Annotated in this window: 54 protein-coding genes and 5 tRNA genes (1 of these 59 cut by a window edge); 47 read left to right on the top strand and 12 right to left on the bottom strand. The window is 66.1% G+C overall.

The genetic code is table 11. The features are described 5' to 3' along the window. Positions 1 to 80: 80 nt before the first annotated feature. Positions 81 to 1,616 carry an AAA family ATPase gene (locus tag AB0269_RS14470; protein ID WP_366211958.1) on the bottom strand — a complete coding sequence of 512 codons (1,536 nt, stop codon included), beginning with the start codon at positions 1,614 to 1,616 and terminating at the stop codon, positions 81 to 83. Between the two features lie 306 nt (positions 1,617 to 1,922). Between AB0269_RS14470 and AB0269_RS14475 the strand changes: the two genes are divergently transcribed. The 8 genes from AB0269_RS14475 (at position 1,923) to AB0269_RS14510 (ending at position 8,778) form a co-directional block, all read left to right on the top strand. Further along, the gene (locus AB0269_RS14475) at positions 1,923 to 2,321 is read left to right on the top strand and encodes a hypothetical protein (protein ID WP_045278962.1); all 399 of its coding nucleotides are present in this window, start codon (positions 1,923 to 1,925) and stop codon (positions 2,319 to 2,321) included. Between the two features lie 74 nt (positions 2,322 to 2,395). Next, on the top strand, positions 2,396 to 3,727 hold the full coding sequence (locus AB0269_RS14480; RefSeq protein ID WP_366211959.1) for an FtsK/SpoIIIE domain-containing protein: 1,332 nt from the start codon (positions 2,396 to 2,398) through the stop codon (positions 3,725 to 3,727). A 397-nt stretch (positions 3,728 to 4,124) separates the two neighbouring features. After that, a complete protein-coding gene (locus AB0269_RS14485) occupies positions 4,125 to 5,486 on the top strand; it encodes a replication initiator (RefSeq protein ID WP_366211960.1) in 1,362 nt (453 codons plus the stop codon). Further along, on the top strand, positions 5,473 to 5,712 hold the full coding sequence (locus tag AB0269_RS14490) for a hypothetical protein (protein WP_366211961.1): 240 nt from the start codon (positions 5,473 to 5,475) through the stop codon (positions 5,710 to 5,712). Before AB0269_RS14485 ends, AB0269_RS14490 begins: the two co-directional genes overlap by 14 nt. A 7-nt stretch (positions 5,713 to 5,719) precedes the next feature. After that, positions 5,720 to 6,820, top strand: a complete 1,101-nt coding sequence (locus tag AB0269_RS14495; RefSeq protein WP_366211962.1) for a tyrosine-type recombinase/integrase — start codon at positions 5,720 to 5,722, stop codon at positions 6,818 to 6,820. Between the two features lie 209 nt (positions 6,821 to 7,029). Continuing rightward, complete coding sequence (locus tag AB0269_RS14500) at positions 7,030 to 7,464, top strand: hypothetical protein (protein WP_366211963.1); 435 nt, start codon at positions 7,030 to 7,032, stop codon at positions 7,462 to 7,464. Further along, positions 7,461 to 7,832: a hypothetical protein gene (locus AB0269_RS14505; RefSeq protein WP_366211964.1), complete on the top strand. Its 372-nt coding sequence runs from the start codon at positions 7,461 to 7,463 to the stop codon at positions 7,830 to 7,832. Before AB0269_RS14500 ends, AB0269_RS14505 begins: the two co-directional genes overlap by 4 nt. Before the next feature lie 355 nt (positions 7,833 to 8,187). Then, positions 8,188 to 8,778: a hypothetical protein gene (locus tag AB0269_RS14510; protein WP_366211965.1), complete on the top strand. Its 591-nt coding sequence runs from the start codon at positions 8,188 to 8,190 to the stop codon at positions 8,776 to 8,778. A 214-nt stretch (positions 8,779 to 8,992) separates the two neighbouring features. On the opposite strand, the gene AB0269_RS14515 is transcribed toward AB0269_RS14510, so the two are convergent. The 3 genes from AB0269_RS14515 to AB0269_RS14525 all read right to left on the bottom strand — a co-directional run bounded on the left by AB0269_RS14515 (position 8,993) and on the right by AB0269_RS14525 (position 9,311). Beyond that, positions 8,993 to 9,065, bottom strand: a tRNA-Phe gene (locus AB0269_RS14515). Positions 9,066 to 9,137: 72 nt separating this feature from the next. Then, positions 9,138 to 9,211, bottom strand: a tRNA-Asp gene (locus tag AB0269_RS14520). A 27-nt stretch (positions 9,212 to 9,238) separates the two neighbouring features. Continuing rightward, a tRNA-Glu gene (locus tag AB0269_RS14525) sits at positions 9,239 to 9,311 on the bottom strand. Between the two features lie 183 nt (positions 9,312 to 9,494). Between AB0269_RS14525 and AB0269_RS14530 the strand changes: the two genes are divergently transcribed. Then, positions 9,495 to 10,910 carry a M23 family metallopeptidase gene (locus tag AB0269_RS14530; protein ID WP_366211966.1) on the top strand — a complete coding sequence of 472 codons (1,416 nt, stop codon included), beginning with the start codon at positions 9,495 to 9,497 and terminating at the stop codon, positions 10,908 to 10,910. Between the two features lie 59 nt (positions 10,911 to 10,969). Here AB0269_RS14530 and ppa read toward each other — a convergent pair whose 3' ends face one another. Beyond that, positions 10,970 to 11,461 (bottom strand): inorganic diphosphatase, encoded by a 492-nt coding sequence (gene ppa / locus AB0269_RS14535; protein WP_175986846.1) that lies wholly within the window; start codon positions 11,459 to 11,461, stop codon positions 10,970 to 10,972. Positions 11,462 to 11,609: 148 nt separating this feature from the next. On the opposite strand from ppa, the gene tilS reads away from it, so the two are divergent. Continuing rightward, the gene (tilS, locus tag AB0269_RS14540; protein ID WP_366211967.1) at positions 11,610 to 12,599 is read left to right on the top strand and encodes a tRNA lysidine(34) synthetase TilS; all 990 of its coding nucleotides are present in this window, start codon (positions 11,610 to 11,612) and stop codon (positions 12,597 to 12,599) included. 119 nt (positions 12,600 to 12,718) lie between these two features. Here the strand turns inward: tilS and AB0269_RS14545 are convergent, their stop codons facing one another. Continuing rightward, on the bottom strand, positions 12,719 to 13,294 hold the full coding sequence (locus AB0269_RS14545; RefSeq protein ID WP_227529988.1) for a DUF937 domain-containing protein: 576 nt from the start codon (positions 13,292 to 13,294) through the stop codon (positions 12,719 to 12,721). Between the two features lie 103 nt (positions 13,295 to 13,397). Between AB0269_RS14545 and hpt the strand changes: the two genes are divergently transcribed. The 10 genes from hpt to AB0269_RS14595 all read left to right on the top strand — a co-directional run bounded on the left by hpt (position 13,398) and on the right by AB0269_RS14595 (position 21,909). After that, on the top strand, positions 13,398 to 13,949 hold the full coding sequence (gene hpt, locus AB0269_RS14550) for a hypoxanthine phosphoribosyltransferase (protein ID WP_175986853.1): 552 nt from the start codon (positions 13,398 to 13,400) through the stop codon (positions 13,947 to 13,949). A gap of 64 nt (positions 13,950 to 14,013) precedes the next feature. Next, complete coding sequence (gene ftsH, locus AB0269_RS14555) at positions 14,014 to 16,029, top strand: ATP-dependent zinc metalloprotease FtsH (protein WP_366211968.1); 2,016 nt, start codon at positions 14,014 to 14,016, stop codon at positions 16,027 to 16,029. 2 nt (positions 16,030 to 16,031) lie between these two features. Next, positions 16,032 to 16,619 (top strand): GTP cyclohydrolase I, encoded by a 588-nt coding sequence (gene folE / locus AB0269_RS14560; protein WP_366211969.1) that lies wholly within the window; start codon positions 16,032 to 16,034, stop codon positions 16,617 to 16,619. After that, entirely contained in the window at positions 16,616 to 17,449 is an 834-nt protein-coding gene (folP, locus tag AB0269_RS14565) for a dihydropteroate synthase (protein WP_366211970.1), read from the top strand. Before folE ends, folP begins: the two co-directional genes overlap by 4 nt. Next, positions 17,450 to 17,818 carry a dihydroneopterin aldolase gene (folB, locus tag AB0269_RS14570; RefSeq protein ID WP_175986863.1) on the top strand — a complete coding sequence of 123 codons (369 nt, stop codon included), beginning with the start codon at positions 17,450 to 17,452 and terminating at the stop codon, positions 17,816 to 17,818. 8 nt (positions 17,819 to 17,826) lie between these two features. Next, positions 17,827 to 18,363 carry a 2-amino-4-hydroxy-6-hydroxymethyldihydropteridine diphosphokinase gene (gene folK, locus AB0269_RS14575; protein ID WP_366211971.1) on the top strand — a complete coding sequence of 179 codons (537 nt, stop codon included), beginning with the start codon at positions 17,827 to 17,829 and terminating at the stop codon, positions 18,361 to 18,363. Continuing rightward, positions 18,360 to 18,842 (top strand): DUF3180 family protein, encoded by a 483-nt coding sequence (locus tag AB0269_RS14580; RefSeq protein ID WP_175986868.1) that lies wholly within the window; start codon positions 18,360 to 18,362, stop codon positions 18,840 to 18,842. The genes folK and AB0269_RS14580 overlap by 4 nt, the downstream gene beginning before the upstream one ends. Then, positions 18,814 to 19,386, top strand: coding sequence for a PH domain-containing protein (locus AB0269_RS14585; RefSeq protein WP_366212012.1), 573 nt, complete (start codon positions 18,814 to 18,816; stop codon positions 19,384 to 19,386). Before AB0269_RS14580 ends, AB0269_RS14585 begins: the two co-directional genes overlap by 29 nt. Continuing rightward, positions 19,383 to 21,230, top strand: coding sequence for a PH domain-containing protein (locus AB0269_RS14590; protein ID WP_366211972.1), 1,848 nt, complete (start codon positions 19,383 to 19,385; stop codon positions 21,228 to 21,230). Before AB0269_RS14585 ends, AB0269_RS14590 begins: the two co-directional genes overlap by 4 nt. After that, complete coding sequence (locus AB0269_RS14595; RefSeq protein ID WP_366211973.1) at positions 21,220 to 21,909, top strand: Rossmann-like and DUF2520 domain-containing protein; 690 nt, start codon at positions 21,220 to 21,222, stop codon at positions 21,907 to 21,909. Before AB0269_RS14590 ends, AB0269_RS14595 begins: the two co-directional genes overlap by 11 nt. A 27-nt stretch (positions 21,910 to 21,936) precedes the next feature. Here AB0269_RS14595 and AB0269_RS14600 read toward each other — a convergent pair whose 3' ends face one another. After that, positions 21,937 to 23,730 (bottom strand): DUF2207 domain-containing protein, encoded by a 1,794-nt coding sequence (locus AB0269_RS14600; RefSeq protein ID WP_366211974.1) that lies wholly within the window; start codon positions 23,728 to 23,730, stop codon positions 21,937 to 21,939. An 87-nt stretch (positions 23,731 to 23,817) separates the two neighbouring features. On the opposite strand from AB0269_RS14600, the gene lysS reads away from it, so the two are divergent. Continuing rightward, positions 23,818 to 25,341 carry a lysine--tRNA ligase gene (lysS, locus tag AB0269_RS14605; RefSeq protein WP_175986872.1) on the top strand — a complete coding sequence of 508 codons (1,524 nt, stop codon included), beginning with the start codon at positions 23,818 to 23,820 and terminating at the stop codon, positions 25,339 to 25,341. On the opposite strand, the gene AB0269_RS14610 is transcribed toward lysS, so the two are convergent. Next, positions 25,334 to 26,461, bottom strand: a complete 1,128-nt coding sequence (locus tag AB0269_RS14610; protein ID WP_366211975.1) for a DUF4192 family protein — start codon at positions 26,459 to 26,461, stop codon at positions 25,334 to 25,336. The two genes, lysS and AB0269_RS14610, sit on opposite strands and share 8 nt — an antisense overlap. A gap of 132 nt (positions 26,462 to 26,593) precedes the next feature. Between AB0269_RS14610 and AB0269_RS14615 the strand changes: the two genes are divergently transcribed. From AB0269_RS14615 to AB0269_RS14625, 3 genes are all read left to right on the top strand, one after another. Next, positions 26,594 to 26,767, top strand: coding sequence for a hypothetical protein (locus tag AB0269_RS14615; protein ID WP_227530000.1), 174 nt, complete (start codon positions 26,594 to 26,596; stop codon positions 26,765 to 26,767). Positions 26,768 to 26,842: 75 nt separating this feature from the next. Then, positions 26,843 to 28,297, top strand: coding sequence for a cardiolipin synthase (cls, locus tag AB0269_RS14620; protein ID WP_366211976.1), 1,455 nt, complete (start codon positions 26,843 to 26,845; stop codon positions 28,295 to 28,297). 225 nt (positions 28,298 to 28,522) lie between these two features. Beyond that, positions 28,523 to 29,266: a hypothetical protein gene (locus tag AB0269_RS14625; RefSeq protein ID WP_366211977.1), complete on the top strand. Its 744-nt coding sequence runs from the start codon at positions 28,523 to 28,525 to the stop codon at positions 29,264 to 29,266. A 3-nt stretch (positions 29,267 to 29,269) separates the two neighbouring features. Here AB0269_RS14625 and AB0269_RS14630 read toward each other — a convergent pair whose 3' ends face one another. Further along, positions 29,270 to 30,268, bottom strand: coding sequence for a diacylglycerol kinase family protein (locus AB0269_RS14630; protein ID WP_366211978.1), 999 nt, complete (start codon positions 30,266 to 30,268; stop codon positions 29,270 to 29,272). 48 nt (positions 30,269 to 30,316) lie between these two features. Here AB0269_RS14630 and serS point away from each other — a divergent pair, with 48 nt between their 5' ends. From serS to AB0269_RS14655, 5 genes are all read left to right on the top strand, one after another. Further along, entirely contained in the window at positions 30,317 to 31,588 is a 1,272-nt protein-coding gene (gene serS, locus AB0269_RS14635) for a serine--tRNA ligase (protein WP_227530004.1), read from the top strand. Next, on the top strand, positions 31,585 to 32,409 hold the full coding sequence (locus AB0269_RS14640) for an HAD family hydrolase (RefSeq protein WP_366211979.1): 825 nt from the start codon (positions 31,585 to 31,587) through the stop codon (positions 32,407 to 32,409). Before serS ends, AB0269_RS14640 begins: the two co-directional genes overlap by 4 nt. A 47-nt stretch (positions 32,410 to 32,456) precedes the next feature. Further along, positions 32,457 to 32,541 (top strand) — tRNA-Ser (locus AB0269_RS14645). Between the two features lie 134 nt (positions 32,542 to 32,675). Beyond that, the gene (locus tag AB0269_RS14650) at positions 32,676 to 33,935 is read left to right on the top strand and encodes an LCP family protein (RefSeq protein WP_366211980.1); all 1,260 of its coding nucleotides are present in this window, start codon (positions 32,676 to 32,678) and stop codon (positions 33,933 to 33,935) included. 71 nt (positions 33,936 to 34,006) lie between these two features. Then, positions 34,007 to 34,098 (top strand) — tRNA-Ser (locus AB0269_RS14655). 19 nt (positions 34,099 to 34,117) lie between these two features. Here the strand turns inward: AB0269_RS14655 and AB0269_RS14660 are convergent. Both AB0269_RS14660 and AB0269_RS14665 read right to left on the bottom strand, forming a co-directional pair. After that, positions 34,118 to 35,269: a tyrosine-type recombinase/integrase gene (locus AB0269_RS14660; RefSeq protein WP_366211981.1), complete on the bottom strand. Its 1,152-nt coding sequence runs from the start codon at positions 35,267 to 35,269 to the stop codon at positions 34,118 to 34,120. 347 nt (positions 35,270 to 35,616) lie between these two features. Beyond that, positions 35,617 to 36,660: an MBL fold metallo-hydrolase gene (locus AB0269_RS14665; protein WP_366211982.1), complete on the bottom strand. Its 1,044-nt coding sequence runs from the start codon at positions 36,658 to 36,660 to the stop codon at positions 35,617 to 35,619. 138 nt (positions 36,661 to 36,798) lie between these two features. On the opposite strand from AB0269_RS14665, the gene AB0269_RS14670 reads away from it, so the two are divergent. The 14 genes from AB0269_RS14670 to AB0269_RS14735 all read left to right on the top strand — a co-directional run bounded on the left by AB0269_RS14670 (position 36,799) and on the right by AB0269_RS14735 (position 52,134). Continuing rightward, positions 36,799 to 37,659, top strand: a complete 861-nt coding sequence (locus AB0269_RS14670) for a 3-carboxyethylcatechol 2,3-dioxygenase (RefSeq protein WP_366211983.1) — start codon at positions 36,799 to 36,801, stop codon at positions 37,657 to 37,659. Between the two features lie 113 nt (positions 37,660 to 37,772). Next, positions 37,773 to 38,633, top strand: a complete 861-nt coding sequence (locus AB0269_RS14675; RefSeq protein ID WP_366211984.1) for an alpha/beta hydrolase — start codon at positions 37,773 to 37,775, stop codon at positions 38,631 to 38,633. 1 nt (position 38,634) lies between these two features. Then, the gene (locus tag AB0269_RS14680) at positions 38,635 to 39,438 is read left to right on the top strand and encodes a fumarylacetoacetate hydrolase family protein (RefSeq protein WP_366211985.1); all 804 of its coding nucleotides are present in this window, start codon (positions 38,635 to 38,637) and stop codon (positions 39,436 to 39,438) included. Then, positions 39,423 to 40,262, top strand: coding sequence for an aldolase/citrate lyase family protein (locus AB0269_RS14685; protein WP_366211986.1), 840 nt, complete (start codon positions 39,423 to 39,425; stop codon positions 40,260 to 40,262). Before AB0269_RS14680 ends, AB0269_RS14685 begins: the two co-directional genes overlap by 16 nt. 25 nt (positions 40,263 to 40,287) lie before the next feature. Continuing rightward, positions 40,288 to 41,931: a bifunctional 3-(3-hydroxy-phenyl)propionate/3-hydroxycinnamic acid hydroxylase gene (locus AB0269_RS14690; protein ID WP_366211987.1), complete on the top strand. Its 1,644-nt coding sequence runs from the start codon at positions 40,288 to 40,290 to the stop codon at positions 41,929 to 41,931. After that, entirely contained in the window at positions 41,928 to 42,389 is a 462-nt protein-coding gene (locus tag AB0269_RS14695) for a nuclear transport factor 2 family protein (protein WP_366211988.1), read from the top strand. Before AB0269_RS14690 ends, AB0269_RS14695 begins: the two co-directional genes overlap by 4 nt. After that, positions 42,386 to 43,294, top strand: coding sequence for a TIGR03619 family F420-dependent LLM class oxidoreductase (locus tag AB0269_RS14700; RefSeq protein WP_366211989.1), 909 nt, complete (start codon positions 42,386 to 42,388; stop codon positions 43,292 to 43,294). The genes AB0269_RS14695 and AB0269_RS14700 overlap by 4 nt, the downstream gene beginning before the upstream one ends. Before the next feature lie 89 nt (positions 43,295 to 43,383). After that, complete coding sequence (locus AB0269_RS14705; RefSeq protein ID WP_366212013.1) at positions 43,384 to 44,985, top strand: AMP-binding protein; 1,602 nt, start codon at positions 43,384 to 43,386, stop codon at positions 44,983 to 44,985. An 11-nt stretch (positions 44,986 to 44,996) separates the two neighbouring features. After that, positions 44,997 to 45,773 (top strand): enoyl-CoA hydratase/isomerase family protein, encoded by a 777-nt coding sequence (locus AB0269_RS14710; protein ID WP_366211990.1) that lies wholly within the window; start codon positions 44,997 to 44,999, stop codon positions 45,771 to 45,773. Between the two features lie 108 nt (positions 45,774 to 45,881). Beyond that, a complete protein-coding gene (locus tag AB0269_RS14715) occupies positions 45,882 to 47,576 on the top strand; it encodes an FAD-binding protein (RefSeq protein WP_366211991.1) in 1,695 nt (564 codons plus the stop codon). A 16-nt stretch (positions 47,577 to 47,592) separates the two neighbouring features. Then, a complete protein-coding gene (locus AB0269_RS14720; protein ID WP_366211992.1) occupies positions 47,593 to 48,480 on the top strand; it encodes a 3-keto-5-aminohexanoate cleavage protein in 888 nt (295 codons plus the stop codon). Positions 48,481 to 48,788: 308 nt separating this feature from the next. After that, the gene (locus AB0269_RS14725) at positions 48,789 to 49,964 is read left to right on the top strand and encodes an acyl-CoA dehydrogenase family protein (RefSeq protein WP_366211993.1); all 1,176 of its coding nucleotides are present in this window, start codon (positions 48,789 to 48,791) and stop codon (positions 49,962 to 49,964) included. 8 nt (positions 49,965 to 49,972) lie between these two features. After that, positions 49,973 to 50,992, top strand: coding sequence for an acyl-CoA dehydrogenase family protein (locus tag AB0269_RS14730; RefSeq protein ID WP_366211994.1), 1,020 nt, complete (start codon positions 49,973 to 49,975; stop codon positions 50,990 to 50,992). After that, entirely contained in the window at positions 50,989 to 52,134 is a 1,146-nt protein-coding gene (locus tag AB0269_RS14735) for an acetyl-CoA acetyltransferase (protein ID WP_366211995.1), read from the top strand. The genes AB0269_RS14730 and AB0269_RS14735 overlap by 4 nt, the downstream gene beginning before the upstream one ends. 212 nt (positions 52,135 to 52,346) lie before the next feature. Here the strand turns inward: AB0269_RS14735 and AB0269_RS14740 are convergent, their stop codons facing one another. Continuing rightward, on the bottom strand, positions 52,347 to 53,177 hold the full coding sequence (locus AB0269_RS14740; protein WP_366211996.1) for a 3-keto-5-aminohexanoate cleavage protein: 831 nt from the start codon (positions 53,175 to 53,177) through the stop codon (positions 52,347 to 52,349). Between the two features lie 342 nt (positions 53,178 to 53,519). Here AB0269_RS14740 and AB0269_RS14745 point away from each other — a divergent pair, with 342 nt between their 5' ends. The 4 genes in view from AB0269_RS14745 to AB0269_RS14760 are tightly spaced (at most 20 nt apart) and all read left to right on the top strand, a layout consistent with a single transcriptional unit that may run on beyond the window. Beyond that, complete coding sequence (locus AB0269_RS14745; RefSeq protein ID WP_366211997.1) at positions 53,520 to 54,356, top strand: SDR family oxidoreductase; 837 nt, start codon at positions 53,520 to 53,522, stop codon at positions 54,354 to 54,356. Positions 54,357 to 54,376: 20 nt separating this feature from the next. Then, complete coding sequence (locus AB0269_RS14750; protein WP_366211998.1) at positions 54,377 to 55,633, top strand: cytochrome P450; 1,257 nt, start codon at positions 54,377 to 54,379, stop codon at positions 55,631 to 55,633. A gap of 14 nt (positions 55,634 to 55,647) precedes the next feature. Continuing rightward, positions 55,648 to 55,851: a ferredoxin gene (locus AB0269_RS14755; RefSeq protein WP_366211999.1), complete on the top strand. Its 204-nt coding sequence runs from the start codon at positions 55,648 to 55,650 to the stop codon at positions 55,849 to 55,851. Then, positions 55,851 to 56,686: the 5' portion of an FAD-dependent oxidoreductase gene (locus AB0269_RS14760; RefSeq protein ID WP_366212000.1), read on the top strand. The gene runs 415 nt beyond the window's last position; the window shows 836 of its 1,251 coding nt (coding positions 1-836); its start codon is at positions 55,851 to 55,853; its stop codon lies off the right edge, out of view. Before AB0269_RS14755 ends, AB0269_RS14760 begins: the two co-directional genes overlap by 1 nt.

Raw genomic sequence — 56,686 nt, forward strand, 5'->3', positions numbered from 1 at the left:
GCGATCAGACAAACTCGCCCGAAACTACCGCGCTGCCATCTGCCTCTCCTCGACCCTCATCTGGATCAAGACCGACTTAATCAACACGGCCTAAGTGCGGAACCGATCACGCGCTGGAGCGGTTGAATCTCATCCCATTCTCCGCCCAGCGCTTCAATAATTTTCTGCACGTCCCTCGCCTCGCGAAGGACATCGAAATCCGCGATGGCGACGACTGGGACCTGAACCGCACGCAGCGCCTTAATGACCATTGGCAAGCGTGCCTTGCCGCCGCAGTGCGTGAACAGCAGCTGCATCGGACGGTCGCTACTACTGGACTGAACGATATCGTTCACCGCCGAGTACAGACGACAATCCGAATCGCTCTCACACACGACTACTGCATCGTGGAAAAGACCGTCAAGAACATCCGAGTACCGGAGAAGAGAGTCTGACCAAAGCTCAGTGACCGCCGCATCGTCAAGCACTGCGGCGTGGCTCGTGTTGTGGTCGCGACGGAGTCTGATGATCGTGACAGGCACGCCAGCTTCGAGGGCACCTTGGACAATTCCGGAGCTATGTGTCGCGAGGAACACCTGCTTGTCGCTTGCGTGCGTTGCAAGGAGGCGACCAAGAAGCCGTGCTTGGGGCGGATGAAGGAATGCTTCGGGCTCATCGATGAGCAGCGCCTGGTGCACACCTCCCAGCAACTGCATCATCAGGCCGAGAAGGCTCTTAAATCCGTCGCCCTGGGTCTCTAGCGTTGGTAGGGCGGCCAATTCGTCGAGGTAGCTCTGCAAAGGCATGCCGTCGATGTGCTCGAACGGCGGTTTCGTTCCGATTCTGAGAGGAATCACGGAACCGGCGTAGCGATCAACAAACGCATCGACGCCGAAAGCTGCCTGGCAAACAGAGTTGATCGCTGCCTCAAGGTCCGGGTTTCGAGCCGCTCTTTGGAGTGGATGAGATGGAGAGTCGACCCGATAGTCGAAGTTACTGGGCGCGTTTCCCGCTGAGAGCCGGTTCGTTCCGTCCGCGTGGAGGACGAAGGTACGTGTTAGGGGACCCAGCCCGGGCGGGTGCCCCCAGTACGAAACGATGTCGTTTGGCGTGACGTTGCCCCAGCCCTCGACACTGACGCGCTCAACGCCATCGATCATCTTGACGGACAGAGAGGCGTGCACCCAGGCGTGAGCGTCATCGCTGCTCCCACTTCGGGTTGTCTCCGCGGACGAGAGGACGGTGCCACCATAGCCAATGCCGTCCTGGGCATAGCCGAGGATGTCACGGAGCGCTTGGCTCTTGCCGGCATTGTTTGGGCCGGTAAAGATCACAACACCCGCGTTGGGCAGGTCTACTTTCGTGCCGTCGTTAAACGTGACCGACTCGAAACGTAGCGTGAGGCTCAATGTCTCTCCCGGCTGGTGTGTGGATGCGAAAGCATTGCTGTCAGCGTAGTCGCGGTTGGTGATCTGCGCCCGAAGCGGTACCTGTGCGGGGCGACAGCCGAGGAGCGCCCGGACCGCAGCGAAGCGAGGACCGGACGCACCGCAGGCGGCGGTGCCGGCCGTCAGGCCGGCCTTGAATGAGTAAAGAAAGTTCTCACACCTTAGGTCCGGCTCGAACGCTGCACCCATGCACCTGATGTCGTGCGCTGACTTGCCGCAGCACTGATGCGCGCTCGGCGACCGGATGCTAGACCGAACCCGTCTGGAGCTCGCTCGTCTGGAGCGCGCCGACTACCGCGAGAATCCCGTGCCAGTCTGCGGCAGATTTTCGCCCTCTGAACAGGATCGTTCTCTGCCTTTCGGTCGAGATCTTGGGGTTCTTGTGCGCCTCCTTTGGTGCTGAGCACCGAAAACCGCGGCAGGTCTGTCGGGGTGTCTTCGCAGTCTTGAGCTGTACCCGCAGTTGCGGGAACACAACTCAAACAGGAGGACACCATGGCAATCCAGACATCCATCCCAGTCAACTTCGAGGCGTACTTCCCGCGCGGGGCCTTCATGGTCGGCGAGGTCGAGCCCGTCGTGAAGTGGTCGGACGACGGACAGCGTCAGGGGCAGGATCTCGACAAGAACACCGGTCACCCTCTGTGGCAGGTTCGCGTAATCGACGCCGATCCCGACGCTCGCAAGGGACAGAACGAGGTCACCGTCAAGCTCGCGAGCATCGCGGAGCCAACTGCCCCGCCTGAGGCCAACGGCCTCCCGTTCCGTCCGGTTTTCTTTGAGGGGCTGTCTGTCACTCCCTACGTCAAGGAGACCGGTGGCCGCCCTCGTGTGGCGTACTCACTCCGCGCAGCAGAGATGAAGCCCGCTCCGAAGTCTCGCGGCGGTGAGTGATGGCCTATCCGCGCTCCGTGCTTCGCCAGTACTGGGCAGGGGAGAGGCCCCGGCTGTGGCGCATTGGACGGTGGATGCTCGGAATCGCATTGATTCTGACGCCGTTCGCCTTCTTCCTCCAAACCCCGCGAAACGTGATCGTGCTCCTAATTTTCGCCATGATCGTCGTCGTTGTCGGACGGCGGTTACTGGCTGGTCGCGACATGCATGCAGTCCTGTTGCGTCGGTGGCAGAGAGAGATGTCCTTGCATGTGCAGGCAGCATGGCCGGCTCTCGCGCACACGCTGCGCTTGCAGATTCGAACCCTCGACGGACGGACGATTTTCGCGGGTCTTGGGACTCCTCGTTGGGAAGGAATGACGCTGGTTGCCTCTGTCTCTCTTCCGCAAGGGCTCGTCCGTGAGGAACTTGTGTCCGCCAGCGACCGGATTGCGCAGGCATTCTCCGCGCTCCGAGCCTCCGTGCACGGACAGCAGATCAGTGCTCTCCAATTGCACCTCGAGTTTGTCGACGCTCTCGGGCAGACGTTCACTACGCCTCTGGGCGGTAGCTGGGATGGCGGGTCAGTCGCGATGGGGATCGCGGACGGTGGAAGGGAGTGGCGACTGCGAGTGGGCCCGCACACTCTCGTGGCCGGTTCTTCGGGCAGTGGCAAGGCATCGCTCGTTTGGGGGCTTCTCATGGGCCTCGTCCGGCCGATCCACGAGGGCACGGTTCAGGTATGGGGGATCGATCGAAAGGGCGGCATGGAGCTCGCCATGGGGCGCGCGCTGCTCACGCGATTCGCTGACGATGCACCCCTCGCTGTTGCCCTGCTCGAGGATGCGGTTGCGACCATGCAAACCCGAGCACGAGAGCTGGCGGGCCACACCCGTAAGCACGTCGCGAGCGTTGACAGTCCGCTGGTCATCATCCTGATCGACGAACTCGCGGCGCTCACCGCGTATGAGACGGACCGCGATCTTCTGCGTCGAGCCAACGCCGCCTTGGCTACTCTCGCGTCTCAAGGCCGGGCAGTTGGCTTCGTCGTCTTCGCGTGCTTGCAGGATCCCCGAAAGGAGACGCTGCCAGCGCGCGGGCTGTTCACCCAAACGATCGGGCTTCGCCTTCGCGACCGCACAGAGACAGCGATGGTCTTGGGCGATGGGGCGGTCGAGGGCGGTGCACGGTGCCACGAGATCTCGCCAGCTACACCGGGCGTCGCCTACGTCGTGCCCGAGGACGGGACGCCACCAGTGCGTGTTCGTGCCGCTCACGTCCCTGACGAGCAGATCCGCGATGCGGCGCTGTCGTATTTCGCGCTCACTCAGATCCCAATCGTCATTCCAGAAGCTGCGCGCGAGCCCAAGCGCGAACCCAGGACGAGGCAGCCGCGTCGTTCTTCAAACAATCAGGAGGAATCATGAATCTTCAGCACTCGGCCATCGCAATCCTCGGCCTAGTTGCCGTCATTACTGCGGCAGGATGCGCCTCAGGTACGGGTCCGAGAACGGCGGACAGCTCCGTGAAGTCGGAACTGAGCGCTTGGTCTGCTCCCTGCAACCTCGGGGTTGAGCGCGAAGGGAGCGGTCCTGGTTGGACGGCGGTCTACGACCTACCCACTCTGGCAGAGCAGACTGACCTCGATCTCTACGGGGGAACCCTTGCCAACGACGCATGCACTGACGCGCAGATCCTTCGGTGGCAGGACGTACGGCGACAGTCTGGCCAGAGCGACGCTATCTGTCGTGTGATTTGGAGTCATGATTCCGACGGTTTGATTCGCGACCTGGGTTGTGCAGTTCCCGTAGTGGTGGTTGAGCGATGAACCTCGGAGTCTCCGTTGCTCGGCGCCTCCGGAGTCCGGAGTTCGATCAGTGGCTCCAGGGTGCTTCTCGCACCGGCTACTGCTCGAACCCGGTGAGGCTTTCGGGCGAGTCCACAACGCTGGCGGGGGAGAGCGGCGAGGTTCTCGCTCAGTTCTCCTCGGCTACGCAACCTGACGGGCTCACCTATGTGCGGTGTGGAAATCGGCGTGCTCGTCGATGTGCCTCCTGCAGCCACGAGTACAAGGGGGATACCTGGCACATGATCATGGCCGGTGCCGCAGGCGGGATGAAGGGCGTGCCGGAAACTATCTCGGCGCATCCAATGGTGTTCCTCACCCTCACGGCGCCGTCCTTCGGGGCTGTGCACTCGCTCGGACGCACACGGAGAAGTGGTGTCTGCATGCATGGAAAGGCGCGAGCTTGCGAGTGTGGCCACGCGGCCGATGACCCCAAATTGGGGGAGCCCATCTGCGCGGACTGTTACGACTATGCGGGTCATATCGCCTGGCAGTTTCACGCGCCCGAACTCTGGCGACGTTTCACGATCATGTTGCGTCGTCGGCTTGCGCGGGAGCTGGGGATGTCGAACCGCGCGGCTTCCGAGATCGTGCGCTTGCAGTTCGCGAAGGTCGCGGAGTTTCAGCGACGTGGTGCGGTTCACTTCCATGCGATCGTGCGGCTGGATGGCGTAGATGACGTCGACCCTTTCCCAGCACCGCCTCTCGACGCGACGGAGTCTGTGCTTGTGAGGGCAATTCGCAGCGCAGCCTGTGACGTCGTGCTCCCAGCGCCTCGGCTGCCCGGTGAGGTGGACCAGCGGGAGCTCCGTTGGGGCACGCAGATGGACGTGCAGGCGATCGTGCAGCGCGAAGGCCTCGATGGGAGCTTGTCTGACCGTGCGGTTGCTGCCTACATCGCGAAGTACGCGACGAAGGCAACTGAAGACATCGGGGGTGCAGGACGGCGTGTTCACCTAGATCGACTCAAAGCGGTGGCATCCGAAATCGCCGAAGTTGCGGAGTCGGACAGTGCATATCTGCTCCTCGGAAAGTGGGCGCACATGCTCGGGTTTCGTGGGCACTTCTCCACAAAGTCTCGCCGCTATTCCGTGACCCTCGGATCGCTACGTGGTGCACGACGGCGGTGGCGGCTGGAGCGGCTGATCGAGCGCGCCAGCGTTGACGAGAACGTGCGTTCCGAGGACGTGCTCGTCATCGGTGCTTGGAGCTTTGCGGGCATGGGGTGGCTCACTGATGGAGACCGAGCCCTCGCGCTCGAGGCGTCCCGTGCGGCGCGTGATTGGCATGACAGCCGACGAGAACGGCCCATTCAACGAGAAGGGAATGATCATGCGTGAAGAGCTGGAACTGGAAGACAGGCAGATCGACACGAACACGCGCACGGACGAGTACTTGACCCGTCGTGAGGTCGCAGCCCGATGCCGAGTGCCTCTGTCGACCTTCGACTCGTTGCGTCGTCAAGCACGTGTGCCTTTCCCTGATGCCCGCATGGGCAAGCACATGCTCTGGAAGGCCTCGACGATCGAAGTGTTTCTCGCAGGGGGTGGCACCGGTGTCTTCTGACGGTCGGTTGGATCCGAAGACGGGACGCCAGTTGCCGGATGGTATTCGCTATCGTGCTGATCGCAACAAGTACCAAGTGCGTGTGTGGGCTGTCGGTATCGGCGGCGAGCGTCGAGAACGTAGCTTTCTCGTCGGATCTCTCGCGGAAGCGAAACGCCTGCGCGCGGAGGTGCAATCGAGCGTTCGGCCCGACGGAGCCATGACCCTTGACGCCTGGCACGCCCGATATTGGCCGACCATCGACGCCGGTGTGCGACCCGCGACAGCACGTGCCTATGACGTTGCCTGGCGTAAGCGCGTGAAGCCGTGGCTCGGGCATCGAAAGATCGAAACGATCACAGTCGGTGATATCGAGCAAGCGGTCAACGGCTGGGACGGCTCCGCTTCGACGCGAAATGACGCGTTGTCGATGCTTAGCAGGCTGCTGGATGGTGCGGCACGTGCGCATGTCATCGCAGCCAACTCGGCTCGGCTTGTGCGTCGGCCTCGCGACGAGCGTGCTCAAAGTGTGCGATCGCGAGCACTCTCAGTGTCCGAGGTTCGGATCATGCTCGATGCTGTGGAAGCTGGACCGTATCGCGCCTATCTCGCAGCCCTCGTGTACACAGGAATGCGAGCGGGAGAAGCCGGCGCTCTTCGCGTCGAGGATATCGAGGTCCCCGGACGAGTCATCCACGTACGCCGCAACTTTTCAATGGGGCGCTCGGGGACGATGATCGAGCAAAGTCCGAAGAGTCACAAGGAGCGGACCGTACCCCTGCCTCAGGCGCTCCTCCCGTACGTCGAAGATGCCATCAACGGCAAGCGCCGAAGTGACCTGGCGTTCTCGGGACCACGAGGCGGAGCGCTCAACCCATCGAACGTGCGTCGAGCCGTGGATTGGGATGCCCTGCGGCGGAAGCTCGATCGCCCGGAGCTACGTATTCACGATCTCCGCCACACCTTGGCGACCCTCCTGTTTGACGCAGGAGCCGCAGCCAACGATGTGCAGGCGATTCTCGGGCACTCGTCACTGCAGGTCACCGAACGCTACAGCCGGGCGCGGTCGGACGTGGCGCTTCGAGCGAACGCTGCCCTGGATTCACTCAAGTGGACGGAGGAGTCATGACCATTGTGTGGCAGCGATTCAAGGAAGGGACGTTGCTCGCACTGCGCGCGGATCGTCTTCCGCGCACCGTATGGGGGTCGAACTTGCGAGCGTTTCTCCCGCGATCCAGATGGCAGGACCTCAGTCGCCGTACCGCCGAGCGGGCTGGCCAGGAGTGCGAGGTGTGTGGGCGCGGCACAGAGGGCGGATCTGGCCTTGACTGCAACGAGATGTGGGAGTTCATCGATTCGAATGGTGCGCACGTGCAGCGTCTCATTGGAGTGATCGCTATGTGCGAGTGGTGTCACATCACACAGCACTCTGGCCGCGCGGACATGGTTGGACGATACGACGACGTAGTTGCCGTGCTCATGGGTGTGAACCGCTGGACACAGCTACGGGCTGTGCGGGACATCACGGCATCAGAAACGGAGTTCAAGGAGAGATCTCGATTCGATTGGGACTTGGACTTGAGCGTGCTTGCTAGATGGTTCGAGCTTCCGGACGAGTCAGGATTGCTGGTCCCGGCGGATCGTCGTGCCCTGCTGGGCAACTCGCACACCAACGCGCGTGCCGAGATCCGCCCTGTGTTCGATGGTGATGTCCCTGTCGGTGTCTGGGAGTGGGACGAGCGGCTCCCGCTGAGGTCGAAGGATGAGCGATGAGTGGTTCCACGGATCCATCCGACAACAGTGAGTGGAGACTGCTCCGTGTGCAGGCAGGGGAGAGGCTTCTCTGGCTCTGCGTGGTGAATCCAGAGCTGTGGACGTACGTGTACATCCCCGACTCCGGACGCTTCCATCTCAACAAGGGCGTGTTCGTCGACTACGTGTGGGACGGTGAACTGACCTACGTGCCCATCGACGTCCAGGAAGCGCGAGACCTGATCGGAGCCAGAGTCGGGGCCTTGCCTCCTGAGATAACGAGCGACCAGCGCAGGCGGTATCTGACCGACGAGCAACTCGACGCCGAGGTCGCGCTTACCCATGTTGAGCGGGCCAACCGGGAGCGTGACGCTAAGCCGGAGTCATAGCGGCCCACGATATCCTTGGACTGCGGACCCGCCCAGTGAACACTGGTCAACGGGTCCAGCTTCTTATTCGCGTGGATGTCGCGGGTATGTCCGAGGCTCTCGCTACGGTCACCCCATGGAACTAGCAACGGTAAGAAGCACGAACCAGTCCTATTTGGCCAGAGACTTCGCTGAGCTCGACGACGCGCTCCGCGAAGAGCTGAGACGGGACTTGATCTGCGCAGGCTGCGGCGGGGACGCATACTACGTTCGACCATCCCGAAACGGACGACCTGCCTGCTTCGGGGCACGTCCCCACAATGAGCCCTGCGACTTAGCCTCCCAGGCGACCGACACGTCGACGGTCGAGAATCTCATGACAGAAGAGGAGCGTGCTGCCAAGAAGGATGGCTTCACGCTACGCGGCGCTGATGCGTCGGCGATTGGACACACCGCCCTCGATACTCCGCCTGTTGACTCTGACCGTCCCGGACGCAGCTACACCGATCGCGACGGCTCCGCCCGTGGCTCGTATCCGGGCCTCAAACTGAACCGGCTCCTGCGGCTCCTCGTTACGGTGCCGTCCTTTGGTGAGGAGAGGACATCGCTCCACCTGGCCAACGGAACCCGCACGACGGTGCGCGACTACTGTGCGCACATGTCTCGCGTCGATTTTGAGTACCGGGATCGCGAGCGGGTGTACTGGGGCACGATTCGCTACGCGAAGGCAGTCGACGACGGAGCCTGGTTGAACACCGGCAGCAAGACAGAACCCAGCATTCGCATCAGCAATGAGATGCTCGGACGGTTGCTTGATCACTGGGAACTCGACTCCGTGGAGGATCTTGCCGGAGCTGCGTTCGCGCTGTGGGGAAAGATCAGGCGAGGCCGCAAAGCACCCGACAAGATGTTCCTGTTCGTGGAGTCGTTGACGACATTCGCGATCATCCCGGATGAACGAATCTGAGGGCGAACCGGCACAATACCGGCACAAGCGCCCGGAGAGCGCGTTTCGTCTCGCTTCGCTCGCTCAACGATCGGGAGTTCTGCTCGTTCAGTGCCGGGGCCGGAACAGTTCAGGGGAGCGGCTCAGAAACCGCTTCTGATCAGGGCAAAAGCAAAACCCCCGCGATGTAGAAGCTACGCGAGGGTTTCTGGGATGACTGTAACGGTCATCCTTGTGGCTCCGACGGGCGTCGATCCCGTGACCTCACGATTTTCAGTCGTGCGCTCTACCAACTGAGCTACAGAGCCATGCGGCACATCGTAAATCCGCCGCATCCTAGACGAAAGGCCCTCTTCGAAAAAAGGGCCCGTCGCTTAGAGCGACCCTGACGGGACTTGAACCCGCGACCTCCGCCGTGACAGGGCGGCACGCTAACCAACTGCGCTACAGGGCCATAACTTTTCAATTGTATCGGATGGAGTGACCCCAACGGGATTCGAACCCGTGCTACCGCCGTGAAAGGGCGGCGTCCTAGGCCGCTAAACGATGGGGCCGAAGGGCGTCCCGGGGGACTTCCTTGCCGACGCTCAAGCATAAGGGATGTTTCGACGAAAACACGAATCGAGGGCGAGCCTGCCAGTACCCCGGGCGTTTCGGGAGGACGATGAATGCAGGGCCGTGCCCCCATCCGCAGACGTCAACTCTGTTGCGGATGTTAAAGATGTTGTTACTGTGGCATGAGTGAATTCGGCGAGAGGGGCCGTGTGGACGTCGAGCAGTCCCCGATGGATGCTGCGCTCGAAGCAGGCGACTCCTGCAACTGCGCGCCCAGCACCGCCGAGCGTCGTACCCTCTGGGACAAGAGCGGGCTGACGCGCCGCAACGCCCTCGGTGTCGGCGTCCTCAGTGTCGCCGCTCTCAGCGCCTTCGGCATCGGCTCCGGCGTCAGCGCCGCCTATGCCGCGTCGTACCCGAGCTGGGACGACGTCCAGCGCGCCAAGCAGAACGAGGCGGCGAAGGCGTCCGAGGTCTCCCGTATCCAGGGCCTGATCCAGTCGCTCACCCAGAAGGTCTCCGAGACGCAGGAGGCCGCCGAAGCCGCCGGCAACGAGTTCTACGAGGCGCAGCAGGCCTACTTCGAGGCCATCGCCGAGGCGGAGGCGCTCCAGGCGCAGGCCGACGAGCAGGCGCAGATCGCCGACGAGTCCGCACGCAAAGCCGGCCAGGTCGCCGGGCAGCTCTACCGCAACGGCGGCGATGACACCGCCCTGGAGCTGTTCTTCTCAGGCTCGGCCGCGAACGCCGATGAGCTCCTCTCGCGTCTGGGCACGATGGACAAGCTCCTCGGCTACAACCAGTCCGTCTACGACAAGGCCGTCGCGGCCCGCAACTCTGCGCAGTCGCTCAGCGACCAGGCCGCCGTCGCCCGCACCGAGCGCGACCGGCTGCAGAAGATCGCCGAGCAGAAGATGATCGCCGCCCAGCAGGCGGCCGACGCCGCCCAGGCCGCGCTCGACGAGCAGACGGAGTACCTGGGCACCCTGCAGGCCCAGCTCGCCGCGCTCAAGGACACGACGGCGAAGACCGTGTCCGACTACCAAGAGGGAGAGCGCGTCCGCAAGGCCGCGGAGGAGGCGCGGCGGAGGGCCGCTGCCGAGGCGGCGCGCAAGGCCGCGGAAGAAGCCGCCAAGAACAACAACACCGGCGGCGGTGGTGGCGGCGGTGGTGGCGGATCGGCCGGCACCGGCGGCTGGGTGCGCCCACACGGCGGATGGCGAAGTGCCGGGTTCGGCTGGCGTCCCAGGCCGTGCCCCACGTGCTCGGAATACCATTACGGCGTCGATCTCGCCAATGGCTGCGGCGCTCCGATCTTCGCCGCCCACTCCGGCACGGTCGACTACGCGGGCCCCAACGGCAACTACGGCAACTACATCCGCATCCAGCACGGCGGGGGCGTGGCCACGGGGTATGCGCACATCGTGAACGGCGGCTTCGCCGTGCGCAGCGGCGCCAGCGTCAGCGCGGGCCAGGTCATCGCCTACGCCGGCAACACCGGTGCGTCCGTCGGCTGCCACCTGCACTTCGAGGTCTACATCAACGGCGGCTACACGAACCCCATCGCCTTCCTGGCGGCGCGCGGCATCTCGGTCTGACCGCAGATGCCCCCAGACGCGAGAAAGCCCCGGCCGCAGCCGGGGCTTTCGTCGTCAGATCAGTGCTGCTGTTCGCCGAAGCGCGCGATCGCCTCGTCGAGGATGCGCTGCGCCTCAGCGGCGTCGCCCCACTCGTCGACCTTGACCCACTTGTTCGGCTCGAGGTCCTTGTAGTGCTCGAAGAAGTGCGCGATCTCCTTCTTCGTGTACTCGGCCAGGTCGCCGACATCCTGGATGTGCGCCCAGCGGGGGTCCTTCGAGAGCACGGCGACGAGCTTGTCGTCTCCGCCGGCCTCGTCGCTCATCTTCAGGACGGCGACAGGGCGCACCTCGACGACGACGCCGGGGTAGATGGCGTGGTCGAGCAGGACGAGAACGTCCAGCGGGTCGCCGTCCTCGCCGAGCGTGTTGTCGAAGTAGCCGTAGTCGGCCGGATACCCGAAGGTCGTGTAGAGAACGCGGTCCAGGTGGACGCGGCCGGTCTCGTGGTCGACCTCGTACTTGACGCGGCTGCCGCGGGGGATCTCGATGACGGCGTCGTGTGCGCCCATGCGTATGCTCCTCGGAAATCGGTAGGGATGCCGGAGCAAGCTTACCTGCGCGCCCCGACGAGCCTGTTCAGCGGTCTGGGGAGAAGCCCGGTCAATGCCAGCAGGAACAGCGCGAACGCGCTGAACGTCCAGCGGCTAGCGTGGTGAGGTGCCATCACTGAGCCCCGCTATCGCTGAGATCCGCCTCGCCGTGCGCACCGCGCTGGGGAGCCTCCCCGAGGGGGCGACGGTGATCGTCGCCCTCTCCGGCGGCGCCGATTCGCTCGCGCTCGCGGCGGCCACCGCGTTCGAGGCGCGCTCGCGCGGGATCGAGGTCGTCAGCGTCACGATCGACCACGGCCTGCAGGAGGGCTCTGCGGATGCCGCGGCATCCGCCGCCGCGAATGCCGAGGCGCTCGGCAGCCGTGCGATCGTGGAGCGCGTCGACGTCGCCGCTGACGCGAACGGACCGGAGGCTGCGGCGCGCGACGCGAGGTACGCGGCTCTGCGCGCTGTCGCGGCCAGGGAGCGCGCCGCCGCCGTGCTGCTCGGTCACACGCTCGACGACCAGGCCGAGACGGTGCTGCTCGGGCTGTCCCGCGGGTCGGGCGCCACGAGTCTGCAGGGCATGGCGCCGCGCCGCGAGGACGAGGACGGCACGATCTGGATTCGCCCCATGCTCGCCGTGCGCCGTGCGACGACCGAGGCGTTCTGCGCGGCATCCGATCTCGAGCCCTGGAACGACCCGCACAACCGCGACCACCGCTTCACCCGCGTGCGGGTGCGCGAGAACGTGCTGCCCGTGCTCGAGACGGAGCTCGGGCCCGGGATCGCCGAGGCCCTGGCACGCACCGCCGAGCAGCTGCGCGAGGACGCCGAGGCGTTCGAAGAGATGATCCACGAGACGATCGAGGACATCGTCGAGCACGCCGAAGCGGGCATCTCTGTGAGCGTCGCAGCGCTCGCTGCGAATCCGGCCGCGCTGCGCAACCGGATCATCCGCCTCGTCGTCGACAGCGAGTTCGGCGTGAGCCTGACGCGATCGCAGACGCTCGAGGTCGCGCGGCTCGTCACGGACTGGTCGGGTCAGGGCCCGATCGACCTGCCGGGATGCTCGGCAGCGCGCCGCGGAGTGGGGATCGTCTTCACGGCGAAGTAGGCGGCTTCGACTGGCTCCGCTCGCTCAGCCCGTTTCGTCTTCGGGCTGTGCCCTCGCTCAACGACCCGCGGGTGAGGCGTTGCGGGTCGTTGAGCGAGCGCAACGAGGAGTCGAAGCGGCTACTTCTTGCCGCCGAACAGGCCGCCGAGGATGTCGCCGATCCCGCCGCCGCCCGAGGACGAGCCGCCGCCGAGGATGCCGCCCAGGATGTCGCCGAGGCCACCGCCCGAGGATGCCCCGCCCGCATTCCCGCCGCCGAGCAGCCCGCCGATGATGTCGCCGAGTCCGCCGCCGGAGGAGCCGTCTGCCGACTTGTTCTTGTTCGCGATCAGGCCCATGATGATCGGCGCGAGGATCGGCAGAAGCTTGCCGAAGTCGATGCCGGGCGTCTTGTCGGAGGAGTTCAGTTTCGCGGCCACCTGCTCGGCGTCGTCGCCGAGCACGTGCTTGACGATCTTCCCGCCGTCGGTCTGGTCGACGTCGTCGACCTTCTGCACGGACGTCGCACCTTCGTGACGGCGGAGTGCGCTCTGGATCGCAGCGGACCCCTCCTCGGTCTGCGCGTTCTTCGCCAGTCCGCTCAGCAGCACCGCGCCGCCCTGCTCGACGGCCTTCGAAGCCTCGGCGGGTGAGACGCCGAGCTTGGCGGCGATGTCGTCGATGGGCACCTGCTTGAGGATGTCGTCAAGAGCCATGGGAGATCCTTCCGTCGTGGGCGTCCGCCCGCTCGATGATCACAGTATGCCGAACCCCCAGCATCGGTCACCTAAACCAGCATCGGTCACCTAAAATCGATGCATGCGCGCGGCTGAGATCCAGGACGACCTTGCAGACATCCTCGTCACCGAGGAGCAGATCAGAGCGAAGCTCGATGAGCTCGCCGCCAGGGTGGCGAAGGACTACGAGGGCAAGGACCTGCTGCTGGTCGGCGTCCTCAAGGGCGCCGTCATGGTCATGGCCGACTTCGCCCGCGCTCTGCCGTTCCACGCGCCGATGGACTGGATGGCCGTCTCCAGCTACGGCTCCAGCACGAAGTCCAGCGGTGTCGTCCAGATCCGCAAGGATCTCGACACCGATCTGCACGGCAAGCACGTGCTCATCGTCGAAGACATCATCGACTCCGGCCTCACGCTCAGCTGGTTGCTCGAGAACTTCGAGTCCCGCGGCCCCGAGTCGATCGAGGTGCTCGCGCTGCTGCGCAAGCCCGAGGCGGCGAAGGTCGAGATCGACTGCAAGTACGTCGGCTTCGACATCCCCACCGACTTCGTCGTCGGCTACGGTCTCGACTACGACGAGCGCTACCGCAACCTGCGCGACGTCGCCGTGCTCGCGCCGCACGTGTACTCCTGACGCCGGTACGCCGTGGGCGAATCACAGCGGGGGCCTAGGGCGCGCGCGATACGCTGAACGCATCATGGACGTGAAGAAGATCACTCGCAACCCACTGATGTATGTGGTGCTGATCGGTGTGCTGCTGTTCGGCGGGTTCCTGCTGATCTCGAACCTCGGTGCTCCCAAGCAGATCACGACCCAGCAGGGCCTCGACCTGCTCGGCGGATCGACCGTGACCGAGGTGACCACGACCGATGGCGACCAGCGCGTAGACATGACCCTGTCGAAGGCCTTCGAGGGCTCGGAGCAGGTGCAGTTCTACTACGTCGAGGCCCGCGCGGACGAGGTCGTGAAGGCCGTGAACGCCGCCGAGCCCAAGGACGGGTTCAACGACGTCGTGCCCCGCGCGACCTGGTTCGACGGGTTCCTCTCGCTGCTTCTTCCGCTCGTCCTGCTCGGCCTGCTGTTCTGGTGGCTGCTCTCGTCCATGCAGGGCGGCGGCGGCAAGGTCATGCAGTTCGGCAAGTCCAAGGCAAAGCTCGTCAACAAGGAGACCCCGACGGTCACCTTCGCCGACGTCGCCGGCGCCGACGAGGCGATCGAGGAGCTCGAGGAGATCAAGGAGTTCCTCCAGGACCCCGCCAAGTTCCAGGCGATCGGCGCCCGCATCCCGAAGGGCGTGCTGCTGTACGGCCCTCCCGGAACCGGCAAGACGCTCCTCGCCCGCGCCGTCGCCGGCGAGGCAGGAGCCCCGTTCTACTCGATCTCGGGCTCGGACTTCGTGGAGATGTTCGTCGGCGTCGGAGCATCCCGCGTCCGCGACCTGTTCAACCAGGCCAAGGAGAACGCCCCGGCCATCATCTTCATCGACGAGATCGACGCCGTCGGCCGCCACCGCGGCGCCGGCATGGGCGGCGGCAACGACGAGCGCGAGCAGACGCTGAACCAGATGCTTGTCGAGATGGACGGCTTCGACCCGAACGCGAACGTCATCGTGATCGCGGCGACGAACCGCCCCGACATCCTCGACCCCGCTCTCCTGCGCCCCGGCCGCTTCGACCGTCAGATCGGCGTGGATGCTCCTGACCTCAAGGGGCGCCTTCACATCCTGCAGGTGCACTCGAAGGGCAAGCCGCTCTCGAAGAGCGTCGACCTCGAGGTCGTCGCACGCAAGACGCCGGGCTTCACCGGCGCCGACCTCGCGAACGTCCTGAATGAGGCGGCGCTCCTGACCGCGCGCTCGAACGCGCAGCTCATCGACAACCGGGCGCTCGACGAGGCCATCGATCGCGTGATCGCCGGACCCCAGCGCCGCACCCGCGTCATGAAGGACCGCGAGAAGCTCATCACCGCGTACCACGAGGGCGGTCACGCGCTCGCCGCCGCGGCCATGAACTACACCGACCCCGTGACGAAGATCACGATCCTGCCGCGCGGCAAGGCCCTCGGCTACACGATGGTCATGCCCGTCGACGACAAGTACTCCGTGACGCGCAACGAGCTGCAGGACCAGCTCACCTACGCCATGGGCGGCCGCGTCGCCGAGGAGCTCGTCTTCCACGACCCGACCACCGGCGCCTCGAACGACATCGAGAAGGCCACCGGCATCGCCCGCAAGATGGTCATCGAGTACGGCATGACCACCGAGCTCGGCCCGGTCAAGCTCGGCTCCGAGGGCGGCGAGCCCTTCGCCGGGCGGGACTACGGCCGCGGACGCGAGTACTCCGAGTCGATCGCCGAGCGCGTCGACGTCGAGGTGCGCGGCCTCATCGAGCAGGCGCACGACGAGGCGTACAAGGTGATCAGCGACAACCGCGACATCCTCGATCGTCTCGCCCTGGCCCTCCTCGAAGAGGAGACCCTCGACCACAACCAGATCGCCGAGATCTTCAAGGACGTCCGCAAGCTCCCCGAGCGCCCGCAGTGGCTCTCCAGCGACGACCGCCCGGTATCGGATCGCCCGCCGATCGAGATGCCCAAGCGCGTCATCCCGGCCGACGCCGCAGCATCGGTCGAAGCGCCGGCGGATGCCCAGGCCGCACGCGGAACTGCCGGCAGCGCTCCCGCTTCGGGGCAGGCTCGACCGGCGACGGCCTGATCGTGGCCGTCGACCGGGAACGGATCGAGCGGCTGACGCGGGAGCTGCTCGAGGCGATCGGTGAGGATCCCGATCGTCCGGGGCTGCGCCAGACCCCTGGCCGTGTCGCCGAACTGTACGACGAGTTCTTCGCAGGCGTCGGCCAGGACGCTGCGGCGCCCCTCGCGCACACGATCAGCGTCTCGCGCGGCCCCGCGCCCGAGACCCTGCCGTCGGGGGCGGTGCTGCTGCGCGACATCCGCTTCCGCTCGGTCTGCGAGCATCATCTCCTGCCGTTCGCAGGTCATGCGCACATCGCGTACCTGCCCGGGGAGCAGGTCGTCGGCCTCGGCGCTCTCGTGAAGGTCGTCGAGGCCCTCGCGGCCCGCCCGCAGGTGCAGGAGCGCCTCGGCGAGCAGATCGCAGACACGATCGCCGAGAATCTCGACACCCGCGGCGTGCTCGTCGTGCTGGATGCTGTGCACGGCTGCGTCACGATGCGCGGCGGACGCCAGGCGGATGCCTCGACCCTGACGATCGCCGCACGCGGCGAATACACCGAGCCCGCGGCCCGGGCGGAGCTCATCACGCTGATCGGGGGAGCGTCGTGACCGGCATCTGGGGCATCGTCAACGTCACGACCGACTCGTTCAGCGACGGCGGGCGATATCTCGATCCGGATCGTGCGATCGCGCACGGCCTGGAGCTGCGGGATGCCGGCGCCACGGTGCTCGACGTCGGCGGGGAGTCCACTCGCCCCGGCGCCGAGCGCGTCGACCCTGCGGTCGAGGAGCAGCGCGTGATCCCGGTGATCACCGAGCTCGCCGCTCGCGGGATCGCCGTGAGCGTGGACACGCTCAACGCCTCCACCGCAGCGGCCGCCGTCGGCGCCGGTGCGCGCATCGTGAACGACGTCTCGGGCGGACTCGCCGACCCGGACATGCTCGCCGCGGTCGCGGCATCCGGGGCCGACTACGCGATCGGCCACTGGCGCGGTCCGTCCGACGACATGTACGCGCGCGCCGACTACCTGCGCCCCTCGCGCGAGGTCGCCGGAGAGCTGCGCGAGCGCATCGGCGAGGCGGCGGCCGCCGGCATCGCGCCGTCGCGCATCATCCTCGATCCCGGCATCGGCTTCGCCAAGGCAGGTGCCCAGAACTGGGACGTGCTGCGCGGCCTCGGCGACATCACGGCGCTCGGATACCGGGTGCTCATCGGCACGTCCCGCAAGCGGTTCCTCGTCGAGACCCTTCGCGCAGCTAGCACCGACCCTTCGACGAGCCCAGGGAGCGGCGCAGACGACGTCTCCGTGGAGCGCCGGGATCTCGCGACCGCCGTGACGAGTGCGCTCGCCGTCCGCCACGACGTGTGGGCGGTGCGGGTGCACGACGTCGCCGCGACCCGCGACGCGCTGGCCATCGCGCACGCCTGGGAGGGCTGAATGGACGAGATCACCCTCACCGGCCTGACCGTGTTCGGGCGTCACGGCGTCTTCGCGCACGAACGCGAGGACGGGCAGGACTTCGTCATCGACCTGCGTCTGCACCTCGACCTGTCGGCGGCCGCCGCATCCGACGACGTCCACGACACCGTGCACTACGGCGAACTCGCCGAACAGGTCGCCGCGGTCGTCGCCGGCGACCCCGTCGACCTCATCGAGACCCTCGCGCAGCGCATCGCCGACGTCGCCCTCGCCGACGAACGGGTGCGGACCGCCGAGGTCACGGTGCACAAACCGCACGCGCCGATCCCGCTGACGTTCTCCGACGTCGCCGTGACGATCCGCCGCGACCGGGATGGAGCGCTCTGATGGTGCGGATGCCGCCGATCCCCGCCCGCGACCCGCGACCCGGTCGGGACGCCGTCACCGCCGTCGTCGCCCTGGGCGCCAACCTCGGCGAGCGGAGCAGGACGATCCGCAACGCCGCCGAGCGCATCGCCCGCCTGCCGCTCGTCGACGACGTCCGGCTGTCCGACCTGCACGAGACCGTCGCCGTGCGGCTGGACGGACCCGATCCGGAGGCCCCCGGCTATGTGAACGCCGTCGCGCTGATGACCACGCGGCTCGCACCGCAGGTGCTGCTGGGACTCCTGCACGCGATCGAGGAGGAGCACGGCCGCGAGCGCCGGGAGCGGTGGGGCGACCGCACCCTCGACCTTGACCTCATCGCGTACGGCGATCTGCGCTCGGACGATCCGCATCTGCTGATCCCGCATCCGCGGGCCGCCGAGCGGCTGTTCGTCCTCGAACCGTGGCTCGAACTCGACGCCGACGCCGTGGTCCCCGGTCGCGGTCGTGTCGCCCAACTCGTCGACGATCTGCGCCGCGGCGAGGGGAGCGCGGAGGACGGATGAAGCGCACATCGCCGCTGATCCTCGTCCTCCTGGCGCTCGCCGGAGGCGGGGCCGGATACCTCGTGGACCACCTGCTCACCGCGGGCGGACGGGCGACCTTCGCGCCGTCGGGATTCCTGCCCGTGCTGCTCCTGCTGCTCGCGGCGGCCGCGCTGGGGCTCGCCTGGCCGGTGCGCCGCAGCGTCCGCGGGCGGTCGCGCACGCGCGTGGATCCGTTCAGCGCGATGCGCGCGGCGACGCTGGCACGAGCATCCAGCCTGCTCGGAGCGCTCGTGGCCGGGTTCGGTGCCGGGCTGCTCGTCTTCCTCCTGTCGCGCCCGGTGGCACCCCAGGTAGGGTCGACTGTGGCGATGGCCGCACTCATCGTGAGCGCTCTCGTGCTCGTGGTCGCGGCCCTCGTCGCCGAACAGTTCTGCACCCTGCCGAAGGATCCTGATGACCGACAGCCAGATGACCCCGCCGGAGCCGACGGGAGCTGATCGGCCCGAAGCGCCCTCCGTGCTCGATGAGGGCACCTACGACCGGCTGCGCGAACCGCGAGGTGCAGGGCGCCTCGCGCTCGACGGCACGTGGCACCAGATCTCCCCCCGCTACGTGACTTCGCAGTTCGTGCAGGACGGCATCATGCTCGCCGTGCTCGTGGTGGTCGTGCTGGTCGTCGCCTTCGTGTTCGACCAGTCCTGGGTCTGGATCCCTGGCGGCATCCTCGCCGCGGCCACCCTCATCACCCTCGCGATCCTCCCGCGACAGGCGAGGGCGATCGGCTACATGCTGCGCGATGACGACATCGTCTTCCGCAAGGGCATCCTGTGGCAGCGCATCATCGCCGTCCCGTACGGCCGCATGCAGCTCGTCGACATCACGCATGGTCCGCTCGATCGCGCGTTCGGGGTCTCGCAGTTGAAGATGGTCACAGCCGCGGCGACCACGGGCGTGCAGATCCCCGGCCTCACGCAGGCGGCCGCCGAGGCGCTGCGCGACACGCTGATCGACGTCGCCGAGACCCGCCGGACCGGCCTGTGAGCACCCCCGAGCAGCCGGGAGCACCCGCCGATCAGGTGCACGGCGAGCAGCTGCAACCGCTGCCGCCGATCCCCGCGGCGCCGCCCGCCGAGGAGTCCCTGGCCGACGGGGAGTGGCACCGCCTGCACCCGCTGACGCCGCTGTTCAAGGGCGGGCTGGTGCTCATCATCGCCGCCGGCATCGTTCTCAACAGCTTCCGCGACCGGATCATCCACTGGCTCGTGAACGCCTTCGCCCCCGAGGCGCACGTCGAGGACTACTCGGCCGGCGACCCCGTCGACTGGGTGCTGTCGAACAACCTCATGCTCATCGCGCTCGGCATCGTGCTGGGAGTGCTGGTCGTGCTCATCGCGGCGTTCTGGCTGGTGTGGCGATTCCAGCAGTTCCGCATCTCGGACGAGCACGTCGAGGTGCGCAAGGGCATCGTCTTCCGCTCGCAGCGGCGGGCGCCCCTGGATCGCGTCCAGGGCGTGAACCTCACCCGCCCGTTCCCGGCCAGGCTCATCGGCATGGCCAAGCTCGAGGTCGTGGGTGCGGGCACCGACGCGAACGTGCCGCTCGAGTACCTCTCGACAGCCAAGGCCGAGGGCGTGCGAGCCGACATCCTGCGGCTGGCATCAGGAGCACGCGCCGCGCGCGCGGCCCGGCAGGCGGGCACGGGACCGGCCGCAACCCGCAGGGCGCAGCTCGTCGGATCGATGAACACCGGCGTCAGCGGTCTGATCGAGGGGGTCGACCTCGCCGATGTGGCACCCGAGAGCGTCGTGAAGATCCCGACGGGCAGGCTCGTCGGATCCCAGCTCCTGTCGGGCGTGCTGTGGCTGCTGTTCTTCCTCGTGCTGTTCGGCATCACGATGGCGTTCACCGTTCCGGCGATCCTCTCCGACGGAGGCCCGGATGCCTGGTTCGGGGTGCTCGGCGTCTCTCTCGGCATCGGCATCCCGTTCGTGATCGCCGCCGTCGCGATCACCTGGGCGCAGATCTCGAAGTCGCTGCGCTACTCGATCGCGCCGACCCCGGACGGCGTGCGCATCACCTACGGCCTGTTCACCACGATCACCGAGACGATCCCACCCGGCCGCATCTTCGCGGTCGAGGTCACCCAGTCGCTGCTGTGGCGGCCGTTCGGGTGGTGGTCGATCAAGATCAATCGGATGAGCGGCAAGAGCGCCTCGCAGCAGCAGTCGAGCACCGCCCAGCAGTTCAACGTCGTGCTGCCCGTGGGCGTCGCCGCCGACGTGCAGCGCGTGCTCGGGCTTATCCTGCCCGGCCTGCCCGCAGAGGACCTGCCGCTCGTGTGGGAGCACGGCATCCAGGGCCCGCAGGAGCAGGGCGACCCCTACCGGGTCATGGCCGGGCGCGCCTGGTGGCGCCGGCCGTTCTCATGGAGGCGGCACGGCTTCGCGGTCACCGACTTCGGCCTGCTGCTGCGCCGCGGCGTCATGTGGCGCAAACTCGCGGTGTTCCCGTTCGCGCGGATGCAGGGCATCTCGTCGCATCAGGGGCCGGTCGACCGCCTGCAGCGCGTGGCCTACCTGAAGGCGCACAACGTCACGGGCCCTGTCCTCGGCGAGGTCGTCGGCATCGACAGCGCGATCGTCAACGAGTCGCTGAACGACATCGCCCGGCGTGCGTCGGCTGCGGTGCAGCGCGATCACGGCCATCGCTGGGCGGTGGAGGACGACGAGGATGCCGCCGGTTCGACCCCGCCCGCCGGTTCGACCCCGCCCGCGGGCTCGCCGGCGCCCGCTGGTGAGGACGCTGGGACCTCGGTTCCCGGTGTGCCGGCCGTTCCGCCCCCGCCGCCGGGCTGGGTCGGCACTGAGGAGTCGCGTGAGGCGTGACGGTCGCCTCGGCGTCGGCATCATCGGCGCGGGGCGCGTCGGACCGGTGATCGGTGCCGCTCTCGGCGGAGCCGGGCATGCGGTCGTTGGGATCACGAGCGGATCCGACGACGACCGCGTCGCCGGCATCCTGCCCGGAGTCCCCGTCCTCGACGCCGAGGAGGTGCTGCGGCGCAGCGAGCTCGTGATCCTCGCGGTGCCGCATGACGAGCTGCCGGGCCTCGTCGGCGGGCTCGCCGAGCTCGGTGCCTGGCAACCGGGCCAGCTCGTCATGCACACCGACCCCGCCTTCGGCATCGGCGTGCTCGAGCCGGCTCAGCGGTCCGGCGCGATTCCCCTGGCAGTGCATCCGGCGATCTCGTTCACCGGCACCTCGATGGATCTGCGGCAGCTGCAGGCGAGCTTCGCCGCGGTCACGGCGCCCGCCCCCGTTCTGCCCATCGCGCAGGCGCTGGCCGTCGAGCTCGGCTGCGAACCGGTCGTCATCGACGAGGAGGACCGCGCGGCGTACGCCGAGGCGATCTCGACGGCATCCGAGTTCTCCCGGGCCATCATCGGTCAGTCCACGTCGCTGCTGCGCGGCATCGGGATCGAGAACCCCGGCGGATACCTGTCCGCGCTCGTGCAGTCGACGATCGAGACGGCGCTGCGCGACGCATCCGGCCCTCCCGCGCTCTGAGTCGCGCTCGACGCCGGATGCCGCCGCTCAGCGCCCGCCGGAGAAGCCTCCACCGCCCCCGCCGCCGGAGAATCCGCCGCCGGAGGATCCGCCGAAGCCCGATGAGCTGCCGCTCGACGGCGACGAGTACGTCGACGAGGTGCGGGTGGCACTGGAGAGCAGCGCGACGCGCGAGACGATGTAATAACTGTTGCCGTCGATCCAGCCCGGATGCCGCTCGTACTGGGCGTACGTGTTCTCGAGCACCCTGCCCCATTCGCTCTCCTCGCCGAACAGGATCGCGTAGGGGAGCAGCCGCTCGTACACGTGGATGACGTCCACGCCGCCGTCGCTGCGGCGCTCGGCGCCGGAGTACGACTGCAGCATCCGCAGGCGATCGGCTTCTGCGACGCGGATGAACTCCCGCACGCCCTCGAGGTACTCCAGCTGCAGCGCGCCCTCGCGGGTGAGCACAGTATGCCGTCGGAACGCGACGACGCTCGAGACGATCACGAAGACGCCGACGAGAACCGTGACGAGCAGCAGCGGGCCGGCGGAGTCCCGTCCCTGGGCCAGGCTCCACACGAGGAGGCCGAGCATGATCACGAGTGCCATCAGGGCGACCGACTGGATCACGAGCGCTGCAGCGCTGCGTGCTTTCGTCGTGTACCCGCGCTGCGCCGCCTCCTTCGACGCGGCCTTCAGGAGCGACTGGATCCTGCCGGCGAACGCCTTGCTGTTCTTCGGCATCTTCATGACGATGCCCGTCTCATCGTTGCCGAACAGCGCCTTCAGCGACCGCCCGTCGATCGGATCGGGGATCGGCGCGTCCAGCCGACGCAGGCGCGGGCGCCGCTTCTTCTGGCCCTCCTCCGGGATGTCCTCCAGGCGCAGCATCCCGCGCACCGCCAGATGGATGATCTGCGCCGTCAGCGGGTTCTTCGCCCCCGGGATGATCGTGCTCGCCAGCAGGGGCGGCATGGCGTCGGGCACGTCGTACTGCGCGACGACGATGCCCGTGCCCCGGCGGCGGCGCCGCACCATCATGGCCGTCGCGACCCATCCGCCGATGCCGAGGAGCGCCGCGCCGCCGCCGACGGCGTAGGGGAGGACGTCGGTCGCGGGATTGGGGAGGCGTGCGGGCGGCTGTGTGACGGTTCCCGGTTCGAGAGCGATGGCGACCGTGACCCCCTCGCCGGCAGTCAGCGCGTCGGCGGCGACCGTGAAGGTCTCACCCGAGCGGTCGATGTCGCAGGGATCGGTCGACCCCTGCGGTCCCTGATAGCAGGCGGCATCGCCGGTGAGGTGAGGCGCCAGGCCCTCGTCGAAGCGGACGGTCGCGTCGAACCGGCCGATGTCCTGCGTGCTGTCAAGCGGAAGCAGATCCCAGTAGAACTCGTCGACCTTCGTCTGGGACGCCGCCAGGATCACGTCGCGCATCTCGTACTCGATGACGTAGGTCGTCGAGCCGTGCACGTAGTCGTCGGTCCCGGTGAGGACGTACAGCATGCCGTCGTCCTCCTCCGTCTCGTACGGGACGTCGTCGCCGTTCTCGTCCCGCACCGACAGGATGCGCGTGTCGAGCGACGCGCCCTGGTAGCGCTCCGGGTACCCGGCCGCGATGCCGCGGTTCTGGTCGGACTCCGGGAACTCGGCCACGCGGGTCTCGGTCGCGTGGAGGGTGGCGCGCCCGTCGGCATCCATCCCCACCTCGAAGGTCGACTCCCATGACGAGAAGTCGAAGTCGTCGACGTCGGTCTCCGCTGCGGATGCCGCAGCAGCGGATGCCGTGAGCAGGGCGCTCGTCGCAACGATGGTCAGCGTCAGAGACCGGAGGTGCATGTCTTCGAGGCTACTGGCCGCCCTTCGACAGGCTCAGGGATCGGATCGCCGCCCGGTAAACTCGAAGGCGACTTTCAAGGAGCCGCCATGACCACCGCGCCCGACGCGCCCACGCCCGCCCCCGAGACCGAGGAGGACGTCCACGAGCAGAAGGCCGTCCGCCTCGCCAAGCGCGAGCGCCTGATCGAGCAGCGCGCGGGAGCCGGCGGCGGAGCGTTCCCGGTCGGCGTGCCTGTCACCCACGCGATCCCGGCGCTGCGCGCCGAGTACGGTGAGCTCGAAGCGGGTGCGCAGACCGGTGTCGTCGTCGGCATCGCCGGCCGCGTCGTCTTCAGCCGCAACACCGGCAAGCTCTGCTTCGCGACGTTGCAGGCCGGCGACGGATCGCGCATCCAGGCCATGATCTCGCTCGCCGAGGTCGGCGAGGAGTCGCTGGCTCGCTGGAAGGAGTTCGTCGACCTCGGCGACCACGTCTTCGTGCACGGCGAGGTCATCTCCAGCCGCCGCGGCGAGCTGTCGATCATGGCCGACGACTGGGCGATCGCGTCGAAGGCGATCCTGCCGCTGCCGAACGCCTACGCCGAGCTCAGCGAGGAGGGCCGGGTCCGCAGCCGGTACCTCGACCTCATCGTGCGCGAGCAGGCCCGCACCACGGTCCGCGCTCGCGCCGCCGTCAACGCGAGCCTGCGGGCGACGTTCGGATCGCACGACTACCTCGAGGTGGAGACCCCGATGCTGCAGGTGCAGCACGGCGGAGCATCCGCTCGTCCGTTCATCACGCACTCGAACGCGTTCGACACCGAGCTGTACCTGCGCATCGCGCCGGAGCTGTACCTGAAGCGGGCCGTCGTCGGCGGCATCGAGCGGGTGTTCGAGATCAACCGCAACTTCCGCAACGAGGGCGCCGACTCCACGCACAGCCCCGAGTTCGCGATGCTCGAGGCATACCAGGCGTACGGCGACTACGACCAGATGGCCGAGCTCACGCAGGAGCTCGTGCAGCAGGCCGCCATCGCGGTGAGCGGCTCGACCACGGTGACATGGGCCGACGGCACCGAATACGACCTCGGCGGCGAGTGGGACCGCATCTCGATGTACGAGTCGCTGTCGGCTGCCGCCGGACGCACCTTCACGCCGCAGGACCCGGTCGGCGAGCTCATCGCGTTCGCCGAGCAGCACGGCGTCGACGTCCCGCCGCACGCCATCCACGGCAAGCTCATCGAAGAGCTCTGGGAGCACTTCGTGAAGGGGGACCTCGTGCGCCCGACGTTCGTCATGGACTTCCCCGTCGACACCTCGCCGCTCGTGCGCGAGCACCGGTCGATCCCCGGCGTCGTCGAGAAGTGGGATCTGTACGTGCGCGGGTTCGAGCTCGCCACCGGATACTCCGAGCTCGTCGACCCCGTGATCCAGCGCGAGCGCTTCGTCGAGCAGGCGAAGCTCGCAGCCAAGGGCGATGTCGAAGCCATGCGCGTGGACGAGGAGTTCCTGCGCGCGCTCGAGCACGGCATGCCGCCGTCGGGAGGCATGGGCATGGGCATCGACCGTCTGCTCATGGCCATCACCGGGCTCGGCATCCGCGAGACGATCCTGTTCCCGCTGGTCAAGTAGCCCTCGGGCGCCGGAACGCCCAGTCCGGGAGCACCGCGGCGTCGATGAGTGTGCACAGCAGTCGCGCGAGCGAGTAGCCGGGATCGATCGCGGCAGCCTCGTCGAGGTGGTGCTGGGCGTGCGTTGAGCGACCCAGCGCCCACGACAGCCAGGCGGCGAGCGTCAGCGGTGCCGGCCGAGACGCGCGTGGCGCCCGCGCTGCGGCGCCGCGCACGAGCTCGAGCGCTGCACGCAGACGCGCCGGATCCGGACCGTCGCCCTGGCCGATGAACAGCCGACCGAGGTCATCGGGAACCGGGCGCCCGGTCGCAGAGAACGCCAGCTGCGCATCGAAGGCGCGGATGCCGGTCGGCAGATCGGTCGCCCATTGCAGCAGTGCAGCATCGCGCAGCTGCGGACGCTCCAGGCACCACAGCAGGGCAGCCGTCATGAACGGCGGCAGGTCGCCCGGGTGCTCGAGCACGCTCTCGAAGAACATCGGCATGTCGTCGAGGAGCAGCATCGCGGCCAGGGCCTGGGGGTTCTCGCGCCCGCCGTGCTGGGCGGCGTCGAGCGAGGCCTCATGTGCGAGCACCTCGGTGAGGTCGCGCAGCGCGCGCCCCACCCGCTCCCTCTCGGCGAGGTCGACGTCGGGCAGCTCGCTGCCGGCATCCTGATCGCCGGAGACGTCGGCGACGCCGTCGAGATCGGGCACGGGCGGCAGCTCGTCGAGCGGCTCGAGCTGCGGGTCGTCGTCGAGGTAGCTCGACCATCCGCAAGGCATGACGCACAGCGCGTCGACGATGCGCAGGCCCGAGTCGGCGGCCACTCCCAGGAGCTCGTCCATCGCGACGGTCAACGGCAGGATCATGCCGTCGGGCGTGCACTGGGGCACGTCGTCGACGTACGCGACGGCGGCCACGGCATCCACGTCGCCCACACGGGCGAGCAGACCGACCGCGGTGTCGGCGTACTCCTCGATCTCGACGTCGTCGCGCGGAAGGTCGATGCGCATCGCGCCGTGCGCTCGGGAGGACTGGAACGGCACGAGGATGATGCTCTGCCGAGGGGTGAAGCCGGCCAGGGCCGGCACGAGGCCGAGGAATTCGGCGGAGCCATGTGCTTTCAGGACTGTGGTCATGCCGAGAGTGTGGCCGCTGCATCCGGTGCCGGACCGGGACTCACAGGTCGGGCTCCGAATCAGACCTTGTGCAGGAAGAGTGGGTCACGTGACGGGGCCCGGACCGTCGAGTCGAACGCGTACCATGGAGGGATGGACACGTTCTGGGCCGCCGTCGCATGGTCGCTCCTGCCGACCCTCGCCGTCAGCGTCGTGTTCTTCTTCGTGGTGCGCGGCATCATCCGGTTCGACCGCACAGAGCGCAAAGTGCACGCCCGGATCGAGGCCGAGGAGCGCGCAGCGCGCGGCCTCCCGCCCCGGGCCTGACCGGGCGTCCGCACCACCCACTACGCTGAGTGGATGCGCCGGATCCGACGCCGGGCGCTGGATACGGGGTGAAGCGTGGACCGGTGGCCGCTGTGGGTGCTGATCTTCGCCTTCATCGTCGACCTCGCCGTCCGCGTCATCGCGATCATCGTCATCCCGCGCAACCGACGCCCCACCGCGGCCATGGCGTGGCTCCTCGCCGTGTTCTTCATGCCGTACATCGGCGTGCTGCTGTTCCTCGTGATCGGCAACCCGCGTCTGCCTCGGGCGCGCAGGCGCAAACAGGAGCAGATCAACGAGTACATCGCCGAGACGAGCGACCAGTTGCACTTCGGCACGCTCCGCCCGCACGCCCCGCAGTGGCTGAGGTCGGTCGTGGCGATGAATCAGAACCTCGGTGCGCTGCCGATCTCGGGCGACAACGGCGCCCACCTGATCAGCGACTACCAGGAGTCGCTCGATGCCATGGCCGAGGCGATCCGCGCGGCCGAGGAACACGTGCACGTCGAGTTCTACATCCTGCAGTCGGATGCCGCGACCGACAACTTCTTCCGTGCTCTCGAGGAGACCGCCGCGCGCGGCGTCCCCGTGCGCGTGCTGTTCGATCATTGGGCGAACCGCTGGAAGCCGCGCTATCGCGCCACGATCAAGCGGCTGGACGCGATGGGGGCCGACTGGCATCTGCTGCTGCCGATGCAGCCGCTCAAGGGCCGGATGCAGCGTCCCGACCTGCGCAACCACCGCAAGCTCCTCGTCGTGGACAACAAGGTCGGCTACCTGGGCTCGCAGAACGTGACCGACTCGTCCTACAACCTGAAGAAGAACATCAAGCGGGGTCTGCACTGGGTCGACCTCATGGCCCGCGTGGACGGGCCGATCGTGCTCAGCCTCAACGCGATCTTCCTCAGCGACTGGTACAGCGAGACCGATGAGATCCTGAGCGACATCGACATCACCACGCCCGGTGTCGGAACGGGCGACCTGGACTGCCAGATCGTGCCGTCCGGGCCCGGCTACGAGGTCGAGAACAACCTGCGGCTGTTCCTCGCGCTGCTGTATGGCGCGCAGGAGAAGATCATGATCGTCAGCCCCTACTTCGTGCCCGACGAGGCGCTGCTGCTCGCGGTCAGCTCGGCCTGCGATCGCGGCGTGCAGGTCGAGCTGTTCGTCTCGGAGGAGGGCGACCAGGCCGTCGTCTACCACGCGCAGCGCAGCTACTACGAGGCGCTGCTGCGGGCGGGCGTGCGCATCTGGATGTACCGCAAGCCGTTCATCCTGCACACCAAGAGCCTCACGATCGACGACGAGATCGCGGTGATCGGATCGAGCAACATGGACATGCGCTCGTTCGGTCTGAACCTCGAGGTGTCGATGCTCGTCCGCGGCGAGGAGTTCGTCGCCGAGATGCGCGCCGTCGAGGACGAGTACCGGTCGCTCAGCCGCGAGCTGACGCTGGAGGAGTGGATGCAGCAGCCGCTGCGCTCCACCGTGCTCGACAACCTGGCCCGGCTCACCTCGGCGCTGCAGTAGCCGCAGCAGCTGTAGCGGCAAGCGTCGGGCTCAGCCGGCGACGTGCAGCTCGGCAGGGCGGCCGCGGAATCAGTGCTCGCACAGCTGCGCGGCGAGGACGCCAGCGCACGCAGCCGGGTCCTCGAGTGCCCCGTGGTCTGGCGCGGCTCGGCCTGAGTCGCATCCGCGGTGTCCGAGGGCGCGAAAAGGATTGAGACGATCACCCTCCCGGTGACACCATCAGGTATGCGCCCTCTTCAGATCGTCACCTCCGGGTTCGCGCTCGCAGCGATGACGCTTCTCATCGCCGGATGCGCGAGCGGCCCTGCATCCCCCGAACCGACGAGCAGCGCGGCGCCAGACGGCTCGGGTGCGTCATCGGCCCCGGTCGTGGAGGACGACATCGAGGCAGCGTGGCTCGACGACGGACGCATGGTCGGCATCGTGACCCTGGGCTCGTCCACGTGCATCCCGATCGTCGACGAGATCGCCGGGGAAGGCCAGACTGTGCGAGTCTCTCTCGTCGACGCGCCTGCCGTGGAGGGATCCGAACCGATCTGCACCGCCGATCTCGCGCCGCGGGCCACCCTCGCCGCGCTGCCCGAGGGAGTCGACCCGACGAAGGACGTCGAACTCGTCGTGACGCTCGGCGACATCACCGACGACGTCGACCTCGATGGAAACCCGGGGCTCACCGGCGTCCCCGGCGAGACAACCACCTTCGAGCCCAGCGCCGGCTGGTTCGACGACGAGGGCGTCGTGCTGCTCACCTGGGGCTCGTCCACGTGCCCGCCGATCGTCGAGAGCATCGACCAGCAGGTCACCGGAGCCACGATCTCGTTCGCGACACAGGACGGCGCCTGCACGATGGACATGGCCCCGCGCGCCACCGTCATCGGCCTGAGGGGTGACATCGACGACGACGTTCCGTTCGCGCTCACGCTGACCGGCGGCGGTCTCGACGCAACGGTCGACGTCCTCGCCGGCTGACCCTCAGAGACCGTCGACCGGGTGCCCCTCCGGCAGTGCGAGCAGCAGCGCGTCGCGGGCGACACGGCAGCGGATGCGCACCGCGAGCCCGAACTCGTCGCCGTCGAGCTCGATCGCGGTCGGCTCGATCGGAGCAACTTCGGCGGTCTGCCCGCGCAGATACCGCACCGAGGCCTCCTTGCCTCGGCGCTGGAGCACGAGGCGCCCTGCGCGGAACCGCCGCAGCACCGAGTTGTCCCACCAGATCTTGCGCCACACGCCCAGCCAGCCGAGGGGTCCGGTGGGCTGGATGATCGCGACGTCCATGACGCCGTCCGCGATCGAGGCGCCCGGGATCAGCGCTATGCCCGCCGGGAGCGTGCCGCAGTTCGCGAAGAGCACGCTGTGCACCTTCGTGGAGTGCAGACGCGAATCGTCCATCTGGTAGACGATGCTGAACGGCTTGGCCTTCGGCAGCGAGCGCGCAGCACCGTCGACGTACGCGACCCAGCCGACGGACTTCTTGAGGTCGGGTCGGGTGTTGGCGATCATGTCGGCGTCGAGCCCCATGCCCGCCAGCACCACGAACGCGTGCTCGACCGTCTCGCCGTCTTCGCGGGTGAGCTCGGCCCAGCCGATGTCGATCGGATGCCGGATGCCGCCGAGTGCGGCGCGGATCATGCGGCCGGGGTCCAGCAGCGGCAGACCGAGGTTGCGGGCGAGGAGATTCCCGGTACCGCTCGGGACGATCGCGAGGGGCACGTCGGTGCCGGCCATGGCCTCCGCCACCGCGCGCACTGTGCCGTCGCCACCGGCGACGAGCACCACATCGGCGCCCGCGGCGATCGCATCGCGCGTGGCCTGCTGCCCGGCATCCTCGATCGTCGTCGGATAGAACAACGGCGGCGCCCACTCGGCGTCCTTCGAATGGCCGCGCAGGGACGCGCGCAGCCTCTTCTCGTCGACTTTGATGGGGTTGAAGACGAGGGCCGCCTGGCGCTGCAACGGTGTGGGCTTCGTCATGGCGTTCACTCTACGACGGTCGCGGATGCCAGCGCCTAAGCTTGAGGCATGATCGACCTCGCACTCCTCCGCGACCAGCCCGAGATCGTCCGCCGTTCCCAGGCGGCGCGCGGCCACGACGTCTCCACCGTCGACGCCGCGATCGAGGCCGATCGATCGCGGCGCGCCGCGCTCACGGCGTTCGAGGATCTCCGCGCCGAGCAGAACGCGTTCGGCAAGCAGGTCGCGAAGGCGCCCAAGGAGGAGAAGGCCGGGCTCGTCGCGCAGGCGAAGGAGCTCGCCGACCGCGTCAAGCAGGCGCAGCAGGCGTCGAACGCGGCAGCGGATGCCGCGGCATCCGCGCTGGCGCTCATCGAGAACGTCGTGATCGACGGTGTTCCCGCCGGTGGCGAGGCCGACTTCGTCGAGCTGCGCCGCGTCGGTGAGACGCCCGTGTTCTCCTTCGAGCCGCGGGACCACCTCGAGATCGGCGAGAAGCTCGGCGCGATCGACATGGAGCGCGGGGCGAAGGTCTCCGGTGCGCGGTTCTACTTCCTCAAGGGGATCGGCGCCCGGCTCGAGATCGCGCTGATGAACCTCGCGCTCGACAAGGCGCTTCAGAACGGCTTCACGCCGATGATCGTCCCGACGCTCGTGCGCCCCGAGATCATGCAGGGCACCGGGTTCCTCGGCGAGCACGCCGATGAGGTCTACCACCTCGACAAGGACGACGACCTCTACCTCGTCGGCACGAGCGAGGTCCCGCTCGCCGGTTACCACAAGGATGAGATCGTCGACCTTTCTGCAGGCCCCCTCCGCTACGCCGGGTGGTCGACGTGCTACCGCCGCGAGGCGGGCTCGTACGGCAAGGACACCCGCGGCATCATCCGCGTGCACCAGTTCAACAAGCTCGAGATGTTCGTCTACACGACACCCGAGGCGGCCGAGCAGGAGCACCTGCGCCTGGTCGCTTTGCAGGAGGAGATGCTGACCGCGCTCGGACTGTCGTATCGGGTGATCGATGTCGCAGCGGGCGATCTGGGCTCCAGCGCCGCGCGCAAGTACGACATCGAGGCGTGGGTTCCGACGCAGGGAGCGTTCCGTGAGTTGACCTCGACCTCGAACTGCACGACGTTCCAGGCGCGCCGGCTCGACATCCGTCACCGTGCCGAGGCCGGCGGGCGGACCGAGCACGTCGCGACGCTGAACGGCACGCTCGCCACCACCCGCTGGATCGTCGCACTGCTCGAGACGCACCAGCAGGAGGACGGCTCGGTGCGGGTGCCGGAGGTGCTGCGGCCCTACCTCGGCGGGCTCGAAGTGCTGGAGCCCGTGGCGTGACCTCCCCCTGGCTCGTCGGGCTCGACGTCGACGGCACGATCATCCTGCAGGACGAGACGATGAGCCCCGGCGTGCCCGAGGCGGTCGCACGCGTTCGGGATGCCGGGCACGTCGTGACCATCGCGACCGGACGCAGCTGGGCGGCCACCGAGCGCTGGGTGGATGAGCTGGGCATCACCGCCGAGTACGTGGTGTGCTCGAACGGCGCCGTCACGATGCGCCGCACAGGCGACGCGTGGGAGCGGTGGCATGTCGAGACCTTCGACCCGAGCTCCGTGCTGGCGCTGCTGACCCAGCGCCTTCCCGAAGCGCACTACATGGTCGAGCTCGAGGACGGCGTCCGCCTGTTCACGGGCGAGCTCGCCGACTGGACCCTCGACGGCGGGCGCAAGGTCGGGATCGACGGCCTCGCCGCCGAGCCGGTGTCGCGCGTCGTCGTCGTCTCGCCGGGGCATGACGAGGACGACTTCCATCGGATCGTCGCCGAGACCGGCCTCAACGAGGTCTCGTACGCGATCGGCTGGACGGCGTGGCTCGACATCGCACCCCAGGGTGTCGACAAGGGCAGCGCGCTCGCGCGGGTTCACGCCGCGCTCGGAACGCAGGACGGTCAGGTGCTCGTCGTCGGCGACGGGCGCAACGACGTCGGCATGTTCGAGTGGGCGCGGGCGCAGGGCGGTCGCGCGGTCGCGATGGGCCAGGCGCCGGACGAGGTGCGGGATGCCGCGACCGAGGTGACCGGTGCCGTCGAGGACGGCGGGCTCGCGGTCGCGCTCGACGCGCTCGTGCATCCAGGGCCCGCTCAGGCCGGGCCGCGATAATGAAACCGGCTAGACTCGACCACTGATCGGCGGATTCGTCTGTCGATGGAGGGCTGTCCGAGCGGCCGATGGAGCTGGTCTTGAAAACCAGTGGGCAGAAATGTCTCGTGGGTTCGAATCCCACGCCCTCCGCGTTGTGAGGGAGCCGCCGCCCGTAGGGCGGTGGATCTCTCACAAGTTCGGCAGAGCGGGATTCGGGGAGGAGGCCCCGTCGAAAGACGGGACCGACGGAGTCCCACGCCCTCCGCAAGATCGAAAGGCACCGAGTGAGCGCGAAGATCCGTCGCCGCAGGACCGTGGCGCGCCACGGTCAGCTGCGGACCCCGGGCCCGATCGGTCAGGTGCTGAAGATCATCGCGGTCGCGATGTCGGTCGTGCTCGTCAGCGGACTCGGCGTGGCCGCGTTCGTCGCCAGCGACCTGCTGAACACCGCGACAGCGGGTGCGGTCGAGCTCGACGGTCAGAAGCCCGTTCCGCCGGACCTCGGCGAGTACGAGGGCGGTTTCGATCTGCTCCTGGTCGGCACGGACAACTGCGAGGAGAAGTACGCGCACCTGTTCGGCGACCGGTGCACGGGGCCGGACTCCGGTGGCACGCTCAATGACGTCAACATCCTCATGCACGTCTCGGAGGAGCCTCGCCGCATCACCGCGGTGAGCTTCCCGCGCGACCTCATGCTCCCCATCCCCGAGTGCACGCGGCCCGACGGCAGCACCACCTATGCGATGAGCAAGCAGCCACTCAACAGCGCCTACATGGATGCCGGCCTCAACTGCGTCGCGAGCACGATCACCGAGCTGACCGGTCAGGACATCGAGTTCGCGGCATCCGTCACGTTCGGCGGCGTCATCGAGATCACCGACGCCATCGGCGGTGTGGACGTGTGCCTCGCGAACCCGATCAAGGATCCGCACACCGGCCTCGACATGAAGGCGGGCACCCACACGATCAAGGGGCTGGAGGCGCTGCAGTTCCTGCGCACCCGTCACGGCGTCGGCGACGGCAGCGACCTCGGCCGCATCGGCAACCAGCAGCAGTACATGTCGAGCCTCGCTCGCAAGCTCATCAGCGGCGAGGTGCTGGGCAACGTGCCGGTCATGCTGCGCCTGGCGCACACGGCGCTGAGCAACCTCGAGGCGAGCACGTCGCTGACGAACCCCACGACGCTCGTGCAGATCGGTCTGGCTGTGAAGGACGTCCCCTTCGAGGACATCGTGTTCCTGCAGTACCCGACGTACGAGGACCCGGACGACGTCAACAAGGTCGTTCCCGACTACGAGAGCGCCACGACCATGTGGGACGCGATCAACGCGAACAGGCAGCTGCAGGTCACGCACCAGAACACGGCGAACGACGGCGTCGTGATCGAGGACCAGACGTCAACCGAGACGGGCGGCGAGACCACGACGCCGACGCCGACCGACACGGCCACCCCGAGCGACGACGGCGTCGAGGCGCTGCCGGACAACATCAAGGGCAACTCGGCCGCGCAGCAGACCTGCTCGAACGGCAACGTCCGGCAGTAGGCCGATCCGGATTCTGCGTCTGCACCGCGACCCGTTATGCTTGCTGAGTGCGTTCGACGCGTCGGACGCCTGGAGACGTCGCATAGTCAGGCCTAGTGCACCACCCTGCTAAGGTGGAGTCCTCGCAAGGGGACCGAGGGTTCAAATCCCTCCGTCTCCGCCAATAAAGTCCTGGTCAGTGGTTAGATCCCGAAGCCAGTTCGATTGTCCGGAACGCCTGCTGGGTCCAATTTTGGCGCAGAAGTGTACGTGGAGTGTACGCGATCGTGAGATCTGCCCTCCGCGGCCGCGAGTCGGTCCACGAAATCGCGCCGTTGCCCCTCGCCCAGGACGTGCGCGTACGTCGTGAGAACCGTCCGAGCCTCGTCGCCGAGATACTCTGCGACCTCGTTGATCGGGGTGCCCAGTCTCAGCCACGTTGAAGCGGCGAAGTGCCGAAGCGCGTGCCGGCGGAACCCGAGCGGAAACTTGCGCACCAGGTTGGCGGTGAGCTGTCCGCCGAGCTTGTTGGTGAAGACGTAGCTGCTGGTTGATTTTCCGGAGGCGTGGGCGTGGAAGAGTTCGACCGCTCGCGGGGATAGTGGGATTGATCGAGTGCCGCGCCAGGACTTTGGGTTCTTTTCCGCATACCCGTCCGAGTGGGAACGTCCAACGTTGAGTTGTGTCAGTCCGTGCTCGCTGAGCGAGCTCACGCGCGCGGCTCGTGCTTCACCCCATCGGATGCCAGTCAGGGACATGAACTCGAAGACGTCGGCGATATCAGAGCGTCGCTCGCGGAGTAGGGCCAGCGTGGACGCGACTTGCTGCGGCGTAGGGATCTCGCAGAGGCTGAGCGTTCGCTGCGCGGCCGTGCCGAGCTCCGGGATCTTCTTCATCGTGCGGACGGGATGCGGCTGCCGAAGCAGATCGTGTTCCGCCGCATAGGTGAACAGGGCGCTGAGCGTCGTGCGCGCCCGCGCGACAGTTGCCGGGGCCTTCCCCGATTGCAGTTCGGTGATCAGGTGCTCGCGGATGTCTTCGGCTTGAATCGACGAGAGCGGTCGCACCAGGAGCCGCTTCGACAGCGCGGCCCGGCTGTGGTTGTCGGTGTCGATGGTGTGCGGGTTGCCGCTCGCGCGTGCGCGCTGGAACATTGCCACCAGCTCGGCGAGACTGATCGACTTTGTCGGAGGGAGCGGGCGACCTGTGGTCAGCAGGTGCTTCTGCTCACGCTCCCAAGCCTCGGCATCGCTCTTCCGATGGAAAGTCTTGGTGGCGACTTGCACATTGCCAACTTTGACACGGGCGAGATGCCTCGTCTTGCCCGCCCTCGTCTTTCGCGTCTCGACGCTCATGGGACCACCCCCGCGAGGCGTTCGACGTCGACGCGTCGGTAGATGCGCTTGTGCTCGGTGATGTGCACGGGAGGCACGGGTGCGTGGCCCGCGACCGCGAGATGCTGAGTGCTAACCATCTGCCTGGCGGCCGACGCTGTACGTCATGCCCTCAAGGCGTCCTGCGTCGCGGGCCTTCTTGATCCAGGCTGGGGCAGGAGATCGGAGAGATCTGACTGTAGTGCCACACAGATCGCGATATTCCGCACCCCCCGATCGGTATTCAGGATCCTGCGGCAACCTTCAGAGGAGCACCATGTTGCGCTGATACTGGGAGAGCCGTCGAGTGGCCGCCATGGTCCATGGATTCACTTCGCGTAGCGAGGTTCGTTTGAAGCGACCACCCAATCGTGAGGAACCGTCGATCTCCCCCTGTGTTGAAGGCTGCCGGCGCGGTTGCCCATGCGGACGTATTCAAGGTGCAGGGCCGTCTGCACGAGCGCGGAGCGCAGGTATCCTCCCGGCATTGACGAGAGATCGACACGCCAAGGCAGCGTCTCAGCCACTCGCCACACGTCGATCGCTGGATCCTGCTGCCACGCCGAACGGACCAGACCGTTCCTCTTGAGATGGTGGAGCGCGATCTGCTGAGCACGTTCGGCGATGCCGAGGAAGCGGTACTCGTGGCCGGGGCACGCCACAGCGTCGTCATAGGCACTCAGCTCTCGCAATGAGCTCAGCAGGTCGTCAAGCGCGAAAGGGTTGTGCACTCCCGCGTCGAGTCCGAATCCCGGGTTGATGTGGGGCAGAAGCGCGTCGCCGGTGAAAAGGAGTTCATGCGTCGCGTCGAAGAGCGCGATGTGCCCGGAGGTGTGCCCGGGCGTTCGGACAACGGTGAGGCTGCGCCCGGGGATCTCCAGGCTTGCCTCATTCGCGATGTGGTGGTCGACGGTCAACGTGGTTGCCTGCTTGTCGGCGATTCGTGCGGCATCGGCGAGTTCCTGATGCCGTGCGACCGGAACTCCCCACGTGCGGCTCAACTCCTGCTGTCGTGGCCCCGGGTCGCCTTTCGACGGAAGGTCCTCCAGGTGCAACCGGATCGTCGCACCGGAGAGCTCGCGAACCCAGCCTGCGAGCCCTAGGTGATCCGCGTGCCCGTGGGTCGCGGTGATAGATCGAACCTTTTCGATGCCCCCGAGTGCCAGAAGTGAGCCCGCGAGATGTTGGCGGTTCTCCGGAGTATCCACTCCCGTGTCGATGAGATGGAGGTCGCCGCGAGCGTCCCTCATGACATACGAGAGGGTGTACTTGGGCTGTGCGTGAGTGATGGGTACCGGTAGCACCCATGTCTCGTCGTCTATGCGCTCGGTGCGCAAGCTCGTCGTGAAATCGACGGTGCCGATCGGTCTCACGTTAGCTCCTCCGATTCTCAGTTCTAGATATTCTACAAAATATTGACTATGCCACTTGTTCTTACGTAGGCTCACCTTAGTAGGCCAGATGTCACCGACGGTCATCGAGCCGTCAGACACTCGTGAAAGGCAGATGACATGGGCAAGAAGCTGACATTGTGCGCGAGCCATGCGCCGGGCATGGATCGCGATACCGAGGGCGCGCTCGGCAAGGAGTTCCGGCGCGGCGTCGCCGAGGCGCGAGAGCGGGTCGCGGAGTTCGACCCGGAGCTCGTCGTGCTCTTCGGTGGCGACCACCGCAGAGCCTTTGCTCGAGTAGCGCCTTCCTTCGCCGTCGCTTATACCGCGGATCTCCTTCCCGAAGGGGGGCATGAATCAGCATCGCTGAACGTCCCGACCGAGCTCGCGCGCGAGTTGGCCTTCTCTCTCGTCGCGGCAGACTTCGATATCGCGGTGGGCCGCGATGTCTCTCTGGATCATGCGTTCGGGCAGCCGCTCCATCACTACCTGGCAGATCCCGCGACCACAGAGGTCATTCCGCTGCCGGTGAACTGCGCGAGCCCGCCCCTTCCTTCCGCTGCGCGTGCACTGGCATTCGGCCGCCAGGTCGGAGCGTTCTTCGACCAGCTCGACAAGCGCGTCCTGTTCATCGGTACGGGCGGTCTCTCGCATTCCCCGCCGAGCCTCGAGGACGAGCGTCACGACAAGAGCGAGGAAGAGCGTCGTGCGCAGATCCAGGCGGGTAAGGAGCAAGCCGCGCAGGCCATCAAGCCTGATTGGGACAGGGCATTCCTGGATGCCGTCGGTCGCTGGGACGAGACGGAACTCCTGCGCCTCGCCGACCGCGCGACGGAGGATGCCGGGGTGGGAGCGAACGAGGTCCGCACGTGGCTGGCTGCGGGAGCAGCCGGCGGCGGCCGGCCGGTTACGCCTCTCGCCTATGAGCCGGTTCCGGATTGGATCACTGGCATGGGAGTCGCCGTCTCCAGTCCGTCATAGGACATCGAGGGCATGGTGGGGTCGGCGTCGGCGTCGGCCCCACCACCATGTGTAGAGCGAGCACTCAACTACAGATATAATATATTGGGAACGGTTCGATGAGGAGTGAGACGATGAGCGACTACCAGAGCATCTGGTTGATGTTGGCAGAGCTGGAGTTCGAGCAGAGATGGCTTGACATCGATGGGGTGCGCACGCGTGTCGCGACCGCTGGGCCGGAAGATGGGCAGCCTGTCATCCTGTTGCACGGCACGGGGGGTCACTGGGAGACGTTCGCTCCGACCATTCCAGCGCTGAGCGACCAGTACCGGTGCATCGCGGTGGACATGATCGGAAACGGCTTCACCGACAAGCCCGACTATGACTACGAGATCCAGGTCTACGTCCGCCACATCCTCGGCGTCATGAAGGAGCTGCACGTCGAACGCGCGCACTTCATCGGGATGTCGCTCGGCGCCTGGGTCTCGGCGAAGATCGCGCAGCAGCATCCGGAGCTGGTCGACAAGGTCATCCTCATGTCGCCGGCGGGTCTCATCGCGACCCAGTCGAACATGGAACGCATCCGCGCCGAACGCACGAAGGCTGTCGAGGACCCGAATTGGGAGGCCATCACGGCCATATTCGAGCATCTCATCGCTGACGAAGACCGGCGGCTGCCCGACCTCATCGGGTTGCGCCAGGCGATCTACCGACGTCCGGACACCCGCGCGACCATCGATCACCTGCTGGCGCTTCAGAATTACGAGACACGTGAGCGCAACCTGCTCAGCGAGGATCAGTGGCGCGAGATCCAGGCGCCGACGATGGTGGTCGCCTCAGGCAAGGACCACGGCGAGTACCAGAGCACCGCGCGCCAGGTCGCGAATCTGATTCCGAACTCCACCGTGTTCGAGATGCCGGAGGTGCGTCACTGGCCGCACTTCGAGGACCCGGAGGCCTTCAACCCCGCCGCCGTCGCATTCCTGGCGGAGTGACATGATCAGCACCGCCGATGCTCGCCGACTGGCCGATGAACTGCACGCTGCTCGTCGTGACGTCACGACCGTGCGACAGATCTCCCTGCGTCACCCGGATCTGACCGTCGTCGATGCTTACGCAGTGCAGCAGGCGTGGGTCGAGCGCATGGTAGCGGACGGTCGCGTCATCGTGGGGCGGAAGGTCGGATTGACGTCGATGCCGATGCAGCGATCGATGGGCATCTCGGAGCCGGACTACGGTGTGATCACCGACGATATGGTCTTCGCTTCCGGAGGCGACGTCGAGGTCTCGCGCTTCAACTATCCCCGGGTTGAGATCGAGCTCGCGTTCGTTCTCGCCGAACGACTGGCCGGGCCCGGGATCACCGCGGCGGACGTGCTGCGCGCCACGAGTCACATCTCGCCTTCGATCGAGATCCTCGACAGCAGAGTCGAGATGACGGATGCCGCTGACGGGCATCGCCGCACGATCGTGGACACGGTCTCCGACAATGCGGCGGATGCCGGCATGATCATCGGACCGGGGATCCTGCAGCCTGCCGACCTCAGCCCGCGCGCGCTCAGCGCTGTGCTGTACATCAACGGCGTGATCGAGGAGACCGGGGTGGCCAGTGCCGTGCTCGGACATCCCGCCGCAGCCGTGGCTTGGCTCGCGAACAAACTGGGCGAATACGGAGATGCGCTCGAGGCGGGCCAGGTCGTGCTGTCCGGTTCGCTGATCCAATCGATTCCCGTGCGCGCCGGCGACGTCGTGCACGGCGACTTCGGGGAACTGGGGGCGGTGACATGCCGCTTCGTCTAGACGAGTTCGAAGCCGCCTCGCCGGCCCTCGCCGCCCGCACATGGCGTGAGCGGCTCGCGGGTGGCGACGTGCTGCTCGGGCTCTGGGTGGTGTCGTCGTCTCCGACGGTGGCTGAGATACTCGGCGCATCCGGAGCGGACTGGATCATCATCGATGCCGAGCACTCGACGAACCCGCTGCCGGCGATCGTCGACCAGCTGCGAGCGCTGGCAGCATCCTCGCCCTTTGCCGTCGTGCGCGCAGCCTCGAAGGATCCGCTGGAGCTCGCTCGACTTCTCGATGCAGGAGCCCCTGGGCTGATGGTGCCCATGGTGGAGTCGCGGGAGCAGGCCGAAGCGGTCGTACAGGCGACCAGGTATCCGCCGCGCGGACGACGCGGCGTGGGCGGCGGATTCGCGCGCGCCACCCGATGGACCGGGATATCGGACTATATCCCCCGCGCCGAGGAGACGTTCTCGCTCATCGTCCAGATCGAATCCCTCGCCGGCATCCAGGCCCTCGACGAGATCCTCGACGTCGATGGTGTCGACGGCATCTTCATCGGGCCGGCCGATCTCGCCGCGTCGCTCGGGCATCTGGGGAACCCTCGGCACCCGGATGTGCAGGCGGCCGTCGAAGGTGCCATCCGCAAGGCTGTCGAGGTCGGCGCGGTGGCCGGAGTGAACGCCTTCGGGGTTCCCGATGCCCTGCGTTATCGCGATGCCGGGGCGCAGCTGCTCGCAGTCGGCGCAGACGTCACGCTTCTCACATCGGGAAGCGCGGGGTTGCTGGCGCAGTTCGCTCCTGCCGAGAGCGGCCCAGGCGCCGCATCTGACACAAACTGATATCGCACAGAGTAAGGAAGACCGAATGAGAAGCATCGAACGCGACGTCGCGATCGTCGGTGCCGGACCGGCAGGCGTGGCCCTCGCCGCACTGCTGGCCGAGTACGGCGTGTCCGTGATCCTGATGGATCGAGCCGAGGGAGTCGTCGAGGAACCCCGTGCTGTCGGCATCGACGACGAGGCGCTGCGCACCCTGCAGTCGTTCGGCATGGCCGAGACGGTCCTTGAGAACGCGGTGCGCAATGCGCCGATCCGCTACTACGACTCGAAGCGCCGCATCCTCGCACACGTGGCGCCCAGTGCCCGACCATACGGGTGGCCGCGTCGCAACCTGTTCTTCCAGCCGAATCTGGAGAACGTCCTGCGGGAGCACCTGTCGTCCCGCGAATCCGTCGAGCTGCTGACCTCTTGCGAGGCCGTCGAGATGACTCAGGATGCCGATGGCGTGTCCATCATCGCGGAACAGGAGGGCGAGCGCATCCAGATCCGTGCGAGGTACGCAGTCGGCGCGGACGGAGGCAAGAGCTTCGTGCGCCGTGCCGCCGATATCGGGCTCGAGGGCGATACCGCCCCGATGAAGTGGCTCGTCGTCGATGTCGAGAAGGACACGTGGGACGCGCCGTACTCCGCCGTGTACACGTCGCCCGAGCGACCGTCGATGACGATCCCGCTGCCGTTCGGCTACCGTCGGTTCGAGTTCAAGATCCTCGATGGTGAGGACCCGGACAGCATGGCCGAACCGGAGATCGTGGCGAAGCTCATGAAGCCCTACTATCCGAATTCCCCGGTCCCGCCCGCCATCCGCCGGCGCATCTACTGGCATCATTCCCGCACTGCGGCCACCTTCCAGCGCGACCGGGTGTTCCTCGTCGGCGACGCCGCCCATCTCCAGCCGCCGTTCTTCGGACAGGGCATGAACTCGGGGATGCGGGACGTCACCAATCTCGCCTGGAAACTCGGATTCGTCCTCGGCGGCACGGCGTCGCCCGCGCTCTTGCGCACCTACGATGCCGAGCGGCGCGACACGGCGAGGGAGATGGTCGACTTCGCCACGGGGATCGGCCGGCTTTATCACCCGCGCAGCCGGTTCACCGAGGCCGTGCGCAACGTCGCCTTTCGAGGGATCCAGAAGGTTCCGGGCGGGCGGGACTACATCCTGCAGATGAAGTACAAGCCGGTGCCGCGATATCGTGACGGCTTCGTCATCGCTCCCGCACGTATCGACAAGTCGTCCTTGGTCGGAAGGGCGTTCCCTCAGCCGCTCGTGCAGCGGCTGGATGGCTCGCGCGTTCGCCTCGACGACGTGCTCGGCAACCGCCTGGCGATCGTCGGTCTCGTTCCCGGAGTCGTCGAGGCGATCCCGGATGCCGTCGCGTCGCAGTTGGCTGCGCGCGGGATCGTCGCCGTCCAGTCGCACGTCATGCCGTCGTATCGGCGTGCTGGCCAGTTTGATCCGGAGCAGCGCGAGAAAACGGGAGAGCTCGAGGTCGTCGACGTGTACGACCTGGACGGCGGTCTGCGCGACCTTCACCTCGGCCGACCGGTCGACGAGGTCTATATCGTCCGGCCTGACCGTTACGTGGCCGCGACGTGCAAGGTGAGCGAACTGGGACGGGTGCTTCCCAAGGTGCTCCGGCTGCTCGGCGAGCCGGCGGCGGTGACGAAGTGAGCGATGTCGCCGGGGCGTCGTTCCAGGAACGCATGGCCGCACTGCTCGACAAGGAGGCCGTGGCCGACGTGATCCGCCGTTATGCGTACGGGATCGATACGCGTGACGAGGCGCTGGTGCGGGCGTGCTTCGATCCGGACGCGGACATCGTCGGGACGGTGTCCAGCGGCCCGCTTCGCGATTATCTGCCGCGACTTCTCGAGGATGTGAACGGATACGGTGCGACGATGCATCAGCTCGGCACTCAGCTGATCGACGTGCACGGCGACCGTGCCGCTGCGAAGAGCTATGCCGTGGCTCGTCATTTCCGCGATCCTGAAGGCACCGAGGAAGTCTTCGTCGTGGGTGTCCGCTATGACGACAGCCTTCGTCGCGACGATGGGGGAGGCTGGCACATCGTCGAACGACACGTCGTTCCGATCTGGCGAAGGACCCGAGCAGAATCGGAGCAGCGATGAAGATCTGCATCAACTTCCCGATGCGCGCGAGCAAGCACTACGCCCGGTGGATCGATGGCGGAAGGTTCGGCGACATCGCCGTCGCGGTGGAGCAGAGCGGCTTCGACGCGATCGCCGTGAGCGAGCATCCCTTTCCCAATCGCGAGTGGCTCGCCGAAGGGGGCCACCACGCGTTCGATCCGTTCGTCGCGCTGTCCGCCTGGGCGGCGGTCACTGACCGCATCGTGCTCATGACGGCGATCGCGGTCGCCGGTTACCGCAGCCCGTACCTCACGGCGAAAGCCGGGACCACACTCGACATCGTGTCGGACGGCCGCGCGGTGCTCGGACTCGGCGCCGGCTATCTCGAGCAGGAGTTCGAGGTGCTGGGCGCAGACTTCGCGAGACGCGGAGCACTCTTCGACGAGGCGGTCGCGGCGATGCGGGCCTCGTGGCGTGGCGAGGACTTCGACGGTCCCAACTACCCCGCTCACGGGCATGAGGCGCTGCCGGCGCCGGTTCAACCAGGCGGTCCGCCCATCTGGGTCGGGGGCAACAGCAAGGCGGCGCGGCGCAGGGCCGTATCACTGGCGGACGGGTGGATGCCCATCGCGCAGGATGCGACCATGGCTGCGATCACACGCACCCCGCCGCTCACGGATCACACGGAGCTCAAGGAGCAGATCCGTGAGGTCGTCCAGCGCCGCGACGAACGAGACGAGGCACCCCTGGACATCGCTTTCACCCCCTTCGAGAAGCACGTCATGTCCACGGGTATGTCCGAGTATGCGCGAGCATTGCGCGACGCGATGACCGCGTACGAGGAGGCGGGCGTGAACTGGCTCGTGGTCGAGCCGCGCAGTCGCAGCCTCGCGGACTTCCGGGAGGATCTCGACACCCTCGCCGCAGGGCTGGGCCGTGCCTGAATCAACATTTCTGACAGTATGTACACTCGATGTGGCGATCCTCGTGCCTTCGGCGACGAGGCGAACGTCTTGGTGAGGTGAAGGTGGCAATGGTGCACAACGTGCAGGAATCGGCATCCGTAGGTGCGGACGCGCTTTACGCATGGGATCCGACCCTGTGGCAGATGATCGAGAGGCGCGCCGCTGAGCGGCCCGACTCCGTCCTGGTGACCGATGAGAAGGGCGCCGTCGTCACATCGGCCGAGTTCCGAGAGCGTGCCGAGCGCGTCGCCGCCGGGTTGAGTGCACGGGGAATCGGCGCCGGTTCGATCGTCTCGTGGCAGCTGGCCAGCAACATCGAGTCGATGCTGGTGTTCGCCGCGCTCTGCCGTCTCGAAGCGGTGCAGAATCCCTTGATCATGATGCTGCGCGAGCCGGAGGTCGACTTCATCACTCGCCAGGCGGAGTCCCGCCTGTTGATCACGAGCGAGCACTTCCGCGGATACGCGCACGGTGATATGGCCCGTTCGCTCGCCGCACGCCGTGACGGGTTCAGCGCCATCGTGCTGGACGAGTCCCGAGCGAACGGTGGCCTTCCCGATGGGGATCCTGCGACCCTTGCGCCGTTCGTGGGAGAAGATCCGGATGCGATCCGCTGGCTCTTCTACACGTCCGGAACGACTGCGGAGCCGAAGGGCGCACGGCATCGCGACCGGCATCTGATCGCCGGAGCGCATGTCTTCTGCGCGGCCGTTCAACCGACGAGCGAGGATCGGATCGCCTCGGTCGCACCGATGGCGCACGTCGGCGGCATCCTCTATTTCATGGGTGCCCTCGTTTCGGGTGCCCGACTCATCATCACCGAGGTGTTCGATCCGGTCACGACCACTCGGCAGCTCAGCGACGCGGGCGTGACGCTCTGCGGATCGGGTGTCCCGTTCATCCAAGGCTTCCTCGCCGAGCAGCGGGCGAATCCGGCCGAGCCGCTCTTCCCGGATGTGAAGGCGTTCCTCATCGGCGGCGCCACGCGGATGCCATCGCTGCACGAAGCGGCGCGCGACGAGCTCGGCGGGGTCGGCGTGGTGTCGGGATACGGCGCCACCGAGGCGCCGTTCAGCTGCTGGGGAGGCCTCGGCGACAGCGACCGCCACCATGCGATCGCCGACGGACGCCCGGCAGAGGGCGTGGATGTGAGGATCGTGAAGGAGGACGGGAGCCTCGCCGCCGCTGGCGAGTCCGGCGAGATACGCATCGCCGGACCCAACGTGATGGCCGGCTACGTCGACTCGAGTCTGGATACCGACGCCTTCGACGCCGAGGGCTACTTCCGGACCGGGGATCTCGGCTGTCTCGATGACGAGGGGTACCTCGTGATCACCGGGCGGATCAAGGATGTGATCATCCGCAACATGGAGAACATCTCGGCGCGCGAAGTCGAGCTGCCGATCATCGATCATCCCGCGGTCCTCATCGCCGCGGTCGTGGGCCTGCCCGATGAGAAGACCGGCGAGCGGGTATGTGCCGTAGTGGTACCGGCCGATCCGTCCAGGCCGCCCAGTCTCGCAGATCTGTGCGCGCATCTGGAGAGTGCGGGGATCAACCGGCGCAAGCTCCCCGTGCAGCTGGAGATCGTGGATGAACTCCCCCTGAACGCGATGGGCAAGGTCATGAAGCAAGTGCTGCGCGAACGCCTCCTCGGGGCGGCCTCGTAATGGGAACGACGATGACTCTCGATCTGACGACGCTGCTCTTCACAGTCGAAGACCATGTGGCGACCGTGACGCTCAATCGCCCCGAGCGGCTGAACGCGTTCAACGAGACCATGGTCGCCGAGTTCGGCACGGTGTGGAGCACCGTGCGGGACACCGACGACATCCACGCTGTGGTTCTCCGCGCCGCCGGCGACCGCGCATTCTGCACGGGCGTCGATGCGCAAGACGGACCGTGGTGGCAGGACCAGCCCGTCTTCAGGCAGGAGGATCCGGGAGCGACGCTCGGCGCGAAGGCTCAGCAGGTGTGGAAGCCGGTGATCGCGGCGGTGCACGGCATGGCAGCGGGCGGAGCGATGTACTTCCTAAACGAGGCCGACATCGTCATCGCCTCGGACGACGCCACGTTCTTCGATCCGCACATGACCGCAGGGCTCGTCTCCGCACTGGAGCCGATCGGCATGCTCCAACGGGGCGTGCCTCTCGGCGACGTCCTGCGGTGGGCGCTCACCGGCAATGACGAGCGACTCACTGCGGCCACGGCGTTGCGGCTCGGAATCGTGACCGAGGTCGTGCCGCGCGAGGAGCTGTGGGCGACCGCCGATGCGCTCGCGCGGACGATCGCCGCTCGACGCCCCGACGCGGTCCAGGGAACGGTTCGCGCGATATGGGAGGCGCTCGACGTGCCGCCGGCGATCGCCCGACAGCGCGGGCTCGCGTACACGCAGCTCGGCAACGGGGACCAGGCGCCGGACGTGACGATTCCGCGAGTCAAGCCGAGTTTCCGCTAACGAAGTATTCGTGCTGCGAAGTGACCGTGAGAAGAAGACAGGGTATGCCGCCGAATCCGTGAAGCAGTGCAGCGAACGGGTGACGCCAACAGAAGGAGAGTAGAGGGAATGTCCACACGCACAACACCGGATCACTGGGATGAGGAGACTGACTTCCTCTCGATCGGTGCGGGGATCGGCGGGCTCGCGGGGGCGATCGCCGCTTCTGCCTGGGGACTCGACTCGATCGTAATCGAGAAGGGCCCCACTGTCGGAGGAGTCACGGCGTTCTCGGGGGGACAGCTCTGGGTGCCTGCGAACCATTTCCAGGAGGCCGAAGGGATCGAGGACAGCCTAGAGGACGGCTACGAGTACATCGCCGCCACGGGCGGGGGCCTGCACGATCCCCACCTCGCAAGAAACTACCTCGTGCACGCCCCTCTGGCGCTGCGTTGGTTCGCCGATCAGGCAGGGGTACCGTTTTCAGTCATCCCAGATTTCCCCGACTACTACTACCCGAAGGCGCCCGCATCCCGAGCGAACGGCCGTTATATCGAGAGTGCCCCATTCGATGCCAACGCATTGGGGGAGTGGCGAAGCCTCACCCATCTGTCTCCGCAGATGAACTCCGGCCTCACGATGGCCGAAGCCGTCGAACACGGCGGGAACATGGCTTTCGCCAAGTGGGATCGCACTCTTTTCGACGATCGACGAGAGAAAGACATCCGCACGTACGGACCTGGACTCGGCGCGGGATTCGTCAAGGCGGCACTCGACCGCGACATTTCGATTCTTGTCGGCACCGCAGCCGAAGAACTGATCGCGGAGGATGGCCGAGTCCTCGGCGTACGAGCACAGCGTGACGGACGCGACTTCTTCATCCGCGCTCGCCACGGAGTGCTGATCGCCGCGGGTGGTTACGATTGGAACGCTGAAGCACAGAAGTTCTTTGGCATGATCCCCGACATAAGAGCGGCCGGCCCTGCCTCGGTGACCGGTGATGCCATCCGCATGGCCGGGATGCTGGGTGCACAGATCGCACAGGTGCCGCAACCGGTGAACGCCGGGTTCGGGATCGAAGGCGAAGAACATGAGGGTGTACCGCTGTGGCGGCTCGGTGCTGGGGTGATCGGAGTCCCGCACGCGATCGCCGTCAACCGTAAAGGCCGGCGTTTCGCGGAGGAATCGTTCTACCGTTCGGTTGGCTTTGCGCTCAAAAAAATCGATGGCGCCACAATGGAGTACGAGAACTATCCATTCTGGGCTATTCAAGACAGTCAGGCGCGCGAGCGCTACGCCATCGGACCGTACGGTGCCGGCGAAGATCTGCCCGCTCACCTCGCTATTCGTGCGGACAGCATCCGCGAACTGGCGGAGCTTGCGGGAATCGATCCCGATGGTCTCGAATCCGAAATCGAACGATTCAACACGTTTGTGCGTGATGGTGTTGATGCGGACTTCCATCGCGGTGAGCGTCCGTGGTCGGCGCTCAGCTTCGGAGACATCACTATCAAGGGCAACAGTAACCTCGGTGCTATCGAGCGGGGACCGTTCTATGCCGTCAAGATGATCCCGCTCAACATCGGTATTTCGAACGTCGGTCTCGCGGGGGACGAGCACAGTCGAGTCATCGACTGGAACGGCGATCCCATTGATGGGCTCTACGTCGCGGGCAACTCGATGGCGTTGACGGAGTTCGGTGCCGGCTACACAAGCGGTCAGGCGAACACGCGAGGCATGCTGGGTGGCTACCTCGCCGCTCGTCACGCGGCAGGCGATCCGAGCACAGCCTTGGCGGACTATGAAGGTCAAGCATCAAAATGAAAGTGAGGAGAACTCCATGACTGAGCAGAAGCCAGTTGTCATTTCTGCGGCGGTGACGCCCTTGCGCCAGGGCGTGCCGCTCCAGACCGCTGACGAGATGGTTGGAGAGGCATTCGACGCTCTTGAGGCGGGTGCCGCGGTGATACACCACCATCACGACTACCGTCTTTCCTCGAAGGACGCCACTGAACAGATCGTTGATGTCGAGCGCCGGATCAAGGATCGATATCCTGACGCTCTGCTGTACGTCGACTATCTCGATGCGGACACGTCGGAGAAGCGAACCGCCTACTTGCAGCCTCTCGCCGACGCAGGTCTGCTGAGCATGTACGCGTTCGACCCGGGGTATACGACCTTCGATATCCTCGATGACGATGGTCTCCCTTCGAAGCAGATGGTCCAAGGATTCAGCTTTGAGGACAGCGCGAAACTGCTCGAGTTCGGCCGAAGGGCAGATGTGCCCGTGAGCATCGGAATCTACGAGCCGGGTCATCTCCGATGGGCGGCAGCCTACGCTAGAGCAGGACTGCTTCCTCGCGGGAGCCAACTGAAGCTGTACTTCCCGGTGGATCGCGCGCTGAGCGGACGCCCTCGCAATGGAGTCGGACTCTACCCCACGCCCGAGTCACTCGACATCTATCTTTCCATGATCGATGGCCTCGCCGTCGAGTGGGAGGTGGGCGTGCCCGGCGGGAACATCCTTGAAACACCACTCGCTCGCTACGCGCTTGAGAAGGGCGGACACCTTCGCTCAGGTATCGAAGATCAGGGTGGCGTCAATCCAGAGGTGACGAATCGGGAGGTCGTTGAGGCAGCCGTGGCGCTTGTCGCCGAAGTCGGGCGACCGGTCGCGACGCCCTCACAGGCGCGCGATGTGCTCTCCGGTGTCATTCGAGGAAGTTGATACTCGGATCGGGCGAAGTCGGGCCAGTGATCGTTCACATAGATCGCATTGACGAAGACCACTCGGGATCTGCCTCCGACGGCCGCATCTCACCCTCGTGGGCGGGATGCCCTGTCGCTTGTGAAGCCGCGATCGCCGGCGCACTACCTCGTGGTTTGTAAAGGATCGCCGCACCTGAGCATCAGCTTTCCTCACACGAGTTGAAGGATCGCCAGATGTTGTATCGCTGTGGCGACATGCGAAACAATCTGACATAGTTGTCACTATCTGGCAGTGTTGTCACCATTTGGTGAGAAAGTGAGCATGGAGTGGTCGATCTGAATTTCTCGGCGCGGCAAGGGGAGTTCCGTGACGAGGTGCGCACGTGGCTGTCGGCGAATGCCCCCGCTGAAGCGCGGCCGCATGATTACGCTGAAATCCGGGAATACGACCTGGCCTGGCAGCGCACGCAGTACGAAGGCGGCTGGGCTGGTATCTCGTGGCCAGCCGAGTATGGGGGACGTGGTCTCTCACTGCTCGAACAGCTGATCTGGTACGAAGAGTATGGACGAGCGGGGCTCCCGGGCATGGATGCCACCTTTGTCGGGCTCAATCATGCGGGTCCAACGATCATGTCTCGAGCGACCGACGTGCAGAAGACTGCTCACCTACCGCCGATCCTCAAGGGTGAAGTGATCTGGTGTCAAGGCTTCTCCGAGCCCGGCGCCGGGTCGGATCTAGCATCCCTCTCGACCCGCGCCGAGATCGACGGCGATGATCTGATCGTGACTGGCCAGAAGATTTGGACGAGTTTCGCGCACATCGCGGATTGGCAAGAGCTCTTGGTTCGAACCAGCCGCTCCGACAAGAAGCATTTCGGCATCACGTGGGCGATCTGCGACATCCACGCCCCCGGTGTCGACGTCCGCAAGATCAAGACGATGGATGGCGAAGCCGAGTTCGCCGAGGTCTTCTATGACGAGGTGCGCATCCCACTCGCCAACGTTGTGGGGGAGGTTGACGACGGATGGAGTGTCGCGATGTCGACGCTGTCGTTCGAGCGAGGCACGGCGTTCACAGCATCGCAGGTGCAACTCGCTTCCACGCTCGACCGACTGATCGAGATGGCGCGCGAGCGCACAGGCCCTGACGGTCGCAAGCCGATCATCGCGGACGACGAGATCGCACATCGCCTGATCGAGGCGAAAGCCGAGGTCGCCGCGTTGCGGGCCATGACATACGCGAATGTGTCCCGCTCAGCACGCACAGGAACCCCGGGCGCAGAAGGCTCGATCGTGAAGTTGTACTACTCCGAGCTGCACAAGAAGGTCGCGCGTCTCGCCGTAGACATGCTTGGCACCTCGACTCTCGAACTCATCTCGCGCTGGGCTCCGAGTGGATGGACGGGAGAGTATCTCTCGTCGTTCTCTCTCAGCATCGGCGGCGGCACCTCCGAGATTCAGAGAAACATCATCGGCGACCGCGTTCTCGGTCTCCCGCGATAGGACACATCATGGACTTGCTCCCCACAGAAGATCAGCTGCAGATTGCCGAAACCGTCGGCGAGCTCTTCGACCGCACCCTGCCAAAGGATCTCCTCCGCTCCCGCGCGGACGAACCCGACGCGATCTCCGCCGACGCGTGGACGGCCTGCATGGAGACCGGCTTTCTCGCGCTCGGCATCGATGAAGAACACGGCGGTGTGGGTCTCGGCCTGGCCGAAGAAGCACTCGCCTTCCGCGAGGTCGGCAGGCACCTAGCGCCCGGTCCATTCCTGTCCAGCCTGCTCGCCGCACACATGGCGGCACAGAGCCATGAGACGGCTCTGTTCGAGGACATCATCGGCGGCGAGGTTCAGGTCGGGCTCGTCGTGCTAGGCCCTGGCGGAACCTTTATCAATGGGCGACTCGATGGCGAGGTGTACTTGCTGGACGCCACCGCTACCGACCTCGTCATAGCCGTCGGCGAAGACGGAGCGACGATCTTCCCTCGCACGGCCTTCGCCGACGTGCGCCCAGTGGAGGGCCTGGACCCCGGAACACGGCTCGAGTCGGCGCGGGCAGAGTCGGCAGATGGCGGCATCAGAGTCGAAGGCACCGGCATCCGCTCCCGTTCTCTCATACTGGCCGCCGCGATCCTCTCGGGTATTGCCGAGGGATGCCGAGATGCGTCGACGCTGCACGCGAAGACTCGTGAACAGTTCGGGCGACCGATCGGGATCAACCAGGCGATCAAGCATCGGTGTGCCGACATGGCCGTGCAGGCGAATGCCGCGACATCCCAAGTGCTCTACGCGGCAGCCGCGAACGACGCCGGTCACACCGATGCCGCTTTCCAGGCCTCAGCCGCGCACCTGGTGGCGAGCCAAGCTGCCGTCGCGAACGCTCAGAATACCGTTCAAGTGCACGGTGGGATGGGCTACACGTGGGAGCATGACTCACACCTCTACGTCAAGCGGGCGCGGGTGTGGCAACAGGCGTTGGGCCTCACGGCTACCGAACGCGACCGTGTTCTGCAGGTGATTGCCGTATGACTCGGCGCGTCGCGATCGCAGGAGTCGGACTGTCAGACGCCGGGACCACGAAGGACTCGACTCCATACACTCTCATCGCCGATGCGAGTCGAGCGGCCATTGCGGAAGCGGGTCTCACCCCTGCAGACGTCGATGGGCTGGCATCCACCTCGCTCGGCACCATGGCTCCGATCGATGTGGCGGAGTACCTCGGGTTGCGCCCGCGCTGGGTTGACTCCACGACGGTCGGCGGCGCTTCGTGGGAGGTCATGGCCGCGCACGCGGCAGATGCGATCGCACTCGGGCGGGCGGATGTGGTATTGCTCACATACGGCTCTACTGCCCGTTCGGATCTCAAAAACGGTCTCCGCACTGCGAGCCTGGATTGGGGTTCGCGTGGACCGCAACAGTGGGAGGCGCCTTTCGGGCACACGATCATCAGCAAGTACGCGATGGCCGCGCGCCGCCACATGCATGAATACGGCACCACGATCGAGCAGCTAGCCGAGATCGCGGTCTCGGCACGCGCGAACGCGGCACTGAATCCTGAAGCATCCTATCGCGATCTGATCACGATCGACGATGTCTTGGGAGGCCCCATGATCGCCGACCCGTTCACGAAGTTGCAGTGCTGCATCCGCTCAGACGGCGGAGCGGCTGTCGTGCTGGTGGCCGAGGACCGTGCCGCCGATTTGCTCACCGAGCCGGTGTGGATTCTCGGAGCCGGAGAAGCAGTATCGCATGTCTCTATGAGTCAGTGGGAAGACATGACCACGGGGCCTGCCGCAGTGTCAGGCCGCCTCGCGTTCGAGCGAGCCGGTATCACACCTGAGGACATCGACGTGTGCGAGATTTACGATGCATTCACTTCGATGCTGCTCCTGACGCTCGAAGACCTGGGTTTCTGCGGCAGGGGTGAGGCGGGAGCGTTCGTCGAAGGTGGTCGGCTTCGCGTGGGCGGTGCGTTACCGACCAACACCGACGGCGGCGGCCTCTCCGCGATGCATCCCGGTCAGCGTGGTCTTTTTCTGCTGGTCGAGGCGGCTCGCCAGTTGCGCGGCGAGGCCGGCGCGCGCCAGGTCACCGATGCCGAGCTAGCGTGCGTCAGCGGCTCCGGCGGCTGGTTCTGCTCGAGTGGCACGATGATTCTCGGGCGCGGGTGAGTCCCGTTGATGGCGACTGGTCGTGTGGCGAATCCGTGCGAGAGCGCCTCGCCAGGCGGATCGCGTGATCCTGCGCTGACGCATCCGTGCGCTGAGAGTCCGAGAGTGCGCGGCGCGGTTGTATAAGGGTGCTCCCTGAAAGTTGGACCGATGAATCCGTCCAACTTTCAGGGAGCAGTTTATCGGCTCACAGTCTTTCCCCTCTGGGGGAGTCAGGCTCGCGTAGGGATGGGCGCGCCGATCGCTGCCCGCGCCGCATCGCCCACCGCGACTGGGCGGCCGACCTCGGCAGCGAGTTCGACGACCTCGGCGACCAGCTCGGCATCCGTCGCTTCGGTCAACTCTGCTGCATCCTCGGTGCCGACGCGGATGTGTCCGCCCTTCTCAAGCGCGTAGCGCGCGATCGGAGTCTCGAGCGTCAGGCCTCCCATGACGCCGACATTCCATGCGATATCCGTGCCCTCGAGCATATCGAGGTAGGCGTCGAGTGCTGGCTTCGTGGGGGGGAGACCGAAGTTGAGTGCCTTCTTGCCGACCTCGTAGATGCTGTATTCGCCAGCAAAGTACAGCTTCACCATCGAGCCGGCCGGCAGCTTTCCCGCCCGTGCATATGCGAGTGCAAATCGCAGGTTGCCGGGCTCGTAGACGCCGATTGTGACGGGAAGTCCGAGTTTGTGAGCGACCGTTACGGCTTCCTGAGCCTCCGTAAAGGACGCACCGAAACGATTCGCCTGGGTGGGGAGTCCTTCGTCGTCGTATCCGGCGAAAGCTACGGCGCCGGCATCGACCGGCAACAGGCCGATCGTGCCCGCGGCCGCGAGAGGAGCAAAATGGGAGATCTTTTCGGAGAAGTCGGCGGATGCGATGAAGTCCGGGTACAGGATAGCTTCGGGATGAACGGAGAGGATCTTCTCCCCGAGGTTGATGAACTCCGTGATGGAGTCTTCCTTGCCCAGGCGGAAATCGTGGTGATGGTGGATGATCGCCGCACCCGCTGAGATTGATTCGATGGCGTTCGCAGCGGTTCCGTCGACGTCGCGCACGGGTTCACCTCGCCGGAACGGGGTTATTGCTGCTTCGATGACGACCGGAAGAGCGTCGTTCTGGGAGATCATTGTTTCTGGTCCCTTCTCTGGTTTGAGCGAGCACCGCAACACTGTGGGAACGGTGCCCCAGGGGGAGATGGAAATCTCCGCACGGGGAACATATCGGGTGCTCCATCGCATTTTTCGGCAGTCTGCCACGCATCTGACATTAGTGTCAAGTTTGCGAGAAGCCTCGCAAAGGAGGTCAAGCTGAACGCCACATGATTTGCCAGCCGCTTGATTATGCATTATATTAAATCTGCCCAAGGCTGTTGGCAGCCTCGACGATGAGGAGTTTCCGTGGGAGTCAACTATCTGAATGGCCGGACTGCGCTGGTGACCGGCGCCGCGTCGGGATTTGGGCGGCTGCTCGCCAGCGACCTGGCTGAACTCGGTGTGAATGTCGTGGGGGCGGATCTGAACGAAGCGGCTCTCGCCGAGACCGGAGCTGGCATCCACGCGAGCGGCGGTCGATTCGTCGGGGTGGTCGCAGACGTGCGCGATTCGCAGCAGATGAGGGATGCCGTCGGTGTCGCGATCTCGGAGTTCGATGGACTCGACATTCTCATCAACAACGCCGGTGTCATGCCGCTATCCTTCTTCTCGGACCACGAGTCGGCACTTGGGGCGTGGAGCAACGCCCTTGACGTTAACGTCAAAGGCGTTCTTAACGGGATCGCAGCCGTGTTCGATCACATGATCGAGCGGGGCCGAGGCCACGTCGTGAACATTTCCTCCACGTACGGTAAGGCCGGTACCGAGGGGTCGGCGGTGTACAGCGCGACCAAGTCCGCCGTCGAGACGATCTCGGAGTCGTTGCGGATCGAGGCGCAGGGGCGCATCAAGGTGACGGTCGTGAGGCCCACGGGCGTAAAGGGCACCGGCCTGACGAGCAGCATCTTGAACACGTCTGCCGTCGCGGGGATGATCGGACACCACGGAGCGGCTTACGCTGCGAAGGCAGAAGAAGCAGAGCAAGAGCCGCACGGCGAGCTGTTCGATCCCGAGAGCATCCGCTACTGGTCGCTCGAACCCGAGCACATTTCCCACAACATCCTCCACGCCGTCAATCAGCCGTGGGGAGTGTGTATCAGTGACATTACGATCCGCGCCTCCGGCGAAGACTACATGCTCTAACCGCAACCCGAGGAGTCATCATGACCACGAGCAGCACCAGCCCGCAAGAACGGGTCTTTTCCGACATCGACATTTCGTCGAACGAGTTCTGGGCAAAGTCGTTCGACGAGCGTGAGAAGTCGTTCGCCGAACTGCGCAGTAGAGGCGGTGTCACCTGGCATCCCTCGGTCGAAGTCTCGTTTCCGCACGCAGAGCCGGGGTTCTGGGCAATCACCCAAGCCGAGCAGATAAACGAGATCAGCCTCGATCACGAATCATTCATCACGGATCCGGGGGTTAACGTTGAGCCCATTCCGTACGCGTTGAGCAAAAGTCTCACCTTTTTGCTCCAGATCGATCAGCCCGAGCACACGCTGCTGCGGGGCCTGGTGAGCGCTGCCTTCACCCCTAAGCAAGTCCTGAAGATCCAGGACCAGATCTTCGGCAACGCCGCCGAGATCGTCGACCGCGTGGTCGGCGCCGGGGAGATCGACTTCGCCAGCCAGATCGCGGGTGTGCTTCCCATGCGGACTGTATCCGACATGGTCGGTGTGTCGGTCGCCGATCGAGAGGCGGTGGCGACTGCTGCGGAACGACTGATCGGGCGATCCGATAGCGCCACCGGAAACCCCGCCGATGTCCTTCAGGGAATGATCGATGCACGTGACTTCTTGCACTCGGTCGGGTCGAGCTTGGCTGCCCATCGGCGACGGAACCCTGCAGACGACCTGATGACGAACCTGGTCGAGGCGCGGATCGACGGGGTGGGACTGAGCGACGACCAGATCGGCTCGTTCATGGTGCTGTTCGCCGTCGCAGGAAATGACACGACGAAGCAGACAACCTCTCGCACCATCTACTCTCTCGACCGGAATCGTGATCAGCGCGATTGGTTGCTTGAGGACTACGACGGCCGCATCGCTGTCTCGATCGAGGAGTTCGTGCGGCACGGTTCCCCTGTCATCGGCTTTGCCCGCACGGCGACTCGCGATTACGAGCTCGGCGGCGAGATCATCCGATCCGGTGACAAGGTGGTGCTCTTCTATTGCTCTGGTAACCGCGACGGCCAACGTTTCGCGGATCCGAGTCGATTCCTCCTCTCTCGCAAGCCGAACCGGCACTTCGGCTTCGGAGGCGGAGGGGTGCACTTCTGCTTGGGCAACGGTGTCGCCAAGACCCAATTGAAGGCGCTGTTCGGACAACTGCTCAGCAAGGCCCCCGACATCGAAGTCGGCGAGCCGGAAGCGCTCATTAGCCGCTCGATCAATGGGATCAAGCGGCTCCCGGTCCGCATTTAGGCAAGGAGAGACCAATGACTGCGAAGATCCTGCTCGACCGCTCGAGGTGTGTCGGACTTGGCCTCTGCGAAGCGGTATCGCCTGACCACTTCGAAGTCGGTGATGATGGGGCCCTCATCCTCCTGCGCGAGGACGTCGCAGACGATGAAATCGAGCTGATGGAAGAGGCCGTCGAGGCGTGCCCGACCCGGGCTCTCCTCCTCGAGCGACTCGGATGATGACGCGTCGTCGCCGCCTGGTCATCGTAGGGGCCTCGTTGAGCGGCCTTCGTGCCGCCGAAGGCGCGCGGAAGGCAGGGTTCGACGGCGACATCGTCCTCATCGGCGCAGAGAGCAGACTTCCTTACGACCGCCCCCCGCTCTCCAAGGCTGTTTTGGCAGGCGAGGAATCACTCCTGCTGCGCGATACCGCGCACTTCATCGAAACGCTCGATGTTGAGGTGCGTCTCAATGCGCACGCCACGGGTCTCGATCCGGACGCGGGGATCGTGTGGGTCGATAGCGTCCCCCTGGAGTTCGATACGCTCGTCATCGCCACTGGCGCCGTCCCCCGCAGAGCTGCTCCCTGGCACGACGAGCTCGATGTCTACGTGTTGCGGACAGATGAGGATGCACTCCGTCTGCGCGCCGCGCTCGAGGGTGCGCGAGCGATCACGATAATCGGCGCGGGCTTCATCGGCGCAGAAGTGGCGAGCGCCGCGAGCAAGGCGGGTCTCGACGTCACTATCGTCGAGGCTGCGCCCACCCCGTTGCAGCGCGCACTCGGCGTGACGATGGGAAGACAGATCAGTGCGCTGCACGAACGGAACGGAGTCTCCCTGCGCCTTGGCGTGACCGTCATCTCACTCGAACGTGATGCAAACGGGCGACTCGAGAAGGTCGTTCTGAGCGACGGCGTCGAAGTCCAATCCGACATGGTGCTCGTCGCGATCGGTGCCACACCGAACACCCGCTGGTTGACGGATTCCGGAATCGCGCTGAGCGACGACGGGGCGGTGCTGTGTGAATCGACACTGCGTTCAGTCTCGCATCCGCGCATCTTCGCCGCCGGCGA

Source organism: Microbacterium sp. NPDC077644 (genome assembly GCF_040702785.1).
Classification (GTDB): domain Bacteria; phylum Actinomycetota; class Actinomycetes; order Actinomycetales; family Microbacteriaceae; genus Microbacterium.

Bases quoted from the DNA above. Each gene is read 5' to 3' on its own strand.
- hpt (WP_175986853.1), top strand. From the start codon at position 13,398: ATGCGCGCGGCTGAGATCCAGGACGACCTTGCAGACATCCTCGTCACC.
- AB0269_RS14750 (WP_366211998.1), top strand. From the start codon at position 54,377: ATGACCACGAGCAGCACCAGCCCGCAAGAACGGGTCTTTTCCGACATC.
- AB0269_RS14710 (WP_366211990.1), top strand. From the start codon at position 44,997: ATGACTCTCGATCTGACGACGCTGCTCTTCACAGTCGAAGACCATGTG.
- AB0269_RS14705 (WP_366212013.1), top strand. From the start codon at position 43,384: ATGGTGCACAACGTGCAGGAATCGGCATCCGTAGGTGCGGACGCGCTT.
- AB0269_RS14700 (WP_366211989.1), top strand. From the start codon at position 42,386: ATGAAGATCTGCATCAACTTCCCGATGCGCGCGAGCAAGCACTACGCC.
- AB0269_RS14490 (WP_366211961.1), top strand. From the start codon at position 5,473: ATGATCATGCGTGAAGAGCTGGAACTGGAAGACAGGCAGATCGACACG.
- AB0269_RS14545 (WP_227529988.1), bottom strand. From the start codon at position 13,294: ATGGCTCTTGACGACATCCTCAAGCAGGTGCCCATCGACGACATCGCC.
- AB0269_RS14630 (WP_366211978.1), bottom strand. From the start codon at position 30,268: ATGACGAAGCCCACACCGTTGCAGCGCCAGGCGGCCCTCGTCTTCAAC.
- AB0269_RS14675 (WP_366211984.1), top strand. From the start codon at position 37,773: ATGAGCGACTACCAGAGCATCTGGTTGATGTTGGCAGAGCTGGAGTTC.
- AB0269_RS14730 (WP_366211994.1), top strand. From the start codon at position 49,973: ATGGACTTGCTCCCCACAGAAGATCAGCTGCAGATTGCCGAAACCGTC.
- ftsH (WP_366211968.1), top strand. From the start codon at position 14,014: ATGGACGTGAAGAAGATCACTCGCAACCCACTGATGTATGTGGTGCTG.
- AB0269_RS14500 (WP_366211963.1), top strand. From the start codon at position 7,030: ATGTGGGAGTTCATCGATTCGAATGGTGCGCACGTGCAGCGTCTCATT.
- AB0269_RS14470 (WP_366211958.1), bottom strand. From the start codon at position 1,616: ATGGGTGCAGCGTTCGAGCCGGACCTAAGGTGTGAGAACTTTCTTTAC.
- AB0269_RS14475 (WP_045278962.1), top strand. From the start codon at position 1,923: ATGGCAATCCAGACATCCATCCCAGTCAACTTCGAGGCGTACTTCCCG.
- AB0269_RS14585 (WP_366212012.1), top strand. From the start codon at position 18,814: ATGACCCCGCCGGAGCCGACGGGAGCTGATCGGCCCGAAGCGCCCTCC.
- AB0269_RS14735 (WP_366211995.1), top strand. From the start codon at position 50,989: ATGACTCGGCGCGTCGCGATCGCAGGAGTCGGACTGTCAGACGCCGGG.
- lysS (WP_175986872.1), top strand. From the start codon at position 23,818: ATGACCACCGCGCCCGACGCGCCCACGCCCGCCCCCGAGACCGAGGAG.
- AB0269_RS14690 (WP_366211987.1), top strand. From the start codon at position 40,288: ATGAGAAGCATCGAACGCGACGTCGCGATCGTCGGTGCCGGACCGGCA.
- ppa (WP_175986846.1), bottom strand. From the start codon at position 11,461: ATGGGCGCACACGACGCCGTCATCGAGATCCCCCGCGGCAGCCGCGTC.
- folB (WP_175986863.1), top strand. From the start codon at position 17,450: ATGGACGAGATCACCCTCACCGGCCTGACCGTGTTCGGGCGTCACGGC.
- AB0269_RS14485 (WP_366211960.1), top strand. From the start codon at position 4,125: ATGAACCTCGGAGTCTCCGTTGCTCGGCGCCTCCGGAGTCCGGAGTTC.
- AB0269_RS14505 (WP_366211964.1), top strand. From the start codon at position 7,461: ATGAGTGGTTCCACGGATCCATCCGACAACAGTGAGTGGAGACTGCTC.
- AB0269_RS14580 (WP_175986868.1), top strand. From the start codon at position 18,360: ATGAAGCGCACATCGCCGCTGATCCTCGTCCTCCTGGCGCTCGCCGGA.
- AB0269_RS14480 (WP_366211959.1), top strand. From the start codon at position 2,396: ATGCTCGGAATCGCATTGATTCTGACGCCGTTCGCCTTCTTCCTCCAA.
- AB0269_RS14530 (WP_366211966.1), top strand. From the start codon at position 9,495: ATGAGTGAATTCGGCGAGAGGGGCCGTGTGGACGTCGAGCAGTCCCCG.
- AB0269_RS14685 (WP_366211986.1), top strand. From the start codon at position 39,423: ATGCCGCTTCGTCTAGACGAGTTCGAAGCCGCCTCGCCGGCCCTCGCC.
- AB0269_RS14755 (WP_366211999.1), top strand. From the start codon at position 55,648: ATGACTGCGAAGATCCTGCTCGACCGCTCGAGGTGTGTCGGACTTGGC.
- AB0269_RS14670 (WP_366211983.1), top strand. From the start codon at position 36,799: ATGGGCAAGAAGCTGACATTGTGCGCGAGCCATGCGCCGGGCATGGAT.
- AB0269_RS14625 (WP_366211977.1), top strand. From the start codon at position 28,523: ATGCGCCCTCTTCAGATCGTCACCTCCGGGTTCGCGCTCGCAGCGATG.
- AB0269_RS14715 (WP_366211991.1), top strand. From the start codon at position 45,882: ATGTCCACACGCACAACACCGGATCACTGGGATGAGGAGACTGACTTC.
- AB0269_RS14680 (WP_366211985.1), top strand. From the start codon at position 38,635: ATGATCAGCACCGCCGATGCTCGCCGACTGGCCGATGAACTGCACGCT.
- AB0269_RS14610 (WP_366211975.1), bottom strand. From the start codon at position 26,461: ATGACCACAGTCCTGAAAGCACATGGCTCCGCCGAATTCCTCGGCCTC.
- AB0269_RS14660 (WP_366211981.1), bottom strand. From the start codon at position 35,269: ATGAGCGTCGAGACGCGAAAGACGAGGGCGGGCAAGACGAGGCATCTC.
- AB0269_RS14600 (WP_366211974.1), bottom strand. From the start codon at position 23,730: ATGCACCTCCGGTCTCTGACGCTGACCATCGTTGCGACGAGCGCCCTG.
- AB0269_RS14720 (WP_366211992.1), top strand. From the start codon at position 47,593: ATGACTGAGCAGAAGCCAGTTGTCATTTCTGCGGCGGTGACGCCCTTG.
- AB0269_RS14615 (WP_227530000.1), top strand. From the start codon at position 26,594: ATGGACACGTTCTGGGCCGCCGTCGCATGGTCGCTCCTGCCGACCCTC.
- folK (WP_366211971.1), top strand. From the start codon at position 17,827: ATGCCGCCGATCCCCGCCCGCGACCCGCGACCCGGTCGGGACGCCGTC.
- AB0269_RS14510 (WP_366211965.1), top strand. From the start codon at position 8,188: ATGACAGAAGAGGAGCGTGCTGCCAAGAAGGATGGCTTCACGCTACGC.
- serS (WP_227530004.1), top strand. From the start codon at position 30,317: ATGATCGACCTCGCACTCCTCCGCGACCAGCCCGAGATCGTCCGCCGT.